The sequence below is a fragment of the Endozoicomonas numazuensis genome, assembly GCF_000722635.1.
Lineage (GTDB): Bacteria > Pseudomonadota > Gammaproteobacteria > Pseudomonadales > Endozoicomonadaceae > Endozoicomonas_A > Endozoicomonas_A numazuensis.
In genome coordinates this window covers 851,033-908,703 of the sequence record NZ_JOKH01000003.1, presented here as the reverse complement: position 1 = coordinate 908,703, position 57,671 = coordinate 851,033, and the positions used below count along the sequence as shown (strand labels likewise).

Sequence of the window (57,671 nt, the reverse complement as noted above, 5' to 3'; positions counted from 1 at the left end):
AAAAAGTAATACGGGAAATTATGGTGTTCCTCCAGTCTCATGGAGTGGGAACAGCACGAGCCGTTCGAATTTATAAAACATACGGTGATCAGTCTGTCGCTAAAGTTCGGGAAAACCCTTACCGGCTGGCACTGGATATACATGGGATAGGCTTTAAAACGGCTGATCAGTTGGCTCAGCAGTTGGGTATTGATCGAGTCTCTCTTATTCGTGCTCAAGCGGGCGTTCGGCATGTACTGCAGGAATTTTCTGGAGACGGGCACTGTGCCCAAAGATTTGAATCCCTGGTGCTTGAGGCCGTTAAACTGTTGGAAATTCCTGAAGAGACCATCAAACAGGCGGTTCAATGTGAAATCAATGAAGAAAGACTGACGCCTGAAAACATTAATAATAAGCCCTGTCTGTTTTTGACGCCATTACACCGGGCTGAAGTCGGGGTTGCCAATCATGTCATGCGATTACTGCATGGCTCTTCCCTGTGGTCGAACATTGACCTGGAAAAAGCTATTCCCTGGGCAGAAGAAAAAAACAAAATCCAGCTTTCTGATTCGCAGAAACAAGCTGTCGGGCAAGCTGTGAAGCAGAAGTTCTGCATTATCACGGGTGGTCCAGGAGTGGGAAAAACCACAGTGGTGAACAGTATTCTGAAAATCATTCAGGCAAAGCGTGCTCATGTGACTCTGTGCGCACCTACTGGCAGAGCAGCTAAAAGACTCTCGGAGTCAACAGGGCAGGAAGCCACAACTATTCATCGCCTGCTGGAGTTTGACCCTGCTGCCTTTGATTTTAAACGCAATGCAGAAAATCCACTGGAAACCGAGCTCCTTGTTGTAGACGAATCCTCTATGGTCGATGTTGTCCTTATGAATCAGCTACTCAGAGCAGTGCCCGAAGAGGCCGCCGTATTGCTTGTAGGTGATGTTGATCAGCTGCCGTCGGTTGGCCCTGGCTCAGTTCTGAGCGATATGATTGAATCCGGAAAAGTGCCTGTGGCCAGGTTGACTGAAATTTTTCGGCAGGCTGCCACATCGCGAATCATTACAGGAGCTCATGCTATCAATCGGGGGCAGCCACCCAAGTTGACACGAAAGGGAGATGATACCGACTTTTTCTATATGAACGGTGAAGAGCCAGAGGAAATTTTCAGCAAACTCATGGCCGTAGTAACTCGTCGGTTACCTGATAAGTTTGGATTGGACCCAGTCAATGACATTCAGGTTTTAGCTCCGATGAATCGTGGCGGATTGGGTGCAAGGAGTTTGAATGTGGCCTTGCAGGAAGCGCTTAATGCCCAGTCTCATCCGAGAGTGACACGTTATGGCTGGACTTATGCTCCTGGAGACAAAGTAATTCAGACTGTGAACAATTATGATAAGGAAGTGTTCAACGGTGATATTGGTCGTGTCAAGAGCATTGATGTAGAAGAGGGTGAGCTGATGATGGTGTTTGAGGGGCGGGAGGTTTTATATCAGGTCAGTGAACTGGATGAAGTTTCTCTGGCTTATGCGACTACCATCCATAAAAGTCAGGGTTCTGAGTATCCTTGTGTCGTCATCCCCATGGCTATGCAGCATTATACTTTGTTGGAACGTAACCTTTTATACACAGGTGTCACTCGTGGAAAACAGATGGTGGTTCTCATTGGTCAACCCAAGGCTGTGGGAATGGCAGTAAGGAACGTCCGTTCAGCCCGAAGAATGACTAATCTGCGAGCGCGACTGGCATAGAGTGTGTGGAACAATTGTTTTGTATTCTGGGTTTATCAGAAAAGTGTGTTGTAGGTTCCCCGCCCGCCGCCAGATTGTTTGATGTTAAAGCAGTAAAAGTTGTGCGCGCTCGTAGCTCAGCTGGATAGAGTACCTGGCTACGAACCAGGCGGTTGAAGTTTTTTTTGTATTACAGACTGCCTTTTGACTACCGGTCTGTTCTTTAATCTTCCACTGTCTTATAGCTACATGCTGGAAAATCCGGTCGTGTATCAAAGAAGTTGAAAGTGTTCTCGGTTGATGAACTCTCCAATCACTTTGTCATACACGCTCTTCAGAGCGTGAGAAGCAGATCGTTTTTCGATTCAGTCTCTTCAACCGGGTCCTGAAATTCAGGTTTTCCCGTTCAATGCCCTGAATTTTGGCTTTTCCATTCTTGACGACACTTTCTGTTTGTTGACACTGGATGCAAGCAATCTGAACGACAGGCATGACACACTCAAGACAAAAGTACAGAAATATATCAAATCAACAGCACTGATTCACGATCTACCTGTAATCGAAAGAGTGCTCCCTGCGACCTAGCAGGGAGGTGAATTTCGTCAGCCCGTCAGGGCTGATCTTGGTTCTCGATATACTCCTTAATTACATCCAATGGTGCGCCCCCGCAGCTTCCGGCAAAATATGATCTCGACCATAAGACAGGCTTTCGATAAGCACCCGCAATATCACAAAACTCTTGCCTTAGTCTTCTGGACGAAACAGCTTTTAAACTGTTTATCAGTTTGGAAATAGACGGGGTTTTGGGCGTAAACTCAACCAGCAAATGCACATGGTCTGCTTCACCGTTAAATTCAACCAGCTCAGAATCAAAGCTCCCGCAAATTTCAGAAAAAATATCTTTCAGTCTTGTTAAGTGCAAAGCTCCCAGAACTTTCTTTCTGTATTTTGTGACAAAAACAATGTGGCAATGCAGGCTGTAAGCACTGTGCCGACCTTTCTTTATTTCCTGCATACTGATATTTTATAATCCGTATTATGGGCTATTATATATAGCATATAAGATATCACACTGATTGCATAAATGAAGATTATCAAGGCATATAAGTACAGACTGGACGTAACGCCAGAGCAGCATGAAAGGCTTATGCAGCTCTGCGGTACATGTCGTTTTGTCTGGAATAAAGCCCTGAGCATCTGCAATGAAAAATGGAAGTCTGGCGAAAAAATTCCATCCTCTTACACCATGCACAAATGGCTTCCTATATGGAAAAAAGAAGAGGAAACCAGTTTTTTAGCCCAAGGTAACGCTGTAGCTTTGCAGCAAAAATTAAATGACCTTGGAGCTGCTTGGGGGAAGCATTTTGATGATCTTGCAAAGCTCAAAGCAGGAAAAATGAAAGAGGTTAAGTTTGAGAAGCCTTGCTTCAAACAGCGCAACAAAGACTCCCATAATTCCATTCGTATCATGCAGTTTTCAAAATACTGTAGAATAGAAAACCGCAGGGTGAAGCTCCCCAGTAAGTTAGGCTGGGTAAGATTCCGCAAATCCCAAGAAATTTGTGGGGAAATCAAAAACTGTACAATCACCCGTAAATCAGGACACTGGTTTATCAGTTTCCAGACTGAGCAAGAGCGGCTTGATCCGGTACACCCCTCTGAAAAGATTGTGGGTCTTGATATGGGGGTTAAGAAATTCGTAACCCTTTCGACTGGCGAGCAATATAAACCCTTAAACTCGTACAGGAAGCATGAGAAAAAGCTTGCCAGTGAGCAAAGGAAGCTTTCTCGAAAGGTGAAATTTTCTGAAAACTGGAAAAAGCAGAAACGTCGTATTAACAGGATTCACAGCAAGATAGCTAATTGCCGATCCGATTACCTCCATAGAGCCTCATACGAAATCAGCAAAAACCACGCAATAATCGTCATTGAGGATTTAAAGGTGTCGAATATGTCAAAATCAGCAAAAGGCAATGCTGAGAATCAGGGTAAAAACGTAAAGGCAAAATCGGGTCTTAATAAGTCTATTCTTGATCAAGGATGGTATGAGTTCAGACGACAGCTCGAATATAAGCAGGCTTGGCGAGGTGGTGAGGTTATCGCTGTAAACCCGGCATACACAAGTCGAACCTGCCCTGAAGAGTCCTGTCGTTACGAGTCAAAAGAAAACAGACCGAATCAAGAAACATTCAGGTGCGTTAAGTGTGGGTATGAAAATAACGCCGACATTGTTGGCGCACTGAATGTATTAAGTATTTGGGAGCTGGGTCACAGCTTGTCAGCCTGTGGAGAGGGTTCGTTGGAGTCCTCTGAGAAACAGGAACCACGGCGAAATCGTAAGAGAGTAGCCGCCTAGTAATAGGAATCCCCCAGCGACCTAGCTGGGGGAGGATGTCAAGGAATTACTAAAAAACTGAAGACAGTTTCTATCCGCTTCCCTGCGGAGTTTTGAAAGACGTTGATCAGGCTTTATTAGATGGCTTGAATTTAAAATCTGATCAATTTTCTACATCAAAAACAGAAACAGCTTTTTCCTGTCCATTCACAATCAGGTGAACTTCATACTCCCCTGGATAAAACTTTCGTACACTATTCGATTTAAGACTGAGCTGTTTATTAAGAACAACCTTACCAGCCTGATTTAATGTTCTCTTGCTCCATTTAAACACCTTGCGGTTCTTCCGGCCATTCTTACCGGGAGAGAGCAGAAGAAAGTCGATCATTAACTGTTCGGGTTGATCATTGAAAGTCGACAGCTGGCATTGTAACTCTACACTCTCTCCCTCACTGATTGATGCAGGAGATGCTTTAAAATGGTTAATATCCATTTCCAGCTCACTGTCATACCCCATTAAGGATAACGCACCTTTATGACCGTTTTTTAACAGCGTGCGAAGTCCATGCTGAATAATCCACTGAAGTTCTTTACTGTCATCCTGCTCTTTCCAGAGTGTCAGCTCATGCACAACCCGATCCGCACTATCTTTGGCAATATCATTCATATTATTAGCCACTGACCGTCGTACATACTCTTCAGGATCGTCTTTCAACTGCACCAGCAGGTCGAATATGGGGCTTGGGTCATCCAGCAGGTGAGACACCCGCATGGCCCAGGGCAACCGAGGTCTGGATCCTTCTGATACCAAGCGACGAACGTCGGTTGAGTGATCGCTGGCCCAGACAGTGAGCAGATCAAAGGTTCGTTCCGGGTAACGCTCCAGGAAAGGCCGGATGGCAAACTCTCCAGTAAACTGCTGGGTGATTTGATAGATAGCAGCCATTGATGCGTCAAAGTCTTCCAGACCATAGCGTTCAACAACCTGACTGGCGACCCAGACTGGAAAACTGCGCATGGGCGCATACTGAGAACATCCGGCTATGGCCTGACAGATCACTTTGACCGTTTCCGGGTAGGGTAAACTCAATCCTTCCCAGACCCCTTCAGCGATCAGATTTACCCGGCCTTTCATTTCCAGATTCAGTAGCTGATCACCAATAACTGTGTTGAACCGGTTACGATCAAAGTCTGGCACTATTGCCTGCAACCGATCCGCATAGTCCTTGCACAGGGGATAATCAAAGTAGTCTTTAAAGTCCATTACGTTCTTATTCCATCAATTGCTTTCAGAGGCTGGACAGGCTGCCTTTCTCGAACGAGAGACTGTTCAGCGCTGTATTCAGCTGATAGTCATTCCACTCTAACAGTGTCGTTTTTCCTGTTAGGTGGTTAACCATTTTCATCTTGCCTGCCCGCCAGAAACGACCGCTGATGTAACTTCGGTAGTCGCTGTAAGTCTGGGTTTTCAGCAGTTCATTCTTGCGATCATAAAACTCGGTTTTAACCGGATAATAATTCTCCTGGTCGAGCCAGATGATCAACCGGGTGTAACCGGACTTGGGGTAATTCGGCGCCATTTCCAGCTTAAAAGCCGCCTGTCCATCCATCTCTTCTTTGCCTAACAGTTTGTAGCGATACTTATCCAGAATCCAGCTGAACTTGTTCGCAGAAGAAATTATTTTGACTCTTTTCAGAGATGGAAAATACTGCCACTGGCTGTCTGACCGGGTGGCGTAAGCGTGAGTCAGAAGAACTGTACCTTTTACATTCGCAGGTGTTTGAAACCGGACCAGGCTCTTGTCGCCCGCTTCCGTATCCACTACTTCCAGCATACTTACCCGAAGTTCACGCTGGCTGCGACTGCCATGACTATTAATCAGTTCCATTTTCAGATCGGCCACCAGATCGACCCAGCCGGTATTGCGGTTGTCTGCTTTCTGGGCGATACGGTAACCGGCATCGACAGCGTCCTGCTGTTGACTGCTTTCAGTGTCAGCCAGAGCAGCATTAGCCAGCGTTATTAGCAGAATAGCGAACCAGTTCTTCATCTTTATTCTCCTGTGATGTTTCATCGTCTGCTAACGGAATGGGTTGAAGATTAAACCCATGGTTTAAAAGAGGTATGAGACAAGGAAGAAGGTCTCATAATCGTTACCCATACTGACTGACCTGTTATTAATCTTATTTGGGGGAAGTGGCTTAATGGTGCATCCATTTTCAGGAAGGGTGCAGGTGATGGCACACGGCTCAGGTTTTCCCTCTCAATCTACCGGTCCCAAACAGGATCAACCCTATACTCTGGTTGAAAAGGGGGTTGTGGCTGCGGGCACTTTTCTTGGCATGGCAGTAGGTACTGTTGGAAAGGAGGGCGCAGGCAGTATGTTGGGAGGCGCTTTGGGTTTTACCCTGGCGAGCAAGGCTGTTGATTACTATAAAACCTATACGGCAAAAGGCACTCCGTTATATTTGAAGCAGGGTTGGGCGACCCCAGTGACCGCCAGTAATCCCAGAGAAGCTATGGCAAAGCTTCTGGATATGCCTGAGCAGCAAGGTGAGAGGTTGAGGGAAGGTAATTTTAGCAAGGTTCAGAAATTTATGTTCAGAGAAGGCGAGCCTTTTGTTATTAAGTGGGCAAAAGACTCTGATTATTCCAGAGGGGCGTCAAAAGACCGGGATATACGAGAGTGGTTTGGGCTGGAAAAAGGTGAGGTTAATGGACTCCGGTTAAACCAGCATCCTCAGTTGATTAAAACCCATGCTCTCCTTATTCAGGATTCGAGAGACGGCCACTATGTTCTGATTAATGATGCTGAGCAAATTAAAGCAGAGACCAGACCGAATTATCGTGTGAAAGCGGTCATTAATGAGTTTGTAGACGGCCTTGATCTCAGGCATGCACCCGGAGGCGTGCCTGAAGAGAATATTGAGTCGATTCTGGATGTTTTATTTTCTTCTGATCAGGCAATAAAGCTGGGTTTGCCGGTTTGTGAAGCGTTGGAGTACCTGCACAGAAATGGTGTGGTTTACCGGGATCTTAAGCCTGAAAATATCATGATCCGTCGTCATGATCATGAAGTGAAAGTAGTGGACCTTGGGTTTAGTAAGAAATTGCCCCCAGCTGACAGAACAAGCACGATTTGTGGTACTCCAGAGTACATGGCTCCTGAAGTTATTCGTGGGGAAAAGCCATATGGTTTTGAATCAGATGCCTGGTCCCTGGGTATTCTTTTACTTGAAATGTCGACAGGCGTAACTCCCAATCATCTGAGTATTGAAACAGATAAAATTGTTGAAGCGTCAGACAGTCAACACGAGCAATATCAGCGGGTCATAAATTTTGCTGCGGCAGACAATGAGGCGAAAAGACACTTTCTGTGGGATCACTTTCCGGACACATTTTTTGATAATGAAAAGCTGTTGAATCTTATTGTTAAGTTGACGGATTCTGATCCTGAAAAAAGGCTCAAGATTGAGGAGGCCTGCCAGCAATTAAAGGCCATGAGGCAAACATTGAAATCTCAGGAAAGACTCGATTGGGTGTTCAGTAAACTCAGACTTTATTAGATGGCTCACTATTAAAATACAGCTCTGTCTGACCCTGTAGTCCTTGTCATGTTTCGAGTGGGTCGCATTTCCCGCTCATAGCTGTTTGAGTCAACCTGTTATTCAGTCCTTATGCGGACAGTTTCACCCCTGCTATCTCTGACTTTATTACCTTTTGCGCTTCCCTTGGCGTGACCCAGGCCGACCTTGCGAGCCTGATAAGAACTCATGATCCTGTCATCAGGGTTGAAGACCTTCAGATAACCTGAACTATCCGAGAGGTAGAAAGGCTTGTTCCATTGTTGCACCAGTGCCGTATCGTATTTAGAGAAATAGTGTCTGGAGCCTTTGCCTGCTCCATGAGTATGCCAAAAAGCAATCACTTCATATTCTTTGGGAAAGACAATTTCTGCATGAATTCGATCTTCCCCTGACTCACCGGCCGCAACCGTATAATGATAGTGGTTGGTAGTCTTATGTTTTAAAACCGCCCCAATGTATTCGCGATCTTCCTGAATTGAAACTGGGTTATAAATATTACAAGCGCTGGCTACAGCTGCCACCTCGGATACAAACGAAGGACTGATCCAGTAATCTCCATGTTCAGATTGCCCCTGTTGTTGAGGGTCAAATTTCCATTTGGCAGGTGCTTCAACCGATGAGCTGGCTACTGGATCCATAGCCTTGACGGCGGTAGAAAACATCAGTGCGATTGTTGTTGTAATGATGAACATCCAGGTTCTTCTTTCCATGACTGTTGCGTTCCGGTTCTAAGCTTTTCGACGACAGTCTGGATTTCGTTAGTCCGTTTATCCTGAAGAATGGCTCCTTTTATCCTGAGGAATAAAAAGGAATGTTTGCTCAGGTTTGGCAGAGGTTTTCTAGCCGTTATGGAAACCTTCGGAAAAGCTTCGGATATATCAAAAAGTGGTGTAGCATCAAAAAGCAGCTGAATAAAAAGTCAAAAATGATGCATTTGCAGTAAATAAAATGGCTGTAACTTTGGGATAATCTTTAACCTCTGCTCATCACTATTCTGGTGAGCTTACCGCAGCTGTTATTGCAAAGAGGGTCCAATGGACTGGAAGCAGGGCTTCAGGTTGGGTGAGTGGGATGTTCATCCGGAAACAGGGGTTTTTATCAAAGGTGGCATGAAGCAACATGCCGAGCCCAAGCTGGTGGATGTGCTTCTGGTGTTGATAAACCATCAGGGCAATGTCGTCAGTCGTGATACGCTCCTTTGTGAAGCCTGGCGAGATTTAGTGGTTTCCGATGAGGTACTGACTCGCTGTATTTCAGAATTGCGTACCTTGCTCGGGGACACTTCGAGAGAACGACATTACATTAGAACGATCCCAAGAAGAGGTTATATGCTGGTGGCTGAAGTGGTGCCACTGGAAAATACTGAATCGGCTTTGACTGAGTCTTCAACCCATTCATCACATCCTTCACCCTCAGAAACCGTTGAGAGTAAGGCAGAACCTGTTAATAAGGTTTCATCACCACAAGCTCCGGAGTCCGTTCAAGCAGGCAATGTGCCCTGGCCTGCAAAGCTGGTCACCGACCTTATCGGTTTGTTGCAAGCCATGGTTAGTGCATTGGTCAAAGTCTTTAAATACTCTTTTGTCACTGTCATGCTGATTGTTTTTATGGTTCTGGTGTATGCCGGTTTGAACAGAGACCCTGATCGTCCTTTCGCCAGTGTGCAGATAGGCATGGATGAGTCTGTTGAAGAGTCTTTTGAAGCGAGGGGCGATAGCTCTAATGAAGAAGCGTTGCTAGAGGTGGTTGATCTGGCAGTGGATGTAGGCAAGCAGGTTCAACAGGAATTGGGCAGAAAAATTGCGATTCAGAAAGGCACACTGAAGCCGGAAGAAGAGCAGTTGGAAGGTACGGTCAGTTATGAAGCCTATGAACAGTACCTGCTAGGCAGGAACTTCTGGCGGGTGAGAACAGAACCTTCGTTGAAAAAAGCCTCCCGTTATTTCAAAAGAGCGGTCGAGCTGGATAAAAATTATGCCCAGGCTTGGGCCGGATTAGCAGACACTCAAGTGCTGCAAACCTTTTATGGGTATGGAGATCGGGACCTTTTATTAGCTGAGGCCGATAAAAGTTCAGCGCAAGCCGTAAAGCTGGCACCGGAATTGGCAGAAGCCCACGGGGCGAGAGGCGTTTTCTTGTCAGAGTCCGGCCGAATGGATGAAGCGATTGCAGCCCTGAAAATGGCTACTCGGTTGAAGCCCGACTTTTCCATGGCGCATATGTGGCTGGGTAATGCATGGCTGGCCCAGGGCATGGTGCGAAATGCCTATGAATCTTACCGCAGTGCCTATGATCTGGATCCATTGCATGCTTCGGTGAGACTGAACTATCTGTCGGGTATGACTCTGATTGGCAAAGCCCAGGAAGCTCGTTTACTGGCTGAAAAGTTTGCTCAGGAGTCCGATGAGTTTTTAATGATGCCCGTTAAGCAGGCCATTGTCGCCGGTTATTATGATCGTGCGCTGGATCGCATCAGTATGCTGCAGGAGCAAGGTAAAAACGTTGGGGGTCTGGAATACAAGGCCATGCATTCGCTGATCTACCTGAATCAGGTCAATGCGGTGAAAGGTTTGATCAGAAACTCTGAAAAAGGGGCAGATCCCTGGCAGGATTTCACACTGGCAGCCTTACTGGATTTGAAAGAACGCAATGCCGCGAGTCTTAAAATGACGCTTGGCAGCATTGAGCGAGAAGGCATCAATAACGACTGGTGTAAAGGGTTTAACTATGACCTTTTGGCATCCCATGAGCACTGGCTGAATAAAGACTGGTTAAAAGCAGAAAGAACATTTGCTGCCCTTGTTCAGGATGCCCCCCACCAATGCCTTTCTGACCCTCAGCCTATTATTGCGGGCTATCTTTATCAGGCCAGAGCAATGGAAAAACTGGGGGACTACGCCACTCGCACCCAGCATTTGAACTCAGCCCGTAAAGCGATTGAAAGCAATTGGGAAAAAGGTTGGAGAAGTCCTGAGTTTATGGTGGCTGCACTGGCGTGGGCACTGATAGATGGCCAGGATGAACTGGCCAGACAGTATCTGGAGTTTATGAAAGAAAATGGCATACAACCCTGGGGTATGATTGCCATGATGCCACTGCTGGACGATTACCACGAAGCGGAAGTTCTCAAGCCTTATAAAGGAAGACTGCAGTTGCATTACCTTCAGCAACAGGAAAGAGCAGCCAATCTGTCTTCACAGTTGATGAAAGCCTTATTAAGTGCGGACAGGGAAAAACCTGAGGGTTTGAAAGCTGGAGGATCGGAAGGCTGGAAGGTTTGAAGGCTAGAAGGCTGGAGGGCTTGAGAGCCACACACGACCCTTCGACAAGCTCAGGGTGAGCGGTATCCCAATCTAGATAGGCATGAAGGTTTGAAGGCTACAACTCGTTCCCATGCTCTGCGTGGGAATGCATACACTCCCAAAAATTGGGCACCTAGAGATAGCGTATGGGGTTCCCACGCTGGAGCATGGGAACCAGAAACACTCCCAAAAAAAAATTGGGCTCCTAGAGATAGCGTATGGGGTTCCCACGCTGGAGCATGGGAACCAGAAACACTCCCAAAAAAAAATTGGGCTCCTAGAGATAGCGTATGGGGTTCCCACGCTGGAGCATGGGAACCAGAAACACTCCCAAAAAAAAATTGGGCTCCTAGAGATAGCGTATGGGGTTCCCACGCTGGAGCATGGGAACCAGAAACTTTCCAGCTTTCCAGCTTTCCAGCTTTCCAGCTTTCCAGCTTTCCAGCTTTCCAGCTTTCCAGCCTTCCAGCTTTCCAGCCTTCCAGCCTTCCAGCCTTCCAGCCTTCCAGCCTTCCAGCCTTCCAGCCTTCCAGCCTTCCAGCCTTCCAGCCTTTAATTAATGCACTTTCGGCACCGCACTCAATAGATTACGTGTGTAATCATGTTGCGGGTTGGTCAGCACATCTTCTGTTTTACCCTGCTCAACAATCTTACCGCCCTGCATGACCGCAACCCGGTGGGCCAGGTGAGGAATGATTGAGAGGTCGTGAGTAATGAACAGATAAGAGACTTGCAGCTCTCTTTGCAGTTCCAGCAGCAGGTCCATAACTTCTGCCCGGATAGATACATCCAGCGCACTGGTGGGCTCATCGCAAATGATCAGATCAGGCTCTACCGCAAGAGCCCGGGCAATGGCGATACGCTGACGCTGACCACCGGAGAACTCGTGGGGATAACGGTAGCGGTGTTCTGGTTCCAGTTGAACTCTGTTCAGAAGAGACTCTACACGTTGTTCTCTTTCTGCTTTGCTCAGGCCCATCTTCAGGCTGATCATACCTTCTTCAATAATGTCACCGACGGTCATTCGAGGGTTCATGGAAGAATAAGGGCTTTGGAAAATCACCTGAATTTTTTTGCGAAGAGGTAGCATTTCCTTGCGGGAGAACGTATTCACTTTCTGGTTGTTGTACCAGATCTCACCGCCAGTGGCTTTTTCAAGATTAAGAATGGCTCGCCCGGTGGTGGATTTACCGCAGCCTGATTCACCCACCAGAGCCAACGTTTCACCTTTTGCTATGGAAAAGCTGATACCGTTCACGGCCTTGGTGTAATCATGAACTCGCTGGAGCAGTCCTTTGCAGACGGGAAAGTGCACTTCCAGATTATCCACCTTGAGCAGAGGCGCTGGATCGGTAGCCGGACGATAAGAATCCATATCGGGCAGACTGTTGATAAGACGACGGCTGTACTCTTCCTGAGGGTTTTCGAAGAAGGCATCACAACTGCCTTCTTCAATGATTTCACCTTTGTACATGACGCCAACGCGATCAGCCGTTTCACGAACAACGCCCATATCATGAGTAATCAGCAGTACCGCCAACTTATGACTCACGGTGAGTTTTTTGACCAGTTCCAGAATCTGTTTCTGTATGGTCACGTCCAGGGCTGTGGTAGGTTCATCCGCCAGAAGAATATCAGGCTCACAGGCCAGGGCCATGGCAATCATGACTCGTTGCTGCTGGCCCCCGGACATTTGGTGAGGGTACCAGTCGACACGCTTTTCGGGATCAGGAAGGCCAACTTCGTCAAACAGCTGAATCGCTCGTTTTTTGATGTCATCACCGGCCAGTTGGGTATGAATCTTTAACGTTTCAGCAATCTGGTCACCGACTTTCTGAACCGGGTTCAGGGAGGTCAGTGCATCCTGGAAGATCATGGCGATCTTCTTGCCACGAATGGTGCCCATTTCCTGCTCGGTCAGGGCAAACAGGTTGGTGTCACCCTGCTGGATTTTTCCTTTCGTGATTTTCAGGGCATCAGGCAGGAGACGCATGATCGACAATGACGTCATAGACTTGCCGCTGCCTGATTCACCCACCAACGCAAAGACTTCTCCCTTATTCAACTGAAAGCTGACGTCTTTCAGAATACGGGTATCGGGCTGATGTCTCAGGACAACATTAAGATGGGATACCTGAAGTGCCAGTTCCTTGCTTTCAACGGTTCTGGCTTCGGTCTTCCTCAGGGCTTCTGTAATGCTCATATCAGGCAGCCTCCAGCTTGGTTTTAGGGTCAAAAGCGTCGTTAACCAGATCAGAGAAAAGGTTAACGGAGAGCACCAGGGTAAACATCAATACGAATGCACCAGCCAGATTCCACCAGATGGAGGGTTCCCGGGACAGTTCTGTACTGGCCAGATTAATCATGTTGCCCCAGCTGGCCATAGCCGGATCAACACCTACGCCTATATAGGAAAGAACCGCTTCAGCCAATACCAGACCACTGAAGTCCAGTACAAAGGAGATCAGGATGATATGGCTAAGGTTTGGCAGGATATGTCGCCAGATGATTTGCAGATGGCTGACTCCAAAGGCATGAGCCGCCTGAACGTAGTCCAGCTGGCTGATTTTCAGAGTTTCGGCCCTGAGCAGGCGGCATAAAGTGGTCCAGCTGGTAATACCCAGAATAAAGCAGAGTGCCAGGAACTTGGCATCGGCCTTTTCCAGTCCTACTTCAAAGTAAGAAGGGTTGTTATTGATCCAGACCTGAAACAACAGAACAGAAGCTGCAATCAGCAACAGGCCGGGAATGGAGATCAGCGTGGTGTAAATATACTGAATAATGTCGTCTATCCAACCTCTGAAATAACCCGCCATAATGCCAAGAGAGATAGCTATGGGCATGGTGATCAGGGTGGCCAGTGTGCCGATAAGCACTCCGGTACGTATGCCTTTCAGACTTTCATAAAGCGTATCGTTACCGGCCTGGTCTGTCCCCAGAACATGATAAAGATTACCCATAGTGACCAGCCAGCCGAAGACAGCCATGATGACTGCAAACGTAATCCAGGCAGAAGACCAGGGCAGGGCAGGTTGAGTGGATTTGCTGCGTTTGAGGAGTAGCCAGTGAATACCAATCAGTATTCCAGCCAGAATAAGCCCTGAAAAGATGCCCTTGAAAGATTGTAAAACCATATCAATAGCTTGATCGTCAGGGCTTTCCAGATGTTGGCCGCCAAAAGTCAGTTCCGGGTAATCCCGAACAGTGTCACCGGTCTCGGTCTTGATGTTTTCACGATTCCAGGACTTCAGTGAGAAAGGAGAGGAGTAGGTTCTTTCCTGACGCTCACCCATTTCTCCCAGCATCAGATCCAGAACACTGTTGACTTTATTGTTGTAGTAAACCTGTTCAGAGCTCTGACCTTCAGCAGCAGGCAGTTCCGTTCGAAAATGCAGGGAGTCCAGAAGAGCAACACTGACGTATGTCATGATAATGACGAAGGTGCTCATTCCCAGCTTTGTAGAGAAAACTTCACGCCAGCGATTCCTGTTTTCAGGATTACGGCGCAGGGTGTAGATGAAAAATGATACCAGCCCGACCAGAATGAAGATCAGGATATCCGTCCAGAGGACAACCGGTTTAAATGCTAAATCCATGTTGAGTTCCCTGGAGGCTGACTGAGAATGGCGCTCGAGCATAAAGTTCAGTGAACAAGATGACCGTTCTTTCTGGACTTTAGGCCGAGCTGTCCATTTTCTGTCAGCCTCCTTAGTTCAGTCTTACCCGGGGATCAGCCCAGGTGTATGAAATGTCAGTCATAATGAGACCGGTGATGTAAAGCACTGACCCCAGAAAGACCATGGCACGGACAATGGCAAAGTCCTGAGCTCGAATGGCATCCAGCATGTAGCTGCCCAGCCCGGGAATACTGAAGAATGACTCCATAACCAGACTTCCCATGAACAGGGTGGGGATAACCACGACCACCCCGGTCAGAATCGGCAGCATGGCATTAGGCAGAATATGACGGAACAGTACTCCGGCTTCGCTTACGCCTTTAGCGCGAGCGGTTCGGGAGAAATCCTGACCTGACACATCGATAAACAGGGTACGGTACCAGCGGGCTCCAGCCCCGATACCGGCAATGATGCCAATGATGATCGGGAGTATCAGGAAGCGCCAGGCATCAATCCCCTCATTGAATCCGGAAACAGGCACCAGTTTGGAAAGCTTCGCGATCGAGTATTGTCCGACAATGATGTAGAAGAGATAAGAGATGGACATCAGGGTGACAAAGATAGCAACCGCAAAACGGTCAAGACGGCTGCCACGGAACATAAGCACCATCAGGGCAACACAAATATTAACCCAGACACCAATCATAAAGGTGGGTAGCGCCAGAGCCAGACTGGGGCCCATGCGGTCTGAGATATCTGAGCTGATATCCCGGCCTTCATCGGAACGACCAAAATCAAAAGCAAAGAGCTTGAGTGATTTATTGAAGAAGATGGTCTCGGTGAATGAGCCTGTGCCTTGCGACTCACTGTTGTAGAACAGAGGATCGTCGTAGCCTTTTTCTTCAATCCAGTTATCAATAGCGTCCTCAGTAACGTATTTGTCACCCAGATGAGCCCTTGCCATATCTTCCGGAGTGTTGACCACGAAAAACAGCAGGAAGGTCAGAACATTAACGCCAATAAGAATCGGCAGTGCGTAAAAGAGTCTTCTTAGTATGTATACAAGCATTTTTTATCGCTCATGGCTGTTTTGTAACCCTGAAATCTCTGGAACCGGACACTGGATCTCAGTGTCCGTCCGACATTGTTTTTATAATTATTCTGTTTCTATGGTCAGTTTTTGCCTGCGACGGTAGGCGCCTATTCCTGGAATGATCAGAGCAAGAAGTAAGCCAATACTGCCCAGCAACGGAATCACATTGGGTGAATTCCAGGCAACCTGCTTCTCTGCCCTGATCTGTTCATCAAGGCGAACGTACTTCAGAGTCCCCTGGCTGATGCCGTGTCGTTTAGTGTTAAAGACCCAGTGGTTGGAGAGGTAGTAATCTTTCTGGTTAAAGCCCCAGATCCATGGACTATCTTTCTGAACTATTTCAACCATTTGATCAATGGCTGCCTGTCTTGCGGGTCCATTGGGAAGAGATTTAACCTGGTCATAGAGACGGTCAAATTCGGGACTGTCATAGTTGGATGAATTACTTCCGTCACACGCACACTTCACCAGTCCTTGCCGGCTGTCCAACAGGAACAGAAAGTTTTCAGGGTCTGGATAATCCGCCAACCAGCCCCAGCGGAAAATCTGGGTATTCCCCTGACGCATTTTTTCCTTAAAGCGGGGGTAGTCGGTGGTTCGGAACTCAAGTTGAATGTTTAATCTGGCAAATTGTTTTTTCATCCAGTCCAGATTTGGGCTGGTGTCTTTTGCGGTGGTGTCGAGATAAAGAATGAGAGGCTCACCTGTTTCAGCATGACGCCCATTGGGATAGCCAGCTTCTGCAAGTAGCTTCCTGGCTTCTTCAATAGGTTTGCGGACAGCACTATTGGTTTTTTCATCCCAGTCAAATACAAAGGGGTTCATACCTTCTGCGCCAGGACGGTAGCCAAACAGCCCTGGTGGTATGGGACCGTGAGCGATCTGCCCAAGGCCATTAACAAAAATGTCGATGTATTCCTGATCATTGAAAATGATGCTGATAGCCTGACGTAACTTACGTTTGTCTTCTGTGTATCCTCCAACAACGGGATCAAGCATATTAAAGCCGGTATAGAAGATAGAAGGTCTAACCTCTTCATCCACTACAATATCTCTTCCTTCCAGCTCTTTGGTTAGCTCTAGTCCATCAGGTCCCACAGTGAAAGCCTGATCAAATGTGGCTGTATTTATATTGGAGTGACCATCACCGGAGCGGTCGTAATAACCTTGAGTGAATTTACTCCACTGCGAAGTAGCTGCTTTCTCATAGCGGAAAATAGCCTTATCGATAAAGGGCAGCTTTTTTCCTGCATCAGCAAGATAACCACGCTCGACATCGTTTTCAGAACCTTCCGTTGGATAGAAGTCGTCCCGGTAGTTCGGGTTTTTTTCCAGAATGATCTCACGATTGGGGGAATTCCGGGTCATCATAAAGGGGCCGGTACCAATCGGATTCCAATCCAGTGTCAGGTTTTTCTTCTCAAAGCCGGGGTTGTGGTAAAAACGATCGGCCTCGAACGGGACTGGTGCAAAGAAACGCATAGCCAGCCAGTATTGAAACTGAGGGTAGGAACCCTTGATGCGGATAGTAAACGTCAAGTCATCAACTTTCTGGAGACCTTCCATTTCAAAGTCTCGCAGATCAAGCCATTGATCTTCTTGGCGTGCCTCTTTGACTGTTTGACCGAACGCTTTCATCCCTACGATATAGTCAGACATGAGCCCAATCAGCGGAGATTTGTTGATGGGGTCGCCCATTCGTTTGATCTGATAAATATAATCGTCTGCTTTCAGGGTGCGGGTGTCAGTGACCGGAAAGTCCTGCAAAAGTATATAAGGTGCACTTTCTGCGGGTGTACTGAAAAGATACAGCGGGTTGCCTTCCTGGTCTTTGGCAAAGGCTGGGTGAGGCTGGTAAAGCGTATTGGGCTTGAGCTTTATAGTGACCAGACTGTAGGCCGGTGTTTCACTGTCGGAAACGGATTCTAACTGGTCATTGAGAAACGTGATTTCTGGAAGTTTCTCAGCAGTCGCCGGTTGCAGTTCATAAGGGCGTTTCAGGAAATGATACTGCAGTGGCGGCTCATAAATCTGGTCAAGAAAAAGACCTTCTTCTGCACTGTAAGAGCGAACCGGATCAAGATGCTTGGGGCGATTAATAAAACTACCGAAGTAGGTGTTAATTTCTGGATCTGTCGGCGGGTTAGGGTCATTCCAGGGGCCGGAGCAGCCTGTCAGCAGAGTAGCCGCAGTCAGCGTGGCAGCCAGATACCTGGTTGCTTTTCGGTTCATAATAACTTCATTCCCGTTATTTTAATTATTGTTTCAGCCATGAGCGCTATTCATAACTGGTGCTCCAGGGTTACTGAAGCATATCCTTGTATGCAGAGTCGGGTAATGTCTGCTTAGTTGCCTTGATGTCGGATTCTACTTATTTGTCAAGGAAACGTCATCATTTCAATTGAATTCGTTACTGAACCCAATCTTCGAACATCAAGTCAGGCACACGTTTGAATTCACGGATATTATTCGTGACTAAAACACTGTTCGTTGCAATGGAATGTCCTGCAATTGCAGTGTCGTTTGCATCTATAAGTGTGCCTTTTTCTGTGAGTGCTTTCTTTATTAGGGCTGTGGCATCAATCGCCTGACGATCCCAGGGCAGTACTGCGTCAATCCGTTGTAAAAAAGCATCAACTAAAACTTGATGCTTGGGCGAAGCTTTTTTTCCAATACAGCCAAATTGCATTTCTGCGTAGGTGATGGCTGAAATAACAATACGACTTTGCTCTTTTACTTTGTTTTCCAGTTGCTGAAGAACGGCTATAGGTTGTTCTCTCATTATGAAACTACAGATGCAGGTATCCAGCATGTAGAGCTTTTTCATGAATCAAAACGACCTTCATCAGCAATAATATCGCTGCGCTCAGACATGAAATCATCATCTGCAGGGTCGTAGTCTGCCAGTGAAGACCATGTAGGGCGAGCGGGTTTAAGAATGATTCGATCACCCTCTTTTATTATTTCAAGTTCGCTGATGCCTTCAAACTCCATGTCTTTGGGGAGTCGAATAGCCTGGTTTCGGCCATTCTTGAAAATCGATACTGTACGCATAGGAACCTCAATTTTATTTTTAGCATATGCCAAGCATATACAAGAGTGTCGGTAAGTCAAATATGGGGTGCTTTCAATTCCTGTAGTGTGAGGCCTATCCAAACCTTATGTCTGCAATGACCAGTATATTGGTCAAGGAAACGTCATCATTTCAATTCTCATCATTTCTGCAATTGTTCAACTTGAATACCCAAGGCTTCTGCCACACGTTCCAGCGTTTTGAGCTGAGGCGTTGAATCACGATTTTCAATCTGAGCCATTGCAGACTGGCTAATGCCCATTTTGTCGGCTAACTGTTCCTGACTCAGCTTTTTATATTTGCGCCAGGCAGTTATTAAACTGAATCCTTGAACCTGAAAGCCAACTACATCATGAGGGAAGTAGGCTTCTTTATCTTCTCTCAGTGACTTTATGACTTCATTAGCACTCATAGAGAGTTGAAACTGGCTTGCTGCTCCTTCTACGGGGTCTTTAGTGATCATCTATTGCTCAGGTTAGAAATGCAGGAAAGGTTAATCCAGATCAGTAAAGGTGTCATTCTGAAATGCGGTGAGAGTATTCCCACCGCTTGCTGTTTACCCCTTGGGCTGAAGTATCTCTACATCACCCAGCCCCAGTGCCCGGACTTCTTTTTCAATTTTTTCCAGATCACCCACGACCATCCAGATCATGGTTTCAGGATCGAGTCGTTTGTCTCCGGCTGCTCGAACGGATTCGGTATCGATGCCTTTGAGCAGATCAGCGTATTGCTCAAGATAGTTCTGCGGAAGGTTGTAGGTTTCGACCCGGCTGATGGCGCTCAGCAAACGATCATTGGTCTCAAAGCGTCCCGCCTGTTCCTTGAGGCGGTTATCACGATAGCGGGTGACTTCATCAGCAGAGGCCATTTCATCAGTAAACACCGCTTGCAGTTCATGACGAATTTCTGCCAGTGCGGGGCCCGTCTTATCGGTTTGAACAGAAGTACGAATCAGATAAGGTCTCTGGGCTTTGGTATCCCTGCTGTAGGATCGGGCACCGTAGGACCAGCGCTTTTCTTCCCGAAGATTCATATTGATTCGAGAAGTGAATTCTCCGCCCAGCAGGTCATTGAAAACACTGAAAGACAATTCTTCATCCAGCTGGTCTGAGGTTAATGCGGGTAACAGTTGAGCTACGGCGATGGTGGATTGTTGTGCGTCAGGCTGGTTGATCAGATAAACCTTGGGTTGGCTGGGTTGGGCAATTTCGGGGAATTTCACCTGGGGGATCGCCTTTTCAGGTGCACTCCAGGTTGCCAGGTTTTGTTCCAGTGCTGGCAGTAACTGCTCTAAATTAACATCACCAACTAAAAACAGCGTGGCATTATCGGGTCGAATCCAGTCGTTATAATAGTCGACAATTGTCTTGCGCTTGATAGAAGTCAGAGTGTCTGCATTTCCTGAACCTGTAGCGGGTGTAGCATAGGGGTGGTCTGCGCTGTAAAGCACATGGGGCAGCTCTCTTTGAAGAAGAGAAGTTGGAGTGGTTTTTTCCTGACCGATTTGCTGCAGCTTTTGTGCTTTCAGTTGATCAATATCACCTTGGTCAAACCCGGGTGCTGTCACCATTTCGGTCAGAATACCCAGGCTGGGAACCAGATTCGAAGAAAGGCTGCTCAAGCTGACAGATGCCTGATCCCCTGAGATAGAGGTCGATAAAGTGGTACCCAGTTTGTCCAGCTCTGTTTGAAGTCCAGCGCTATCCCGCTGCTCGTTACCTTCTCTAAGCATTTCCAGAGTAAAGCCAGGTACGCCCGGACCATAATTCTGATGACTGGATAACCCACCGTTAAACTGAAGACGCATGGACACCATCGGGGTGCTGGTTCGATTGGCCAGAACAATCTTCAGGCCGTTGCTCAGTTCAGCGCGCTGAATCTCGGGCAGGTCCAGCTTTTTACCATCGCCCACAGCAGGCAACTGGCTTCTGTCGGCGCCTTCAGTGGTTGCAGTGTATTTGGGATATGGCAGAACTGTTTGTATATAAACACCGTCGTTCAACCATTTTTTACCGGCTGTCTGAATAGAATCAGGAGTCGCTTGTGTCAGATGTTGCGAAGAAACCTGATAAAAGCCGGGATTGCCATGATAAACCTCTCCAGAGGCCAGAATGTCAGATTTACCCCCAAAGCCACCCACGCGTTCAGTTTCACGGATAAAGTTGGCTGTAAACCGAATGCGAGCCTGATCCAGCTCTGCTTGTTCTATACCTTCTTGCAGGGCTTTATCGAGCTCTTCGCGAATGATGGCTTCTATTTTTGCAAGATCTGCATCAGGCTTTGCATCGGCGCTAATGTAAATTTGGCCTGCCAGAAGTCTTGAATAAATGGAAGCAGAAACATCGGTCACAAGTTGTTCTTCTTTCACCAGTCGTTGATAGAGCCTGGAGCTTTCACCATCACCGAGAATAGAGGCCAGTAACTGGATTTCGATGTTTTCACTGGCACCATCCTGAGGAATGTTCCAGCTCAATGTTAATCGGGGCTGAGTAACATGATCCTGCATTACACGACGTTTTTCGCCTGTGCGTTTGGCTACCCAGGCACCGGGTACGCTCAGGGGAGGGCCGGGCTGAATGTCTGCAAAGTATTGACCGACTTTTTCCCTGGCTGTTTTTTCATCAATATCACCAGCCAGCACAATCACTGCGTTACTGGGGCCATAATATTGTTTGAACCACCCCTTAACGTCTTCCAGGCTGGCTGCATCCAGATCTTCCATAGAGCCAATGACAGACCAGGAGTATGGGTGCCCGGCAGGGAAAGTGTCTTGCGCCATTTGTCCCCAGGACTTGCCATAGGGGCGGTTTTCACCCTGACGTTTTTCGTTCTGTACTACGCCTCGTTGAATATCCAGTTTTTCCTGAGTGACGGCGCCAAGGAAATGTCCCATTCGATCGGACTCCATCCATAGCGCCATATCCAAAGCTTGAGTGGGCACTGTCTGAAAATAGTTAGTGCGATCATTGTTGGTCGTGCCGTTCATATCGGTAGCACCGGCACTGAGGAAGGGGACGAAAAAGTCCTGGTCAAAATTTTCCGAGCCATTAAACATCAGGTGTTCAAACAGGTGAGCAAAACCAGTCTTGCCGAAAGGTTCATCTTTTGAGCCCACCTTGTACCAGACATTAACCGCCACAACGGGAGCCTTTCTGTCTTCGTGAACAACGACTGTCAGCCCATTGTCGAGAACAAATTTTTGGTATGGGATATTAACCGTTGGTAATGAGGATGCGTGACTGGGTGAGAGTGTTGAAGTGTTTTTGGCTTCAATGGAAAGCTGGCTGCACCCGGTCAAAAGCAGGGAAGTCGCAATCAGTGCGGATAGAGTTTTTCGCTTAAACTGCAGATGTTGGTAACTACCAATGGCTCTTTTTATATTCATTGTAACGGCATTCTCTTTATTATCTGGCACTCATCGGGGTTAGATATGAGTGTAACGTCCTTGCTTTTGGCTAGTCGCAATGTGTTGTCTATTTATCGTTCAACAGCTGCGGTGCAAATCATGGCTCAAAGATCACCCAAACATTAAAATGGTTTCAAAGCTTTTTATAGTCATTATTCAGGTAAATATTTTTCTGGATGACTTTTGAGCAAGATTATTATGTCAGCTGTTTTCCATTGTATTGGAAAGCCCGTGATCAATTAATCAGCACACTCTCTGGTTTACTTCTTTGGCCGACTCATAAAGTTGAAAAATACTATTCCATTATTTTTTACAAGTCACGAGTCATTGACCATTAATTGAACGGTATAAACGACAATAGCTGAGTATATATATTAATTAAATGAATAAAAATTCACATTAAATTAAATTTATTATTTTTAGTAATTAATAAGTTTTTACTAAATCTGTGGGTTTCGTGAAAAGAGTCACAATTCAAGAATCTCTTTTGATATTTTTTTACACAAAATCATGAATGAAAAACAAACCTTTAGCCCTTGTCTTGTCAGGGGTTTGGGGGGTTATCATTCGACTTAATTCAGGGTGTAATAGGACAGCTTAAAATTTGATCAATATTTATAGTTGATTTTACGTATTGAAAAGATTTAAATTCACACTGCGTCACAATTTTGAAACAGTCGTATGGTTTCAAAAGTATTACAGGAAGTAATCAATACGGAGTTCTTTCAAGCCTGCATTGATTAAATAATGCTCTGTTGAAACTGCTTTTTAATCTCATTAAATCGCAGCGTGGCGAAGTATTACCTGTAAAAAGTGAAATTTATAGATAAGCCGGAAGATATCGGCGAATAAAAAAAAGAAATGCCAGTTTTATTACTCGCTGTGATGGAACAGGCAATACAGCCCTGAGCGGGCTAAGAGCTGAAAACGATTAAGTTGGAAGCTCTCCTGGGCTGGAGCCCCTTTTATGTATTAAACCTGTTGGGGAGTGGGTTTAGTTGTTGCGTTAAATAGGGATTACCTCAGGTGTCTGAAGCCGGTCAGGTGTCTACAACTTGATCGAAAGCAAGACAGTCGAGAGGTCACCTGCCGGGAATGGCGGTGTAGTGGCAAGGAGCCAAAAGCTCAAGCTGGCCAATAATAAACACTATAAGTGGATAGCAAGGAAAAATAATAACATGTTCAGAAGGACTGCACTTAGCACGGCCGTCGTCGTGGCTATGGGGGCTTCTGCTGGCTCAACAATGGCCATTGCAGAAGAGCAAGAAGTCGAAAAGCTTGAAAAGATTCAAGTGACTGGCTCTCGGATATCTCGGGTGGATGTAGAAGGCGCATCACCAGTCACAGTTATATCTGCTGACGATATCGAAACTCGTGGTTACACTGACATATTTGAAGCCCTTAACTCTCTTAATCAAAATACCGGTGGATCGTTAAACCAACAGAATGCTTTTACTTTTACACCTACTGCTCAAGCTGTAAATTTACGTGGCTTGGGAGTTGGGCGTAGTTTGATTCTTATTGATGGTAAAAGACTTCCCATGTTTCCACTTGGGGCCAATGGTGATACCAGTTTTGCTGATTTAGGACAAATTCCTGTTGCTGCTGTAGAGCGAATTGAAGTGCTTACTGATGGTGCTTCTGCAATTTATGGTTCTGATGCAATTAGTGGTGTTGTAAACGTCATTCTTAAAAAAGATTATGAAGGTGTTGAGATAAAAGCCAGAGCAGGTGATGCTCATGATGGAGGCTATGCTAATGGCCGAGTAGAACTGTTAGCAGGAACTTCAACGGAAAGATCCAGAGTGACTTTTGTTGCCCAGATTCAGGGTAACGAAATGTTGCGCAATAAGGATAGGGACTGGGCTGATAGCGACATGAGTGATCGTAGCCAACTGGCTGCTTACAGCTCTTATGGCGCTAGTTTTGAGGCGGATGATAGTCGCATATTTACTCCTAGTGATTGTCAGGCTGTTGTAGGAGGGAATGGTGTTGATCGATCAGATGGTAAGTGCGGTTACAATCGTTCAGCTCACAGAACGCTGAAGCCAGAAAATGAATCTTATGATTTGATGACTAATTTTGAGTTTGATCTATCAGAAGATATAACTGCTTTTACTCGTTTGAGGTTAGGTCAAAAAGAAACATTGGCCTATTTTGAGCCAAATGCTTATGACGTGGAATTGGCAGCAACAGATCCTGGAAATCCAACCTTCGGTACATCGGATCCCGTTAAAGGGGAATATACTCGGAGGATGGTTGAGTTTGGAGAACGTCAAAGTGGGGCAGACAGTCAGTATTATGGGGGCTTTGCTGGGTTAAATGGTTTGCTGATGGACGAATATGATTGGGAAATGTCTGTCGGCTACACCAAGCAAAAAGTAGAAACCTCCAGCCCTGAAATAATTCAAGCTGAACTGGATGCAATGGTTAAGTCTGGTGAGTTGAATTTATTTGAGAGAATTCCTCAAAGTGTTGTTGATCGGATTTCAGGTAAAAGCACTACAGATGCTGAGTCTTCCATATTGAGTTACACTGCCAGTCTGTCAGGAGATTTGTTCGAACTTCCGTCAGGAACTGCTGGCTTTGCTACCTTCGCAGAAATAAATAAAACCAAGTATGAAGATAAAAGAGACCAGGGAACGCTTGACGGCATTTATGTAGGTAGCGGAGGCACATCTGGTGGTGGCAAGAGAACTCAGGTAGGGGTCGGTGCAGAAGTTCTTGTACCAGTAGTCGACAAGGTGGAAGTGACACTTGCCGCACGTTATGACGATTATAAAGATGACTCAAACACAGGCTCAGCTGTAACACCAAAAGTATCTTTCACATATCGTCCAGTTGATGAGGTGTTGGTTCGCGGTAGTTGGGGCAAGAGCTTTAGGGCTCCTGATATGCAGCGCTTGTTCGGTGCTGGTGTTAACGCTTTTAATGATTCTTTAGATCCAACATACTGTGATGCTTATGTTGGTACAGAAGAAGGTCGAAAAGTAGCTTGTGGTACTCAGTACTTTGATGTTGTAACTGGTGCAAATAAAGAACTGGAAGAAGAAACTGGAACCAACTACTCATTCGGTGTTGTTTGGGAAGCAGCTGATAATCTGACGCTGTCTGCAGACTGGTACAAGATTGAACTGAAAGATCTGGTTGTTGATCCTGAGCTGGGTCGAGTAATTGCAGATCCTAGCCGCTATGCCGGTGCCCAGGTTATACGTAATGCTCCTGCAGAAGGTCAGACTGTAGGGACCATCGATACTGTGATTTACGGACCTGTAAACCAAGCGGGTGAAACCGTTGAAGGTGTTGATGCTTCTGTTCGCTATACATTCCCAGAGACTAAGTATGGTGAATTTAATACGCAGTTCTCTGTGACACATCTGATCAAGCGTGAAACTCAGACTTCAGACACTGATCCAGTGAAAGATGTTACTGAGTATGAACCAGGTGTTCAGTCAACACTGAGCTTGGGGTGGGCTTACCAGAACTTGAGTGCGAATTTGTTTCTGAAATACAGAAGCAGCTTCTGCTCAGGGTTTGCTAATGACTACTATTTCACAGACTGTGATGCCGCCAAGGACGCAGGCTATGAAACCAAAGTTGGTAGCATGACAACAGTGAATCTTTCTGGTAAATATCGCTTCAATGAGAATGCTTCTATTGGCTTCGGTATTACCAATATTGGTGATGTAACTCCTCCAGCCGATCCTCTGGAAGCTTTCTCTCCGTTCTATGCAATCGATTATGATAACCCAGTAGGTCGTACATACTATATTGAAGGTTCCTACAAGTTCTAACAGGAATCTGAAAACAGTGGAGCACGGTTATGCCGTGCTTCAGGCTCTTTAGATGAAAACTCGTTAAATAATAACAACACCCTCATGGGAAATGGCAGTCCATGATCAAAATGAAAATAAAAACTCACAAGGTTAAAAGCCTGTGCAGTGTACTTGCATTAAGTACTGCGTTGTCGGCTTCAATACTTTCCCCCGTTGCACTGGCAGAAGATCCTCTTTCCAGTGCGTTATCCACTCAGCAAAAAACTGATAAGGCTTCTCAAATCTCCCAGGGCAAGGTAGATAATCTATCGAACCAGACTCAGGAGTTATTAGCCGAATACAAAAGCGTGATCCGTCAGGTAGAGGCGCTGAAAGTTTATAACCGCCAGCTGCAAAAAGTGGTGACTGCCCAGCAAACTGAAATTGAATCCATGCTGGAGCAAATTAAAACGCTGGATCAGACCAATATTGAGATTACGCCTCTCATGTTAAAAATGGTCGGTGCTTTGGAAGAGTTTATTGAACTGGATGTTCCTTTCCAGATGAAAGAGCGCCGTGATCGTGTTACTCGCCTACAAGCCACTCTGGACAGCCCGAACGTCACTACTTCGGAAAAATACCGCAAGATTCTTGAGTCCTACCAGATTGAAACTGACTTTGGCCGCACTATTGAAGCCTATGAAGCCAGTCTGGGTGAGGGCGACGATACCCGTACTTATAACTTCCTCCGTATCGGTCGTGTAGCGCTGCTGTATCAATCCCTGGATGGTGCTGAAACCGGTCAGTGGAACAAGGAAACCCGCCAATGGGAAGTCCTGCCGGAAAGCTACCGTGCCGGTGTTAATCAGGGTCTGAAAATTGCCCGCAAGCAGGCTCCGCATAACCTGATCAAACTGCCTGTTCGCACAGCGGAGGATGCGTGATGAAGTACCTTCAAAACTCTTTTTACGGACAGTTTTACGAACTGTTTTACGGACTGAGAAAGGCGATCAAGCCGGTTGCTATCGCCATGGCCGTAGGTTTTGCGGCTCCAGCCTCTGCTGAGACAGGTCTGACCGCTCTGCAAGGTCTGCTGGACAAAATAAAGCAGGATGGTGTCACAGAAAGTCGTGACAACCGTGCCCGTGAAGCTCGATTTCTGAGTGAGAAAAATAACCAGCAACAGTTGCTGGCAGAGGCTAAAGCGGAGTTAAAAGCTCAGGAAACCCTGAGTGATAAACTGCTTAAGCAGTCTGATACTAACGAACAGGCCCTGAAAGAAACGCAAAATACGCTGGATATTCGCTCCGGTGAATTGAAAGAGCTGTTTGGTGTGGTTCGTCAGTTTGCCGGAGACAACCGGGGGGTTTTTGAAGCCTCCATGACGACCGCTCAGTACCCTGAGCGAACCGCTTTTATGGCGGAAATGGCTGAAAGTAAAAAATTGCCAACCACTGCGAAGTTAGAACAGTTCTGGCATGAAATCTTTCAGGAGATGGTAGAGGCAGGCCGTGTGGTTAAAATGCCTGCAACTGTCGTGTATGGGGAAGGCAATGAAGCCCAGAAAGAGATTATCCGTGTGGGTACTTTCAACGCGATTGCCGATGGAAAATACCTGAACTATTCACCTGCTGTGGGTAAGTTTCAGGAACTCTCCCGTCAGCCAGATTCGTCCATTCTTTCTTCGGTAGAAGCGCTGGAACAGTCTACTGCCGGCTTTGTCCCTTTCTATATTGATCCCTCACGTGGTCAGATCCTGTCTCTGCTGGTTCAAAGCCCCAGTGTGACTGAACGAATCGACCAGGGTGGTGTGGTTGGTTATGTCATTCTTGGTCTGGGTGCCCTGGGCATGTTGCTGGCATTGTTCTGCTTTTTGAACCTGACCCGTATCGGTCTGGGTGTGAGCAAGCAGCAGAAGTCTGAGCAAGTCATCAAGGGGAATCCTCTGGGTGAAATCATGCAGACCTATCAGGACAACCGCGAATCTGACCTTGAAACACTGGAGCTCAAGCTGGACGAAATTATCATGCGTTCTGCTCCGGCCATTGAGCGAGGTGTGGGGTCCATTAAACTGATTGCCTCCGTTGCGCCGCTGCTGGGTCTGCTGGGTACTGTTGTCGGTATGATTGCGACCTTCCAGGCGATTACCCTGTTTGGTACAGGTGATCCCAAGCTGATGGCAAATGGCATTTCTGAAGCATTGGTTACCACGATGCTGGGTCTGGTGGTCGCTATTCCAACCCTGTTTGCACACAGTCTGGTTCAGAGCAAGAGCCGTCGTATGATTCAGATTCTGGAAGAGCAGAGTGCAGGCTTTATTGCCAAGCATCAGGAGCAGGATCTGAATTCTGGAGTCCGTAATGTGAGGTCTTCTGTAAGTCCTCAGGACGCGCAACCCGTCACTTAATAAGAGAAAGGGAGGAATTGGATATGCTCTGGTTAATAGAAGAGCTCGAATCCATCCGCCGTTTTTTGGGCATGGGCGGCGATGTACTGATGATGTTGTTTGTACTGACTCTGCTGCTCTGGGTATTGGTGATTGAGCGTTATCTCTACTTTTTCACTGAGTACCCAAAGCTGATTAAGAAAACCATGGCCGACTGGGATGCCAGGGCAGATAAATTGTCCTGGAATGCCAAAAAGATCCGTCTGGCCATGATTTCTGAAGTCTCTCTGAGTGTGAATCGCGGGATGCCCATGATCAAGACTCTGATAGCACTTTGCCCACTGCTGGGTTTGTTAGGTACTGTCGTGGGCATGGTTTCGGTATTTGATGTACTGGCCGTCACAGGGACAGGTAGCCCCAGAGCGATGGCGTCAGGTATTTCAAAAGCGACGATCCCGACTATGGCGGGTATGGTGGCAGCCCTCTCTGGCCTTTATTTCAGTGCCTTGCTGGAGAAACGTGCTAACCGGGCAACGCATCAGGTTTCAGACTCATTACAGCATTAAGCTATGGCTGTTGGATAAAGCCCATTCTCACCGTTAAGTGTGGGAATGGGGGCCAGGCAGAATAAAAACAATAAGAACTCATCCATGAAGTGCAGGGTGGGAGGAACGAAAAATGAGAAGACGTTACAGTAACGGCGCTCAGGAAGATGCAGGAATCGATATGACCCCGATGCTAGACATCGTGTTCATTATGTTGATCTTCTTCATTGTGACAACGTCGTTTATTAAGGAAGCGGGCATCGACGTAAACAGACCTACTGCGAACTCTGCTCAGGTAGTCAAAAAAGGCAATATCATGATTGCTGTCAGTGACACAGGCGCTGTCTGGATTGACAAACGCCGAGTGGAAGTAGGCGCTGTTCGAGCCAACGTAGAGCGACTGAAAGCAGAAAACCCGGAAGGGGCTGTGGTTATCCAGGCGGATAAGGAATCCAAGTCCGGTATCGTGGTTGAAGTCATGGATCAGGTCAGGCTGGCAGGGGTCTACAGTATCTCGATTTCAGCGAAAGAGCAGTAAGGCTGGAGGCGCCCATGCGTTATCTGATATCTCTGGGTCTTGGCTTTGCTGTTGCACTGGGTCTTTTTGCCGTCATGAATGCGCTGGTTAACAGCAATAAGCATGAGCTGGCAAAAGCTGATGATACACGTATCAGTGAATTTATCCGGTTGCAGCGACCTGAGACCATTAAAGAAAAGAAAAGGGAAATCCCTAAACCTCAGCCGAAAAAGCCGCCGCCTCCTCCGGAAATGAAGATTTCCCAACAGGTGGATAAACCGGTGATTGAGCAGGTCAAAATGGACATTCCAAAAATGGATGTTGATCTTGATCTGGCGGTGGGAGATGGAGCAGGTTCCTTTGCCTCCAGTGGTTTGTCCGCTAGTGGTGGCCCTGTGCCTCTGAACAAGTTCAGTCCGATGTACCCTCGGAAAGCGCTTCAAAGTAGTGTGGGTGGGAGTGTCGTTTTTCAGTATACGGTGTCCAAAGATGGCCGTGTGACTGACGTAAAAATTCTTAAAGAAAAGCCAAGAGGCAAGGGATTTGGTAAAGCCATTAAAAAGGCCGCCGCCAAATGGAAGTTCAAGCCTGCAATGGAAGATGGTATTGCCATAGCCAGAACCCAGCAGCAGGAATATGAATTTACGCTGGAGTAAACCATGAATGGAATAAAGCGATTGCTCCCCAGAAAGGCTGCGCTCTCCTTAATGGTTGTAGGGCTGAGTGCCACTCTGAATGTAGCGATGGTTCAACCTGCGAGTGCAGCACCTAAAAAAGCCCCTGAGCTGAGGCAGATTACCTATAAATACCTGCTGAAGGCTCAGGAACAGTTAGCTGAAGATGATTACCCTGCTGCTCAGGCGAGTCTTGAGCATGTTCTTGGTAAGGTGAGTGGCAGCAAGTACGACAAAGCAGCTGTTAACCAGATGCTGGGTGTCGTTTATGCCAATCAGGAGCAGTTTGATAATGCACTGAAGTTTTTTAGAGCTTCTCTATCTGAAGATGGCTTGCATGTACCTGCCGCTCAGCAAGTACGCTACAACTTGTCTCAGCTTTTAATGATGAAAGGTGAGTACAAGGAGGGGGTGGAAGTTCTGCTGGAATGGATGGCAAACCTCGAAGAGGGAGTGGCAGTTCCTGCCAGAGCCTGGATTATGCTGGCCAATGGTTACTCCCGGCTGAATCAGTGGGAGAACGTGATCGAACCCGCTACTAAAGCGATAGAGGTTTCGAAAGAGCCGCCTGAATCCTGGTACACCTTGCTTCTGGCTGCGCATTATGAACTTAAGGATATCCCCAGTGCCATTAAGGTTCTGGAGACCCTGGTTAAGATTGCGCCAGAAAAGAAGAAGTATTGGTTACAACTTTCTGGCATGAATATCTCTATTAAACGTGATCGTCAGGCTTTGGCTGCTCTGCGTGCAGCTTATCGCCACGGTCTCTTTGATAAGGAAAGCGATTACACTCAGCTGGCTAACTTTCTGACTTACAGACGTGTGCCTTATCAGGCCGGGATCGTGTATCAGGAGGGTTTGGACAAAGGGATTGTTGAAGCTAGCTTTGACAATTATAAGCGTCTGGCTAACTTCTGGTCCCATGCCAAGGAGTCAAGAAGAGCAGTTGAGGCATTTTATGAAGCTCTGGCCTTGAAGAGCGATGCAGACCTGCAGTTAAAGCTCGGTCGTATGCTCGCTCAGTCGGAACGCTTTGATGAGTTGCTAAAGCTTGCTGCAGATCCTGCTGAGGGTATGAAAGACAAACATACTGGTGAAATGCTGTTTTTATCGGGTATGGCCCATTATCAGTTGGGGGATACTCGAAGGTCTCTGGAGCTGATGCGCAAAGCTGCCGAAATCAAGAGCAGTCGCGGTAAGGCTAATTCCTGGATTGGATTTCTGGAACAGGACCTGAAAAGCAGCAGCTAAAATGAGTCAGATTTCTGCCTCTGGTGCAGAGGTCTGAAAAATGAGTGATGACTGGGCAAAGGCACCTGAACCACTTTATTCAGTCGATCATTATTCAGTCGAACATTGCTGTTTTCCTCCCTCCCTCTGACTGCCATACGGGTTTATCCCGGGTGGGAGGGGGGAACCTTATTGATACTTTTCTCGTTAATTTTTCTAACTCTGGTTTTCTGGAACCTGGGATGGTTCTTCAGGCGCCATTGGCAGCGCTACTTTTTCTGTGTGCTTTTTTTAGTTCTGGTGTCTGTTGCTGAGCTGTTACCACCCTTGCAAATTCTGGCTGACCGGCGCACTGGGTGGATGATATTCAGGGGGAGACCTGAACCCTTTTCGACACGCCATTGTTAAGATTGATTATTATATTAGCCATAAGGTTATTTTGTGACTATTATTAAAGTCAAAATTGATCTCATGGTTGATCTATGGCTAAAGCGCGACGTTATTCCGGATACTCTGAAGAAGCCGTCATTCTACTGGGTAAGCAGATAAAGCTGGGTAGAAAACAGCGTCAATGGTCCGAGGTGGAATGTGCTGAAAGGGCTGGAATTTCCAGGGCTACATTGCAAAAGATCGAAAAGGGTAATCTGTCCTGTGCTATCGGTCTGGTGTTTGAGGTGGCTTTTTTGACCGGTGTTCCTCTTTTTCAGAGTGAGCCTGTCTCTATGGGAGGTAAGCTGGACAGAGTTGAAGATAAAATCAGGTTGCTACCTGATCGAATACGAAAACGTCATAAGGAGGTAGGTGATGACTTCTGAGTATCGGGAAGCGTTTGTCTGGGTCTGGTTAAAAGAAGAAACTGAGCCCGTGGTGGCAGGGAGGTTAACCCTGGATGGTGATCGGTTGGTTTTTAACTATGGACGTAGCTATTTACAAAGAAAGAATGCTATTGCACTTTTTGAACCAGAGTTACCACTAAAAGCGGGTATTCTTGAACCTGACGCGGGTCATGAAATTCATGGTTGTATTCGTGATGCCTCTCCAGATGCCTGGGGCCGCAGAGTTATTATTAACCGCCTGTTAGGGTTAAAAAAAGGACATATTGATACGGCTCTACTTTCTGAACTGACATACCTCCTTGAGTCAGGTTCAGATAGAGTGGGAGCACTGGATTTTCAGCGGTCTGCTTTTGATTATGTTCCCCGACTTTCTGAGGGCGTTTCAATGGCGGAATTGCTTGAGGCTGCAGAGAGAGTTGAGCAGGGCATGTCAGTACCTGTTGAGCTTGAGCAAGCGCTTTACCATGGAACCTCCATTGGAGGTGCTCGTCCAAAAGCCCAGATTGAGGACCAGGGCAAAAAGTACATTGCCAAGTTTTCTTCAAGTTCTGACTTGTACAGTGTTGTGAAAGCTGAATATGTAGCTATGAAACTTGCCAGCCTGGTGGGTATCAAAGTGGCTAATGTGAGTCTGAAGTCTTCTGCTGGCAAGGATGTTCTATTGGTCGAAAGGTTTGATCGGGAAGCTAGCAAATCAGGTTGGTTGAGAAAGCATATGGTATCGGCTCTGACATTATTGGGGCTTAATGAAATGCAGGCACGTTATGCCAGTTATGAACAGCTTGCTGATCTGGTAAGAGCAAACTTTGTGAATGCATCCGATACCCTGCGTGAACTGTTTGGCCGAATCACTTTTAATATAATCTGTGGAAATACTGATGATCATGCCAGAAATCATGCAGCTTTTTGGGATGGTAACGGTTATACCCTGACGCCTGCCTATGATATCTGTCCTCAAGGCCGTTCAGGAAATATAGCGTCTCAGGCAATGTTGATTCGTGGAGGGCAAAGGCAGAGTCAGCTTTCAATCTGCCTTAAGTCTGCAAATGCGTACCTTTTAAGTGAGCAAGAAGCCAAGGATATTATCGATTTTCAGATCAAGACGGTAGAGTCAAGCTGGGAGTCAGTGTGTAGTGATGCTGGGCTGAGCAGTGTTGACATGCGGCTATTGTGGAAACGAGCTGTTCTTAATCCTTATATCTTAGAAGGTTTTTCACGGTAGAGTGCCTCTGTAAAAAGAGGTGAAACCAGAGTAAAAAAAATCACCTTTAGATAATCCCAACTATTGCATCAGTTATACGGCTAAGTGATAATACTTATTCCTGATGCTTCTACCCTGCAAAAGGATAAGGAATAAACAGCCATGAGCATCGAAAGTGTTTATGAAACACTTTCTAACAGATAGCACCTCAATCATCAGCCAACAGCTGGAATGCAGCCTGATACTTCACCAAGCACAGGGTCTGCATCATCAAGAATAACAGCCATGAGCCCAATAAAAAGGTGAAGGAGTAGCAACATGATCAATACCGCCCATAAGACCATTGTCACGTCTAAAGCCACTATTACCGGCAATTCATGCCGTGTTTCCCGTGTGGCAGGTCAGGGTGGAATGCTGATCCCCCTGCCTTGACGACCCGTCAGCACGACCGGTAACGGTCAAACAATCGATACAGAATAAAACCTGCTGAATGACTGATGCATTGCTGCGATGTTATGTCTGCAATGTTATGTCTGTATCGTTTTCAAAAAGAATTCTAAAGAAGTTTGATTGGCTTGATGCAGCACGACGCAGGTTGGCTATGGCTATCTGCATGCTGCATACAGGCATTTCGGGGGAAATAATGGATATTTTCTGGAACCTGGGATGGTTCTTCAGGCGCCATTGGCAGCGCTACTTTTTCTGTGTGCTTTTTTTAGTTCTGGTGTCTGTTGCTGAGCTGTTGCCACCCTGGCTGATCGGGACACTGGTGGATGATATTCAGGCGGGTGAGTTGAGCGCGGAGAGTATCGTCAAGCCGATTATGTTGATCGCCTTGACGGGAGTACTGGTCTACATCTTCAGAAATGGCTGGAGGATTCTGTTGTTCGGCGGAGCCATTGAATTGGGTCGAGTGATGAGAAGTCGTTTGTTCCATCATTTTACCCGGATGTCACCAGAGTTTTATCACCGTCACAAAACCGGTGATTTGATGGCTCATGCGACTAATGACGTGAAGGCGATTGAAGCAACCGCTGCGGAAGGGGTTCTGACTCTGGTGGACTCTGTGGTGGCCGGTTCAGCGGTCGTGGTTGCCATGATCTGGGTCTGTGGTTGGCAGATGACCGCTGTGGCTTTGATGCCTTTTCCTGTTATGGCCTGGCTGATGTTTCGATATGCCTCTTTATTGCATAAGCGATTTCGTACTGCGCAGGAAACATTTTCTGATTTGAATAACCGGGTTCAGGAGTCTGTGTCTGGTATTAGAGCCATACGAGCTCATGATTTGAATCAGGCGCAAAAAGCTAAATTCAGGGAGCGGTCTGAAAAAACCAATGATGCCAACCTGAAAGTGGCCAGCGTTGATGCATTGTTTGATCCAACCATTGCGGTGTGTGTTTGTCTTTCCATTATGGGAAGTCTGGGCTATGGCGCTTGGAGAATCAGCAGTGGCCTTATGACGGTGGGAGAACTGACAACTTTCACGATTTATCTCGGCCTGTTGGTGTGGCCCATGTTTGCTTTCGGCTGGTTATTTAACATTGTGGAACGCGGCAGTGCTTCTTTAGCTCGTCTCCAGAAACTGATGGCAGAGATGCCCGATGTTGAAGACAGAGCTGTGGACGTGCAGGAAAAGCCGGAAGGGAATATTGAGTTTACCGCTCAATCTTTCACTTATCCGGGGGCAGAGCAGACATCGCTGGGATCACTGAGCTTCAAGGTTGAAAGGGGGGCTTTTGTGGGCGTCTGTGGACGAACCGGCAGTGGCAAAACGACTCTGTTCAGATTGTTATTAAGAGAATATGACCATCAAGAGGTTTCTATAAAAATAGGGGGGCGTTCACATGACTCTGTGAGCCTTGATGCTTTAAGGAGTCGTTTTGCGGTGGTGTCTCAGGAGCCTTTCCTGTTCTCGGCCACTATTGCAAACAACATTGCCTTTGGTCGACCGGATGTTTCGCAGGATGAGGTGGAGCGAGTCGCAAAGCTGGCCTGTGTTCATGACGATATTCTGGGTTTTACGGATGGCTATGAAACCCTGCTGGGAGAGAAAGGTATCAACCTTTCTGGAGGACAGAAACAGCGGATTACCATTGCACGGGCGCTCTTGCTGGAGGCTGATATCCTGCTTTTTGATGATGCTTTCTGTTCACTGGATATGAAGACCGAAGCACAGATTTTAGAAAACCTGATGAACAGCGATCAGCAGAAAACGCTGATTCTGATCACCCAGAGACTGACCAATCTTCATCAAGCGGATCATTTGATCGTGCTGGAACAGGGGGAGATTGCAGAGTCCGGTAGCCACAGTGAACTGGTCAGGAGTGGAGGTTGGTATTCACGTATCTTCCAGCGTCAGGCGATGGAGATTACTGATCAGAAAGACTCTGTAGAAACAATAGAATCGGTGGCCGTCAGTTAATGAAATTATCTTAAGTCCGACAGGCTTCTGGCTTCTGTTTGGGAATGAAATTATCTGAAGAGCTTGAGCTCTTGATGATGACCTGAGAACGAAAAAAATAATGAGGAGTGTGTGGTCAAAGATGATCACACAGGGAGTGAACCTTGGAAAGGTTAGAAAAAAAGAAGCAGTTCAAACGACTGCTTCGCTACGGATTGCCTTATAAAAACAGGCTGGCTTTGAGCTTTTCTCTGCTAATGATTGCAACAGTAGCAGGGCTTACAGCACCGATTGTCATGAAGACTTTTATTGATGACCATGTGGTGCCAGGTAATTGGGAAGTGACCGCGATAGCCACTTTGGCGGTGTTCTTTTTGGGTCTGTATCTGATTGATGCATTCATGACCTGGATGGAAACAGTGCTGTTTCAGAAAGTGGCACTGGCTATTGTTCATGACATACGGCAACAGGTGTTTAATCACTTGTTCCGCCTGCCAATGTCTTACTTTGACAAAGAACCTGTGGGTAAGTTGGTGTCACGAGTGACGAATGACACTGAAACCATTAAGGATCTGTTTGTCAGTGCTTTGCCTGAGACGCTGAAAGGGATCATCACGGTGTGTGGTGTGGTTGTCGCCATGTTTTTGCTGGATGCCCGGCTGGCCTGGTTCTGTATAGCGATTTTGCCTTTTATTTTTGGCTGCATTTTTCTCTATCAGAAGTACAGTCATCCAGTTTTTCATGCGTCTCGAACGGTGCTGAGTGACATTAATACCCGAATTAATGAGTCGATTCAGGGTATGCCGGTTATCCAGACACTGCGTCAGCAAAAACGGGTCAGTGATCAGTTTGAGCAAGCTAATCAGGAATATAAAGATGTACAGAATCGGCTAGTGCGTATCAATGGTCTTTTGTTAAGACCCATGGTTCATTTGGCGTCCACTCTGGCGTTGGCTCTGATGGTGGGAGGCTTTACCGGTCAGGCTTTGAATGGGCCTATCGAGATTGGTTTGTTGTACGCCTTTATCAATTATCTGGACCGGATGTTTGAACCTCTGACCCACGTCACCATGCAAATGCAGGTATGGCAGCAGTCAGTGGTGTCAGCGGAGCGAGTATTCACTCTGATTGATGAACACATAGAGTCAGAACAGGAGAGGCGCAGTGATACCCTGATCTCAAATGGAAAAATTGAGTTCCGGGATGTGGAGTTGTCTTACGACGGTAAAAGCAAAGCGTTGGACGGTATCAGTTTTACTGCTGAACCTGGACAGTTTGTCGCCCTGGTGGGTCATACAGGAAGTGGTAAAAGTTCCATCGTGAATCTACTGATGAGGTTTTATCAGTATCAGGGGGGGGGCATTCTGATTGATGATCAGCCTCTGGCCCATTTTTCAGAACAGGAGCTGCGACAGCAGTTGGGTCTGGTGTTTCAGGAGCCCTTCGTCTTTGAGGGAAGCATTGCTGAAAATATTCATCTCGGTCATGAACAGGTGACCGACAAAGAAGTTTGGCATGCGGCGCAACTGGTACAAGCGGCTGGATTTATCGAGAAGTTACCGGACGGATATGCCCAGGTACTGGGAGAAAGAGGACAGTCACTCTCCAGTGGTGAAAAGCAACTGTTGTCGTTTGCAAGAACGCTGGCCCAGAATCCCAGAATTTTAATCATGGATGAAGCCACGGCGAATATCGACAGTGAAACGGAACAGGCGATCAAGCAGGGGCTTAAAACTCTTCGGGAAGGTCGAACCACGCTGGCCATCGCACATCGTCTGACCACGATAGAAGACGCTGATCAGATTCTGGTGATGGAGAAAGGCCGTATTGTGCAACGGGGGACTCATCAGCAGTTGCTGTCAGAGCCCGGCTTATATCTGGATATGTACCAGTCTCAGAGAAATCAGATAGAAGAAGAGTCATTGCTGGCTGAGGCAAAACCACTTCAACCAGCAATGTAAGTGATAAAAAGAAAAGAGCAAAGCCATGGAAGACGTCATCGTAAGGCATATAGAAAACTGCGATATACCCGGAGTGAGGGACATCTATAAGGGAGAGTCTGCGGTAGCTGGGACTCTGATGGTGCCTCATCCATCGCTAAGCGATTGGGAAAAACGACTCAGTAACCCTCCAGCGGGAGTCTACATTCTGGTAGCAGAGAAGCAGGGGGAGATAGTAGGCCATGGTGCTTTGATGCATCAGCAGAATCCTCGTCGTCATCATGTCGGAGCATTCATGATGGCGGTTAAAGATGAACATCAGGGTCTGGGGATTGGAGGCCAACTATTAGAAGAAATTCTTAATCTGGCTGACAACTGGTTGAATTTACGGCGGGTAGAAATGAATGTTTTTACTGATAATGAGCCTGCTATTCATCTCTATAAAAAATGTGGTTTTGTTGTTGAGGGTGAGTCTCCGGACTACGCCTTCAGAAATGGTGAGTACATGGGGGTTTATCATATGGGGAGGATTAAACAGCTATGAGTGTTCAATCTTCATGAAGTGATGTCGTAAACCCTATGCGCAGTCTGCTCTCAAAAGGAGTCAGGCTGCCATTTAAGAGTAAGTCTTCAGTCAGCCAGAGCTGTTCCTGGTTGCACACTGCTTACAAAGCAAAAACAATAATAATGAATCCTTGTTGGAACAGAGCGAGGTTATGAAACTTACCCGTTTTTCTATTAGTCACCCGTCCGTTGTGGCGATTGTGGTGGCGTTGGTTTTTCTGTTTGGCATTGCCAGTATCCGGGTACTGCCCATACAGTTATTTCCCGACATCGATCGACCTCATTTATCAATAGAAATCTATTGGCGGGCTGCTGCGCCTGAAGAAATGGAGTCTGAAATTGCTGAACCTTTGGAAAAAGCGCTGAAAGGCCTTTCCGGGTTGAAAGAAATGGACAGCAACTCAGGCAGTGGTCGGGTCGAAATTGATCTGGAATTTGCCCTGAATACTGACATGCAGAAGACTCTGCTGGATGTTATTAATCGGTTGAACCGAGTGTCAGGACTGCCCGAAGATATCAGAGGACCTTTTGTGAATAACAACAGTTCCAACGACAATCTGACTTTTCTCTTTATACAACAGTTACCAGGCAATGACCGCTCAATAAAATCCTATCAGTCACTGATCGACAGCCAGGTTAAACCGGTACTTGAAAGTATTCCCGGAGTCGCAGGGGTTGCTGTTCGAGGCGAAGGCCAGAGACAGGTGGAAGTTGAGTTTGATGCCTGGCGAGCCGCCGAGTTGGGGATTACGATTCCGGAATTGTCCCAGAGAGTAGCTGCAGGTTTTGATGTATCTGGCGGAACACTCAATATTGGTCGACGCGAATTCAAATTGAGGCTGGCAGGTCAATACGAAATTGATCAGTTAGGGAACCTGGTCGTTGCCTGGCGCAGTGGGAAGCCTGTTTACCTGAGGGATATTGCTGAAGTCAGTATTACCCGGGGTAAGGAGCGAACGCTTCGCATTCAGAACGGCAACCCGGCAATTGGTTTACAGGTTTTCAGGGAATCCGGAGCCAATGCTCTGGAAGCGCTGATGGCGCTGAAAAAAGAAGTCGCCTGGCTGAATGAAAAAGTATTAAAGCCCGAAGGGATTTTGATGGAGCAGTCATTTGATGCCTCGGTTTTCATCAAAAGAGCCCTGAATATGGTGAGCTCCAGTCTGCTGTTTGGGATCATTCTGGCCATAGGTATTCTTTGGTGCTTTTTGCGTCGTTGGCGAGCCACTTTGATGATTGCCATGGCGATTCCTATTTGCCTGATGCTAACGCTCTGTTTGTTGAATGTGGCCGGCAGAACCCTGAATGTTATTTCTCTGGCGGGACTGGCGTTTTCTGTCGGTATGGTTCTGGATGGTGCCATCGTCGTATTGGAAAGCATTATCAGACAGAGAGAGAAAAACAGTCAGGAGGACAGGGGTGAAAGTGCTGCGGTAGCCGCTGAGAAAGTCTGGGGTGCATTGCTGGCTTCTACTTTAACGACCGTGGCTATATTTCTGCCTGTGCTGCTGTTAAATGACGTGGAGGGGCAGCTGTTCTCGGATCTGGCTTTGACCATTGCTGCGTCGGTGGCCATGTCGCTTATTGTTGCCATGTCAGTATTACCCGCAGCGGCAGCAGCCTGGCTGCCTGAACAGACACTGAAAGACCATTTTCAAACGATTTGGGAAAAACTGTCGGCAACGATCATGACGTTGACTGCGACAGGACGTCGACGCCTGAGCATTATCGTTTTGCTGATGGGGTTGCCGGTGGTTCTGACAGAAGTGGCTATGCCTGGCATGGATTATCTGCCTGAAGTGAAGCGGGATGCTATTGATGTCTGGTTAAATTTTACGCCTGGTACCAGTGTCGAATCCGTTAAAACAGAAATTATGCCAACTCTGGTTGATCGTCTTGATCCCTATATGAAAGGGGAGAAAGAGCCTGCCCTGAAAAACTACTATTTTATCCTTTGGCCCGGAGGCGCCTCTATGGGGGTCAGGGCTGAAGACCAGGCAAAGGTTAAAATGCTGGAGCGGCTGGTGATGGATGATATTGTTCAGGGGATTCCTGATACCAGAGCTTTTGGTGGTCAGGGGAATCTGTTTGGCGGGTTTGGTAATGACAATGGGGTTAATCTTGCGCTTCAATCCAGCAACCTGCCAGCATTATATGAAGCAGCAACACAAGCGATGCCCGTTATTACGGACATATTGCCTGGCGCCAGAGTCAGACCCATGCCCGGCCTGGATTTCACTGCACCGGAGCTTCGTCTAACGCCAGACGATCGTCGTTTGGCAGAGGTGGGCTGGTACCGCTCCAATCTACCGATGGTCGTTCGTAGTCTGGGTGAAGGTGTTCAGCTGGGCGAATATTTTGACGGTGAGGAGCGTATGGATATCATCCTGAAAGGCAAGGATATTCATTCTCCTGAAATGCTGCGTTCTACTCCCTTGATGACGCCTTCAGGAACTGTTGTTCCTCTGGATGAGCTGGTTGATGTTGAAGCCCTTTTGGGGCCCGCTACTATTTTCCGTATTGATCAACGCAGAACCCTGGTGCTCTCTATAAGGCCTCCAGAAGGAATGACTCTTGAAGACACTCTGGAAAAAGTAGAGAGCGCTATTTTACCGGCGATCAAACCATTGATGCCGTCTGATGGGCAGATCAAGGTTGCGGGTAATGCAGATAGTTTGAAACAGGCTATTAGTAATCTGTTGAGTATTTTTGGCTTTGCCTTGCTGATTTTAATGATTTTGCTCTGGGGGTTATTCCGCTCCATAAAAGATGCCCTGATGGTGATTCTGACTTTGCCGCTGGCCACAGTAGGCGGCGTGCTGGCCATCCATCTGCTGAACATGGTGACGTCTCAACCCATGGATCTTTTAACCATGGTGGGCTTCATTATTCTTCTGGGGCTGGTGGTGAACAACGCGATTTTGCTGGTTCATCAATCAAGAACACTCGAAAGACAGGGGTTGAGTCGAGCAGAGTCTGTCCATCAGGCGCTACAGACTCGAATGAGGCCTATCTTCATGACCACAATGACCAGTATTTTTGGCATGTTGCCCTTGCTGCTCAGTCCTGCCACAGGCAGTGAAATCTATCGGGGGCTGGCCGCAGTTATCGTGGGTGGCATGAGCATGAGTGCTTTATTTACCTTACTGTTGTTACCTGCTTTGCTGAGAATGGATTTTGGTAAGAAAGCAGAGGAAGAAAAGGCCGTTGTGGTTTCATAAATGGCTATGAATAAGAACTATACGATAAAAGGGATATAGACGTGTTAACAGAAGCAAGGTGGCTGAAACAACGATCATTGCCTGGATTGGGACTGGCCTGTCTATTGAGTTTCAACTCCTTCAAGGCGCTGGCTGTCAGTACTGTGTCGTATGCTGAAGTGTCTGAAGAATCAAGAGCGCCTTTAAACTGGTATAACGGCTCAGTAGCCAGTCAGCAGAAGGCAGAGCTGAGTGCTGAGATCAGTGGCCGCATTATCTGGTTAGCGGATTTTGGTCAGCGGGTAGAAGCGGGTGATGTGGTAGCCAGAATTGATGATAGGCAGTTGCAGCTTCAACTAAAAACCAGTGCAGTGGTATTGGGAAAAGCAAAAAGCATACTCAATTATCTCAAGACCGAGCTGGACAGGCTGGAGTCATTGCATAAAAAGCGGGGCATATCCCGAACCGAGCTGGACAAGGCCAGGCATGATTATGATCTGGCAAGACTGGATGTCGACTATGAGCAGGTAAACCATGAAATCATTCGGGATCAGTTGTCCAGAACGGTGATCAAGGCACCTTTTTCGGGGGTTGTGAATCAGCGTACCCGACAACCTAATGAGCACATTAGTTCGGGCAGCCCTGTTTTACATCTGGTTAATCCGGATGCTTTGGATATTCGAGTTCAGATTCCTATTGAACTGGCTGCGACACTGGAGAGCAAGAGCAGTCTGAAGGTGCAAATGGATGAGCAACACCAACAGGCTGAAGTTTTCCAGAGAGGCGCTAAAGCCGATGCTCAGTCTCGTCTGGTGGAAGTCAGGCTGGACCCTGAGAGTGATCATTGGTTGCCGGGTTCACCGGTAAAAGTGGCGATCCCCATGAGTGCTCTTGCCCAGGTGAAGGTCGTCCCAAGGGATGCCGTGATTCTTAGCGCTGCAGGCAGTGCTGTGTTTAAAATTCTGGAGAATCCTGAAGGTGGTTTGACCGTCAAACGAGTCTCTGTTGAAGTCCTTTTTGGTGATGATGACTCGGTTTCCGTGAAAGGGGATATTCAGCAGGGAGACCGGGTTGTTGTCAGAGGCGCCAGCCGTTTGAGAGACAGTGAGCAGGTCGTGCTTCTGGAGGAAAGTATTCCGGTTTCCTGATTGTTCCTGCTTTTGTATCTCCAGAAGCCAAGCGTGATACCCCATACCGTTCGTCCTTAGCCTGTCGAAGTGCAATAACAACATTCTTCGACAGGCTCAGGACGAACGGGCTAAGAGACTTCATGAAAATCCTTTTTAAGATCTATGACTTATATGAATATTTTCGACTGTTATTAGTGGTGTGAACTGCGTCACAAAAAAAACTGTGACCCTTTTCTGTCCTTGTTGTATGTACGAAAGTGCCTTCAGAATGTGGAAAAAGCAAAACAAGAGGACAGGCTATGGCGGTTGTAAAAGAACTACTTGAGAATAAGCCTTTATCCGTGAATGGGGGATCCCGGCGGCCGACCATCAAAGGTGATCATTACATGTACAGCAATGATTCTTGTTCGGTGACCTATCGAGAGGTCAGGGTGGACGGAAACCTGACGGTAATGGTGGATGTTCGGGTTAATCAAAATGGTGATACCAGTTTCCTGCCCTGGCAGGAAAACAAAATCTGCTCTCTGGTACTTCCTGCACGGGGAGGCCCCTCGGTTTTCCAGACATCTTCTATGTCTGGTTGTGCTTTCTATATTGATAAGATCGGTAATGACCTGATTGTTTATCACGCCAATGCTAACAAGTGTGGTGGTGGACAGGGGTCTCCTCTTGCCAATTATCAGTCACCCAACGCCATTAAATATCTCGACAAGCTTCATGCTTCGGCCGGAAATGATTACCTGGATAACGGGTTTCCTATCTTGCAACGCAAGCTTCAAAAAGAGGAATATTTTAAAGGGGTTCAACAAGCGGGTGGAGGGGCCATGAATCTGGTGGGTTACAGAACCAATGGTCAATGGAAGTTCTACTATCAGGCGGTAGAAGGCAACAGAGTACTGCGTTGTAAACAGTTTTATCCACAGTTACATGACTGATTGAGATTATGTTTGAATTCTGCACTGTGGCCCAGTGCAGAATTCAATGTCTTCGCTTTATATCAAGGCAAAGGCTGGCCTCTGGATGCGATATAAAGTTTGTACCAGTCTTCCCGGCTCATATTGATTGCCATGGCTTGTGAGCAGCCACGAATACGATCTTCATGAGTGGTTCCAATAACAGGCTGGATACTGGCAGGGTGCCTCATCAGCCAGGCCAGAACAATGGCTTCTCTGGATGTCTGATAGGTTTCTGCCATTTCTGCAACCAGTCTGGCTGTCGCTTTCACTGACTCGGGCTGGTGACTGATGTCCTTACCTGTGAATAGTCCCTGATCCAGGCAACCCCAGGCCTGAAGCTGTACATTGTGCTTACGGCAGTAATCCACCATACCCGGGGTAAATCCGGTATCAGCACTTTCGTTCATGGCAACCAGTACACCGTCGTCCACAAAGTCACAGCGTCCCAAACTCAAAGGTAGCTGATTCGTAATCAGAGGCTGCTCAATACAGGAGTGCAGATAAGTAATCTGGTGTTGGTTCATATTGGATACACCAAAATGCCGTACTTTTCCGCTGTCGTAGAGACGAGTAAAAGCTTCAGCGATCAAGTCTGGCTCCATGAGCGGGTCAGGACGATGAAGTAACAGAATATCCAGGTATTCTGTACCCAGTCTTTCCAGAATACCGTCGACACTGAACTCTATCCATTGAGGGGAAAGGTCGTATCGTGCCGGACTCTTTTCATCTGCAAAGCGAATGCCACATTTGGATTGAATAATCAGATCTTTACGGAGTTTGGGTTCCGCTTTCAGCACCGTGCTGAATGCCTGTTCTGCTTTGCCCATGGTATAGATATCTGCATGGTCAAAGAAGTTGATGCCGCACTCCAGGGCGGTGTTCACTGCCTTGTGGGCCAGTGTATAGTCCTGATCGGTAATAGGATTACTGTTCCACTCACCTCCCAAACCCATGCATCCATAGATCAGGCGGCTGGCTTTAGGGGTGTGAATCTGCAACGGGAAACGATTCATACTCAGTTCTCTTGTTCAGGACTGTTCAGAAGAGCTCAGGACTGTTCAGAAGAGCTCAAGGCTGTTCAGAAGAGCCCAAGGCTGTTCAGAAGAGCTCAAGGCTGTTCAGAAGAGCTCAGGACTGTTCAGAAGAGCTCAGGACTGTTTAGAAAAGCTCAAGGCTGTTCAGAAGAGCTCAGAAGAGCTCAGGACTGTTTAGAAAAGCTCAGGGCTGTTTAGAAAAGCTCAAGGCTGTTTAGAAAAGCTCAAGGCTGTTTAGAAAAGCTCAAGGCTGTGTTGGCATCAATATAGCTGTCTGGCAGACATTCAAGTAAGTGTCTGGGCACTACTTGTTTTGTTTCGCTTCAAAAGCCGCTAGCTGCTCTGGAGTAGCCGGTTGCTGATGGTTTTCTTTCCATTGGGAATAAGGCATGCCATAGACGCGTTCTCTGGCTTCATTGTCTGACACCTCAACACCCAGATCATCTGCGGCTGTTTTATACCACTTGCCCAGACAGTTGCGACAGAAATTCGCCAGAATCATCAGGTCAATGTTCTGCACGTCTTTATTGTCATCAAGGTGCTTCAGCAGCCGGCGAAAGGTCGCTGCATCCAGTTTGTCCCGGGTTTCCTGATCAATCTGTGTCGTCATCACATCTTCCTCATACTGTTGGCAGGCAGTGTAAGAAATTGTGGAGCAAGAAAAAAGGACTTTGAAGACAGTGATTATGAGTATTTCAGGAAGAAAGGATGAGTTTACCTGTTTGATATGAATTAAATGTGAACACTTTATGTATTCTTAATTTAAATGGGGACATGGAAAAAACAGTGCGCTGATTGTTTAAAAGATATTTTCTTGTTGATATGAGTCAAGTCTAAATTATGGTTTTTGATCAGGTGTGTTTCTAGTGGTTAATATCTGAATGAAAATTTGATCTGGATCATCTAAATAAAAATCCGGGAATCCTAGACTGAAAAAAGATAACCGATTTATACAAATTACCGTGTCGATTATTAATCGACAAAGATAGGGTTTGCTTTTAAAACACTGCATTTTAGCTCATGCCCGGTTTATTAGTTTGGACGATTTATGCTGAGTCAATTACTTGTTAAAGATCGAATAGCTGTTTTAGAGTCAGTCAATGACTGGCAGCATGCTATTGATCTTGTCTGTGAACCGTTAATTAACGACGGGTCAATTTCTGAGTTTTATAAAGAGGCTATTTTCAGATCTACTGAAGAACTGGGGCCTTACTACGTGGTTGCTCCAAAAATAGCCATGCCCCATGCCAGACCGGATGAAGGGGCTATAAAGAACGCTCTTTCTTTATTGATTGTTAAGGATGGCGTGAGCTTTAAAAGTTCTGAGAACGACCCTGTCCATCTGGTTCTTCTACTGTCTGCTGCAGACAGTAATCAACACATTGAACTGATTACCTCTATCTCGGAATTCTTCTGTCATGAGGGCGATGTCGAGAAAGTAATAGCATCCAGTTCAGTACAAGACATTATTGAAATTATCAAAAACTACTGAGGTTTTTACTATGAGAATTATGGCTGTCTGCAGTACAGGTTTGGGTTCTTCTTTCATGATCGAAATGAAAGTGAAAGAGATTCTAAGTGAAATGGGTATTCAGGGAGAAGTTAATCATACTGATTTGGGCTCTGTTACACCGGATATGGCCGATGTTTTTATTTGTACAAAAGATTTAGCCGGTTCCATTCTTTCAGGCGATGTTATAGCTCTTCCGAATATAACGGATAAAGTGGCTATGAAAGAAAAGCTGAAAGAGTATATGAATCAGTAACAGGGTGTGAAGTATGCTTGAGCTATTAATGGATGTACTCAGTACACCCGCGATTCTAATTGGTCTTGTGGCCTTGATTGGCCTTTCAATTCAAAAGAAACCTGCACCCGATGTTGTAAAAGGTACGATTAAAACCATTCTTGGCTTCCTGGTTATTGGTGGGGGTGCCGGTATTCTGGTAGCGGCTATTACGCCTATGGGTACCCTGATGGAGCAGGGTTTTAATCTTCGAGGTGTTATCCCCAATAACGAAGCCATTTATGCGACCGCCATGGCAGAATTTGGCTCTGCCACATCCCTGATTATGGCATTTGGTATGGTGGCCAATATTGTTTTTGCCCGTTTTAGCAGACTGAAATACATCTTCCTGACAGGGCATCATACACTCTACATGGCTTGCATGATTGCCATTATTCTCAGTGTGGCTGGTTTTGAAGGTTTCACGCTGGTACTGCTCGGCTCCATTACTTTAGGGCTGGTAATGGTGTTGTTCCCGGCTATGGCACAGCCTTTCATGCGCAAGATTACGGGTTCTGATGATGTGGCTTTTGGGCACTTTTCCACGGTTGGTTATGTGGCTTCTGGCCTGATTGGCAAGCTGGTGGGTAAAGGGTCTAAAAGTACAGAAGAGATGAACCTGCCTAAAAATCTGGTTTTCCTTCGTGATTCGTCCATCTCTATCTCACTGACCATGGGTATTATTTACCTGATTCTGGTAGCAGCTGCAGGTGGTGATTTTGTCAGGGAACACCTCAGTGGAGGTCAAAACCCTGTTGTGTATGCAGTACTGAGTGCCATCGGTTTTGCTGCGGGTGTTTTTGTCATTCTTCAAGGTGTCCGACTGGTTCTGGCAGAGATCGTGCCTGCCTTTAACGGGATTTCTCAGAAACTGGTACCAGAGGCCAAGCCAGCCCTGGACTGCCCCATTGTTTTCCCATATGCACAAAATGCGGTGTTGATCGGCTTCCTTTGTAGTTTCCTGGGTGGTCTGGTCAGCATGGGTCTTTTGGGGGCCATGAAACTGACGCTGATTCTGCCGGGTGTAGTGCCTCACTTTTTCACCGGTGCGACAGCAGGGGTTTTCGGGAATGCAACAGGGGGTCGTCGGGGAGCTGCGGTGGGCTCTTTTGTGAACGGCGTTGTGATTACTTTTCTGACACTCTGGTTGTTGCCTGTTCTGGGCGATCTGGGTTTTGCCAACACCACTTTCTCCGATTCTGACTTTGCGGTAACCGGTATCTTCCTGGGCTACATGGCCATGGCCGGTAAAGAAGCCGTGATTCTGGCGATTGCTGCGGTCTCCGCCGGTGTTTTTGCCACGAACTTTATTCACCGTAAGAAAAAGCTGCAGGCTGCCAGTGCTCATTGACCCCGGGATGTAATGTGAAGTTTATGAAATCAAACGAATACCTCAGAGAGATTGAACACCTCAATCTCTCCATCAAGGCAGAAACGGTTAAAGCTCTGCTGCATCTCGGATACGGTCACTTTAGCGGTAGTCTCTCCATATCGGAAACTCTGGCCTGTCTGTATGGTCATTATCTGCATCATGATCCGTCTAATCCAAAAATGGCTGACAGAGATCGACTGGTGCTTTCAAAGGGCCATGCAGGCCCCGCGTTATATGCAACGCTGGCCCTGAGAGGTTTTATTGAGTTGGAAACGCTCAAGACGATCAATGCCAATGGTACGTCTTTACCCAGCCATGCTGATATGAACAAAACAGCAGGTGTCGATATGACAACTGGCTCGCTGGGGCAGGGGATTTCCTGTGCTATGGGCATTGCTATGGGCACAGAATCAAACGTTTTCGCGGTTGTGGGTGACGGAGAGCTTCAGGAAGGGCAATGCTGGGAAGCGTTTCAGTTTGCAGCCCATCATCAGCTGAATAATCTGGTTGTGTTTGTGGATTACAACAAACGACAGTTAGATGGTTATCTGGATGAGATTCAAAAACCGTTTGATCTTCGAGAGAAATTCCAGGCTTTTGGTTTTGACGCGATTCAGGTCAATGGTCAGGATATCAACCAGATTTTCGGCGCCATTGAGCAGGGGTTGGCCAGCAGAGATAAGCCCACAGCCATTATTTTGGATACGGAAAAAGGTCAGGGTTTTCCTTCTATCGTAAATATGTCGTCTAATCATCATTTGCGTTTGGATGATACTTTGAGAAGCGCCATTCTCAAAGATCTGGATGTGATTGAACAGCGACTGGAGAGCCTGAAATGAGCAGTGAACTGAGACATATTCATGCAGAAACACTGCTTGATCTGGCTAGAGAACATCAGGACTTGAGAGTTCTGGAAGCGGATCTGATGGGCAGCGTCAGCACTGGAAAGTTTCAGGCAGAATTTCCTGAACAGTTTATTCAGTGTGGTATTGCTGAGGCCAATATGATTGGTGTGGCAGCAGGTCTTTCCGCAACAGGCTTGGTGCCTTTTGTTCATTCTTTTGGCTGTTTCATTACCCGTCGATGCTACGATCAGCTCTTCCTTTCTGGCGGTTATGCACGGCAACACATCAATATCTTTGGCAGTGATGCCGGAGTGGCTGCAGTGACTAACGGCGGAACACATATGCCGTTTGAAGATGTGGGGTTGATGCGACTGATTCCAAACTCCGTGGTTATTGAGGTATCGGATGCCGCTGTTCTGAAGAAAGCGATGCATTTCAGCTACCAGACTCCGGGGGTTAATTACATTCGCTCAACTCGAAAGGATCTTCCTGATCTCTACAAATCTCCCGATGATATTGAAATCGGCAAGGGACAGGTGCTCAGAGAGGGAGATGATCTGACGATTGTTGCCAGTGGTCTCAGTGTTCATGATGCTTTGAAATCGGCCACCGAGATTGAAGCCTTGATGGGTAAAACAGTGACCGTTGTTGATATGCACACTATCAAACCTCTGGATACCCAGTTGGTGATCCAGTGCATCAATAGAACCGGTAAATTACTGACAGTAGAGAATCACAATGTCACCGGTGGCTTGGGTGACGCGGTGATCGCTGAGCTTCTGGAGGCAGGGGTGGCTCCGACTGCTTTCAGAAAGCTGGGTGTTCGTGAACAGTTCGGGCAGGTAGGGAGTCTGGATTATCTGAAGGATCAGTATGGCATTTCAGCTCAGGCTATTACTGAAGCGGCTATAGCCATGCTGGATTGATAGAAAAAGCCCCGGACTGATCCGGGGCTTTTTTGTCGTTTATCTGCGCTTACTTCGCGTTGACGGCTTTTTACGAGGAGCCCGGTTGTCCCACTGTCCACCACGAGCCTTCTGGAATTTTCCAGCGGGCTTTTTGTTTTGTGGACGACGGCTGTCTTTGCTTTTCTCTTCAGCAGGTACCAGCTGGTTAGGGCCATCGTCAATCAGTTCAGCGTAGTGCAAGTGGTAGTGGTTAAAAAACAGGAAATCTTAAATTTTATCTTTAATTGATTAACTCAAAGCTGGATAAGTTTCTCGCAATTTGTAAGGCGGAGTAGGATAATCAATATGATAGATATTTAGGTTTGATTGTATTGAATTATGGTTTTTAGACAGTTTTTTTCGAAAATCTATAATAAAGCTGTTGTACGTCTTTATTTATATTTTGGTGCTATCACTACAGTATGGAAATCAGCTTTTGAAGAATGGATTATTTATTGGCAAAATCACGATGGTCGCTCATCGCTTAGGCCTCTCACACCGGTATCGCTAAAAGGAGAGAGTATTGCAAAATATGAGAAAGAACTTCTTGCCGGTTTAGATACGAAGAAACAGCCGAAAACCAGAAATATTGCCGTAACGGGTGCCTACGCAGCAGGAAAAAGCTCCTTTCTACACTCTTTTGCTGAGCGAAATCGGCAATTTAAATACATAAAAGTGTCATTAGCTCGCTTTGACAAAATTGAAATAGATACTGATGATGAACAGACTGATGTAGACAAAAAGTCGATTATTGATATAGAAGGAAGTATTGTTCAGCAACTTTTATATACGACTTCTAGCGAGAAGCTTCCAGACAGTCGTCTACAACGCATACAACATCATAGTTACTGGAAAGTTTTTGGATTTACACTAGGTACAATACTAGCTGCTTTTTCTGTAGCAGTCATAATACAAAAAAAATATGGCTGGAGCTGGAGTGAAAGCTCATTGATACAGACGACTAGATCATTCCTCCCTGAAAATATAATCTTTATCATAGAAAGTTTCGCTCCTATAGTAGCTGAACTAATCATTTTTGGTGTGGTTGTTTATCTATTGTCAATTGGAGTGACTTTTTTTCGTAAACTCAAAGTTACGGATTGGACTGTAAAGGGAGGTAAACTTGAAATTGCTCGAAGTGACTCTGTATTAAATAAACATCTCGATGAAATAATTTACTTTTTTGAACGAACTTCTTATAACGTTGTTTTTATTGAGGACTTAGATCGGTTTAATCAAGTACATATTTTTGACGCATTGCGTGAAATTAATAGTCATGTCAATAATTCTGATCTAGTGAAACAACCTGTTTATTTTATTTATGCTATTAAAGACTCAATGTTTGGCTCCAAGGATAGAGTGAAATTTTTTGATCTTATTATTCCTATTGTTCCATATATTGATACAGCTAACTCAGGTCCAAAACTGTACGCTCTTTTGGAAACAATAAAGATAGATGATAAAAAAGCTACTGAGAGTTTAAGCCGTGATTTAATTTACAAAGTGGCAGATTATATTGAAGATATGCGTTTGATTACTAATATTGTTAATGAGTTCGATGTTTATCTTAATAGGATTTCAATTGACGTTGAATTGGATAAGAACAAACTCTTTTCAATGGTTGTTATTAAGAATTTATTTCCTCAGGAACATGCGGAACTAGTTAAACGATCTGGTGTGTTGTTTGAAATTTTCAAGAACTTTTCATTTGAAAAGAAGCGTGCTATAGATTCTTTGAATAAGGATATAAGGAAAAACCAAGATAATATAGAGTCTAGGCGCCAATTGATCCCTGAAAATATTAAAGAGCTTAGATCTATCTATTGGTATAAGATTTTTGAAGATGGTAAAAAGTTTGACTCGACTAGAATATCTGTAGGTCAAAGGGGGCGTGTGGGTATTGATGTGTTTTTAACCGATGAGTTTTGGGAGGAGGCATACAGTAATAATCAGCATATTATTTTGCTTGACCGAAATTATAATAGTATTTTAAATACAAGAATGTCTCTTCGTAATCTTACAAATAGTACTAATCCGACTTATCACGATAAGGTAGGTTTACTGAAAGAGAATATTAGTCAGTCTTTAGGCCGTATTAGATCGATTAGAGAAACTATTAATAAGGTAGAACGGTGTTCGATTAGAGAGTTTTTTCTTTATGAAAATCCTGGCTTCGATTTTTCTTTTGACTTGGCGCAGAAAAATCTAGGGCCTATTATTTATTTCCTGAGAGAAGGTTATTTTTCCGAGGATTATAAAGATTACTTGTCATACTTTTACCCAGGGTCCATCAGCGAAAATGACAAGAGACTATCATTGGGACTTGGTGAAGGAAGAAAGTTTGATTTTTCTCATAAAATTGATAACCCAAGTGCTCTTCTTAAGCATATTACGCCTTCACACCTTTCTGGAAGTCGCGGATTAATCAATGAACTGGTTAAATATTTGATTGATAACAAGTGCTCTACGTTTGAGGAGTATTCTGCTAATAGTTATTTGATGGAGTTGTTTTCTAGGTCGATTGATAACTTTAATCAATTTAGAGAATTTATTCGCCAGTATGATAATGAAAATGGAAACCGAAGAAAGCTAATTGAAGTTATAATGGCAGCGAATCATCATTTAATTAATAAGTGTATGCTTGATAATGACTCATATTCACTGGATAAACAGGCTTTCTTCTACGATATTATGTCGGTTATAGAACCGTCCAAGCATAGGCTGCTATCTAGTGAAATTGTTTCCGTTGTTTCTTCATTTGAAGATATACGTGATATTTACAAGCTTTCTAATGAAAATCCTAAAGCATGGTTCTGGTTTAAAGAAAAAAAAGTTAAATTCAATAATTTAGGATTGGAATATTGTACGAAAGAAATGATAAGAAAAGTAATTGATGATAGACAATATGAAATAAATGTTCATATGATAAGTCTTCTTCTTTCTTTTTCTTATAGTGATGAGCCAGAAGAGTTAGCTCAGGTTAGTTATACAGCATTGATGTCGTCAGATAATGAGATTTTTATTGGGTATATAAATGAAAACCTGAAGGATTTTGTTATCAATACTCTTATTGTTCAGGAAACGGTTTCAGAAGATGAGGAATATTTTATTGATCTTCTAAATGACGATCGGCTTGAGGATGCTCATAAGTTAAGTTTGATTAGGAAAACTGACCTTAAATTGCTTGATCTTAAAAAAGTGAAATCAAAAGGTTTATATGAAAGCCTCATTTCTACCCATCAGGTTGTACCATCATGGAGAAATGTTTTTACTTATTTTGAACAGACTGATGCCGGGAAATTAGATGATAATCTATCTTTATTTTTACAGGATGAAGATAATTTTAAAGCTCTTTCAGATGACGACAGTCTTGGGGAGTATGAAAGTGTCGATATGTTTATCAGTGAGATTTTAGAGTGCGATGATATCAATACCTCGGTATTGGATGGTTTACTTTCATCAATGGGCTTCTTGGGTTCTTGGCATTTGAGGCGTGAACACCTTACACAAGATCGAATGGGTATCTTAGTGGCATGGGATCGACTGCCTTACTCAAAGCAGATCTTAGAATTTATTAATGAGGCGTTCCCTAAACTTGCTCCTCAGTATCTAATTCGTCGTTGGGATGGATTTCATAGGAGTAGTGATGAGGTTGAATTGCCCGGCAATATCATGCTCGGCTTGCTAGTTAGTAACGAACTGACAATTCGGGAAAAATCAAAACTATTCCCATGGTTAGGTGTTGAGATTATAGAGGAGACGAAGGGGCTAAGTAGTCAGATTTTAAAGTTATTTGGACAGCCTTCAGGGAAGGACTTAGCCTTACAGATTGATTTTGATGTATTAAATGCTCTCTTTGAGGATCAAGGGTTAGAATTATCAAAAGTAAGATTGTTAGCATTTCAGCTACATCACTATTGTTGGTCGGAAATTGCTATTCTCTTGTCAAAATTGGAGGTAGGTGGGTTTAATGAACTGTCTCAACAAAAAAGACAGTTCGTGGTGCCCATGAGTGAAGAAAACTTTCTACTGTTGGAAAGTCTCAAAAAGAAGGGGGTTATTGGTAGTTTAAAGATAGAAAAAAGCTACATTCGTGCACACAGCAAACGGTCATTTTTTGATTGAGTAGAAATACTCTGATTAATGCTGGAAACCCCGGAGTTCAGGCTCCGGGACGCTTCTTTTCAGAGTCTAGAATCACTGCTCTGTTGTATTAACGACGTTTTGTACGTTGGACTGTTTTCTTTTTGGGCTGCCGGTTGTCCCACTGTCCACCACGAGCCTTCTGGAATTTTCCAGCGGGCTTTTGCCCTTTTTTCGCTATGGACATATGTGGACGACGGCTGTCTTTGCTTTTCTCTTCAGCAGGTACCAGCTGGTTAGGGCCATCACCGATCAATTCGGAACGGTTCATCTTTCTCAGGGCATTACGCAATACATCCCAGTGTCTGGAGTCGTGGTAGCGCAGAAATGCTTTGTGTAGACGACGTTGTTCCATTTCTTTAGGAATATAAAGTTTGTCGCTCTTGTAGTTGAGCTTTTTCAGTGGGTTCCGACCGGAGTAGTACATGGCGGTTGCCAGTGACATCGGGGACGGGTAGAAAGTTTGTACCTGATCAACACGGAACTTGTGGCGCTTCAGCCACAGCGAAAGGTTCATCATATCTTCGTCTTCACAGCCCGGGTGAGCGGCGATGAAATAAGGAATAAGGTACTGCTTTTTACCGGCTTCCTTCGAAAACTTGTCGAACATTTTCTTAAAGGCGTCGTAGGTGCCCATGCCGGGCTTCATCATCAGGTCAAGAGTGCCTTTCTCGGTATGTTCAGGCGCAATTTTCAGATAACCACCTACGTGGTGTGTGACCAGCTCACGAACGTACTCTGGATCTTCCACCGCAAGGTCATAACGGAGGCCGGAAGCGATGGCGATCTTTTTGATACCGGGAATCGCTCTGGCTTTTCGGTACAGCTCCGTCGTTTGCTTGTGTGATGTTTCCAGATTTTTACAAATACCGGGGAAAACACAGGAAAGGCGACGGCAGCTGGCCTGAATCTCTGCACTCTTGCAGTTCAGGTGATACATATTGGCGGTGGGTCCACCCAGGTCAGAAATCTGACCTGTAAAACCCGGTACCTTGTCGCGAATATCTTCCAGCTCCTGCAGAACAGATTCTTGAGAACGGCTCTGAATGACCCGGCCTTCGTGTTCTGTAATGGAACAAAAAGTACAACCACCAAAACAGCCTCGCATGATGTTGACGGACGTCTTGATCATGTCATAAGCCGGAATTTTAGCCTCACCGTAGGAAGGGTGTGGTCTGCGCTGGTATGGCAGGGCAAAGACACCATCCATCTCTGGTGTTTCCAGAGGGATAGGGGGTGGGTTTACCCAGATTTCACGATTGCCATGCTTCTGTATCAGTACCCTGGCGTTGTGAGGGTTGGACTCCTGATGAAGCACTCGGGAAGCGTGAGCATAGAGAGCAGGATCCTTGCGAACCTTTTCAAACGACGGCAGCCGAATACAGCTTTTGCTGGCGTCAAAGTCTGCCTTGCGATGTAAAGGAAGGGGGACAATACGGATAGGCTGAACATCGGGTTCTTTATTAAACGCTGAAGGCTCCTGTTCTTTACTGGAGGCACATTCTTCTTCCTGAATATACTCATAAGGACTGGTGCCATAGGCTTCTTCCAGAGAGCCCATATCTCTGGGCCAGTCGATACGAGTGGAATCAATTTCGGTCCAGCCTTCCGGTGTTACAGGCTTAACAACCACGGTTCCGCGAATATTATCCATCGCTTTGATATCAATGCCTGCAGCCAGTTTGTTAGCTACATCGGCCATAGCTCTCTCAGCGTTTCCGTAGAGAAGAATATCTGCCGTGGAATCAATCAAAACAGAGCGACGAACTTCATTGCTCCAATAATCGTACTGGGCAATTCTGCGGAGACTCGCTTCAATACCGCCAATAACGACTGGAACGTCGTTGTAAGCTTCTTTGCAACGCTGGCTATAAACGATAACGGAGCGATCCGGGCGTTTGCCGGGTTCTGCATCAGGGGTATAGGCGTCGTCATTACGGACTTTCAGATCAGCGGTGTAGCGGTTGATCATGGAATCCATGTTGCCGCCCGTAACGCCATAGAACAGATTGGGCTTGCCCAGGCGCATGAAGTCTTCGGTATTATTCCAGTCTGGCTGGGCAATAATGCCAACTCTGAAACCCTGGGACTCCAGAAAACGGCCAATAACGGCCATACCAAAGCTGGGGTGATCAACGTAGGCATCTCCTGTGACAATGATGATGTCGCAGGAGTCCCAGCCGAGTTCATCCATCTCTGCACGGGTCATGGGAAGATAAGGTGCTGTGCCATAGCATTCAGCCCAATACTTTGGGTAGGAAAATAATTCCTTGGCAGGCACTGGCTGCTGCAGAGATGAGTGACTCATGAATGTTCTGGTTTTATCTGTTTTGTCTGAGGGAGCGCTATTTTTTCAAAAAATGCGCCGTATAGATAGCTCGAATTGCAGTCAGGGGATGAGATGAAACCGAAATGACATGGTTATGAACCATCGCTGTCTCTGTATGGATATCAATAATCCATGACAGAGACAGCGGAAATTTAAACGGAATTATGGCGTCGGATAAGCCCCTGCTCACTGGCTGCATCCTGTTGGGAAGAAAGTACTTCTTCAGGTACGTTGGAGATATTACTGACAAACTGGGTGAGATCGGGGGCGGCAGGTGGGCTCTCTGGCTGCTCATTCTGAACAGCATCAGGTGTCACTTCCTCAGAGGGAGGAGTCAGCTCCTGGTTGTTTTCCCCGATTTCAGGAACCTCTTCAGGGAGCGGTGGGGGGGCTGTATCATCGGTTGATGTACTGACACTGTCACCCAGACTGTTTTCCAGTCCTAAAGAGTCGGTAAAGCCACCCAGTATTTCTTCCGCCAGAGCTGGATCACCGGATTCCAGTGCATTAATAGCTTCCTGCAGTTTATTTTTGGCTTCTTCTGATTCGGCAGACTCTTGAAGGGCCTGAAGCAGAAGTTTTCGTCTTTCAAAGTGATCCATACCCTCGCTGGCTATCTGAATACCTTCTGTAGCGTCACCTACAGAAGAAGAGGAAGAGCCTGCTTCATCTATAGCCTCGGAGGGTTGCTGGTTGTCATCACTGTCTGGCTGGTGGTTATCGGTTTGCTCTGAGTTACCTGATGATTGGACGGGGGGGCGAAAAAGAACATGGCTATTGGCCTGGCGGTTGCGCTGGGCTTCAGAGTCTCTCTCTTGCTTCTCCATGTAGTCAATTTCACTTTTGGAAAAGATACTGATGTTCGAGTTGTCTTTGCCAGGATTAACATCGCGGTCGATTTCAAGAGCCCATTCCCAGAGCGCAACGGGAGGAAATATAAATGCCAGGCTTTTCAGGAAAATAGTATCGGAGTTAGCCTTGCTCGCGCTGTTGGCGTCATCAATATGTTCTCGAATATGTTCTATGTTGCTGGCATGGCGTTGTTGAGCATCTTGAGAAGCAATCTCTATTTTGTTTTCAGAGTATTTAACGGAATTGTCTTCCAGGTTGGCATTGATCTCAGCAAGGATCTGATCAAGCTTGTCTGTTGTCAGAGTGCCTTGTCTATTTTCGGCATGAAGTCTACCTAAGGCGCCATTGATATTGCTGAGCGTTTCTGGCGAAGCTTCTGAGAGTTTGGAAAGTTTGTCATCAATTTCCAATACCGTATTACCTACAGCGGGCGTGACCAGCTCTGGGTAGGTGTTAGTGATCGAGGCAGGGCCCTCACCAAAATTCCCTCCAATTTGCCCTCTGAGGTTGGCGGCTGTCTGCTGGGCTACCTGTTTCTGTAAATCGCCTACCTCACCGGTAATCTCTGAGTCGGGTTCTGGTATGGTGGGAGCATCAGATGCACCGGGAGGCAGTTGAACCAAGCCTCCCCCGGTACGGGCTGATACCGAATTGCTTGTATCATAACCTCTTGAAACACGGTCAGCCTGTTCAAGTCCCCTGAGTTCTTCTGTTTGTGTAGGGACTACGACGGCTTCACTACGATTAACTGAATCGACCATCAGGACTGCCCTCCCTGCTCGTCTTCAAAGGTCTGGAGCAAACGCTCGACTCTCGTCAACTCCAGATGTGAGAACTGATGTTTGCTGGCATCTTTTAATGCACTTTTATAGATCACTTTTGCAATGCCTCTTTCCTTTAGAGCAAGGTA

Annotated in this window: 42 protein-coding genes and 1 pseudogene (2 of these 43 running past the window's edge); 25 read left to right on the top strand and 18 right to left on the bottom strand. The window is 46.2% G+C overall.

Translation table 11 applies throughout. From position 1 onward, the window contains the following. Nucleotides 1-1,727 carry the 3' portion of an SF1B family DNA helicase RecD2 gene (gene recD2 / locus GZ78_RS16680; protein ID WP_081869899.1) on the top strand. The gene continues 478 nt to the left of window position 1, outside the view, so the window shows 1,727 of its 2,205 coding nt (coding positions 479-2,205); its start codon lies beyond the left edge, outside the window; the stop codon is at nt 1,725-1,727. A 251-nt stretch (nt 1,728-1,978) separates the two neighbouring features. Here the strand turns inward: recD2 and GZ78_RS30355 are convergent. Further along, nucleotides 1,979-2,138: pseudogene (locus tag GZ78_RS30355) on the bottom strand (IS1 family transposase); the annotation flags it as partial. Nucleotides 2,139-2,316: 178 nt separating this feature from the next. Next, the gene (gene tnpA, locus GZ78_RS16675) at nt 2,317-2,721 is read right to left on the bottom strand and encodes an IS200/IS605 family transposase (protein ID WP_034833101.1); all 405 of its coding nucleotides are present in this window, start codon (nt 2,719-2,721) and stop codon (nt 2,317-2,319) included. A 69-nt stretch (nt 2,722-2,790) separates the two neighbouring features. Here tnpA and GZ78_RS16670 point away from each other — a divergent pair, with 69 nt between their 5' ends. Beyond that, the gene (locus GZ78_RS16670) at nt 2,791-4,062 is read left to right on the top strand and encodes an RNA-guided endonuclease InsQ/TnpB family protein (RefSeq protein WP_034838153.1); all 1,272 of its coding nucleotides are present in this window, start codon (nt 2,791-2,793) and stop codon (nt 4,060-4,062) included. 142 nt (nt 4,063-4,204) lie between these two features. Here GZ78_RS16670 and GZ78_RS16665 read toward each other — a convergent pair whose 3' ends face one another. Both GZ78_RS16665 and GZ78_RS16660 read right to left on the bottom strand, forming a co-directional pair. Then, a complete protein-coding gene (locus GZ78_RS16665; RefSeq protein ID WP_051786258.1) occupies nt 4,205-5,305 on the bottom strand; it encodes a hypothetical protein in 1,101 nt (366 codons plus the stop codon). Nucleotides 5,306-5,330: 25 nt separating this feature from the next. Continuing rightward, the gene (locus GZ78_RS16660; protein WP_034838150.1) at nt 5,331-6,092 is read right to left on the bottom strand and encodes an outer membrane lipoprotein-sorting protein; all 762 of its coding nucleotides are present in this window, start codon (nt 6,090-6,092) and stop codon (nt 5,331-5,333) included. A 187-nt stretch (nt 6,093-6,279) separates the two neighbouring features. Here GZ78_RS16660 and GZ78_RS16655 point away from each other — a divergent pair, with 187 nt between their 5' ends. After that, entirely contained in the window at nt 6,280-7,608 is a 1,329-nt protein-coding gene (locus tag GZ78_RS16655) for a protein kinase domain-containing protein (protein WP_034838147.1), read from the top strand. A 98-nt stretch (nt 7,609-7,706) separates the two neighbouring features. Here GZ78_RS16655 and GZ78_RS16650 read toward each other — a convergent pair whose 3' ends face one another. Beyond that, a complete protein-coding gene (locus tag GZ78_RS16650) occupies nt 7,707-8,339 on the bottom strand; it encodes a DUF4329 domain-containing protein (protein WP_034838145.1) in 633 nt (210 codons plus the stop codon). A 324-nt stretch (nt 8,340-8,663) separates the two neighbouring features. Between GZ78_RS16650 and GZ78_RS16645 the strand changes: the two genes are divergently transcribed. Continuing rightward, the gene (locus GZ78_RS16645; protein ID WP_034838142.1) at nt 8,664-10,910 is read left to right on the top strand and encodes a winged helix-turn-helix domain-containing protein; all 2,247 of its coding nucleotides are present in this window, start codon (nt 8,664-8,666) and stop codon (nt 10,908-10,910) included. A 577-nt stretch (nt 10,911-11,487) separates the two neighbouring features. Here the strand turns inward: GZ78_RS16645 and GZ78_RS16635 are convergent. The 8 genes from GZ78_RS16635 to GZ78_RS16600 form a co-directional block, all read right to left on the bottom strand. Further along, nucleotides 11,488-13,134: an ABC transporter ATP-binding protein gene (locus GZ78_RS16635; protein WP_081869895.1), complete on the bottom strand. Its 1,647-nt coding sequence runs from the start codon at nt 13,132-13,134 to the stop codon at nt 11,488-11,490. 1 nt (nt 13,135) lies between these two features. Beyond that, the gene (locus tag GZ78_RS16630) at nt 13,136-14,527 is read right to left on the bottom strand and encodes an ABC transporter permease (protein WP_034838580.1); all 1,392 of its coding nucleotides are present in this window, start codon (nt 14,525-14,527) and stop codon (nt 13,136-13,138) included. A 112-nt stretch (nt 14,528-14,639) separates the two neighbouring features. Next, the gene (locus GZ78_RS16625; RefSeq protein ID WP_034838138.1) at nt 14,640-15,617 is read right to left on the bottom strand and encodes an ABC transporter permease; all 978 of its coding nucleotides are present in this window, start codon (nt 15,615-15,617) and stop codon (nt 14,640-14,642) included. 87 nt (nt 15,618-15,704) lie between these two features. Continuing rightward, the gene (locus GZ78_RS16620; RefSeq protein WP_034838135.1) at nt 15,705-17,873 is read right to left on the bottom strand and encodes an ABC transporter substrate-binding protein; all 2,169 of its coding nucleotides are present in this window, start codon (nt 17,871-17,873) and stop codon (nt 15,705-15,707) included. A gap of 178 nt (nt 17,874-18,051) precedes the next feature. Continuing rightward, nucleotides 18,052-18,453 (bottom strand): type II toxin-antitoxin system VapC family toxin, encoded by a 402-nt coding sequence (locus GZ78_RS16615; RefSeq protein WP_201772742.1) that lies wholly within the window; start codon nt 18,451-18,453, stop codon nt 18,052-18,054. Between the two features lie 11 nt (nt 18,454-18,464). Then, entirely contained in the window at nt 18,465-18,695 is a 231-nt protein-coding gene (gene vapB / locus GZ78_RS16610; protein ID WP_034838130.1) for a type II toxin-antitoxin system VapB family antitoxin, read from the bottom strand. Nucleotides 18,696-18,856: 161 nt separating this feature from the next. Then, nucleotides 18,857-19,177 (bottom strand): helix-turn-helix domain-containing protein, encoded by a 321-nt coding sequence (locus GZ78_RS16605; RefSeq protein WP_034838127.1) that lies wholly within the window; start codon nt 19,175-19,177, stop codon nt 18,857-18,859. 93 nt (nt 19,178-19,270) lie between these two features. Next, entirely contained in the window at nt 19,271-22,099 is a 2,829-nt protein-coding gene (locus GZ78_RS16600) for a M16 family metallopeptidase (protein WP_051786257.1), read from the bottom strand. Between the two features lie 1,076 nt (nt 22,100-23,175). Between GZ78_RS16600 and GZ78_RS16595 the strand changes: the two genes are divergently transcribed. The 15 genes from GZ78_RS16595 (at nt 23,176) to GZ78_RS16525 (ending at nt 43,434) form a co-directional block, all read left to right on the top strand. Further along, nucleotides 23,176-25,914, top strand: a complete 2,739-nt coding sequence (locus GZ78_RS16595; RefSeq protein ID WP_201772728.1) for a TonB-dependent receptor plug domain-containing protein — start codon at nt 23,176-23,178, stop codon at nt 25,912-25,914. Between the two features lie 101 nt (nt 25,915-26,015). Next, nucleotides 26,016-26,819 (top strand): DUF3450 domain-containing protein, encoded by an 804-nt coding sequence (locus GZ78_RS16590; protein WP_201772727.1) that lies wholly within the window; start codon nt 26,016-26,018, stop codon nt 26,817-26,819. Then, entirely contained in the window at nt 26,819-28,282 is a 1,464-nt protein-coding gene (locus tag GZ78_RS16585; RefSeq protein ID WP_051786256.1) for a MotA/TolQ/ExbB proton channel family protein, read from the top strand. The genes GZ78_RS16590 and GZ78_RS16585 overlap by 1 nt, the downstream gene beginning before the upstream one ends. Before the next feature lie 23 nt (nt 28,283-28,305). Next, nucleotides 28,306-28,827 carry a MotA/TolQ/ExbB proton channel family protein gene (locus tag GZ78_RS16580; RefSeq protein WP_034838124.1) on the top strand — a complete coding sequence of 174 codons (522 nt, stop codon included), beginning with the start codon at nt 28,306-28,308 and terminating at the stop codon, nt 28,825-28,827. Between the two features lie 112 nt (nt 28,828-28,939). Next, the gene (locus GZ78_RS16575) at nt 28,940-29,344 is read left to right on the top strand and encodes an ExbD/TolR family protein (protein WP_034838121.1); all 405 of its coding nucleotides are present in this window, start codon (nt 28,940-28,942) and stop codon (nt 29,342-29,344) included. 14 nt (nt 29,345-29,358) lie between these two features. Beyond that, on the top strand, nt 29,359-29,979 hold the full coding sequence (locus GZ78_RS16570; protein WP_034838117.1) for a TonB family protein: 621 nt from the start codon (nt 29,359-29,361) through the stop codon (nt 29,977-29,979). Nucleotides 29,980-29,982: 3 nt separating this feature from the next. After that, nucleotides 29,983-31,248 carry a tetratricopeptide repeat protein gene (locus GZ78_RS16565; RefSeq protein WP_152558786.1) on the top strand — a complete coding sequence of 422 codons (1,266 nt, stop codon included), beginning with the start codon at nt 29,983-29,985 and terminating at the stop codon, nt 31,246-31,248. Between the two features lie 461 nt (nt 31,249-31,709). Next, a complete protein-coding gene (locus tag GZ78_RS16560) occupies nt 31,710-32,042 on the top strand; it encodes a helix-turn-helix transcriptional regulator (protein WP_034838112.1) in 333 nt (110 codons plus the stop codon). Continuing rightward, the gene (locus tag GZ78_RS16555) at nt 32,032-33,285 is read left to right on the top strand and encodes a type II toxin-antitoxin system HipA family toxin (RefSeq protein ID WP_034838111.1); all 1,254 of its coding nucleotides are present in this window, start codon (nt 32,032-32,034) and stop codon (nt 33,283-33,285) included. Before GZ78_RS16560 ends, GZ78_RS16555 begins: the two co-directional genes overlap by 11 nt. Nucleotides 33,286-33,793: 508 nt before the next feature. Continuing rightward, entirely contained in the window at nt 33,794-35,686 is a 1,893-nt protein-coding gene (locus GZ78_RS16550) for an ABC transporter transmembrane domain-containing protein (RefSeq protein ID WP_161787412.1), read from the top strand. A gap of 143 nt (nt 35,687-35,829) precedes the next feature. Beyond that, nucleotides 35,830-37,626, top strand: a complete 1,797-nt coding sequence (locus GZ78_RS16545) for an ABC transporter ATP-binding protein (RefSeq protein WP_034838108.1) — start codon at nt 35,830-35,832, stop codon at nt 37,624-37,626. A gap of 25 nt (nt 37,627-37,651) precedes the next feature. Continuing rightward, entirely contained in the window at nt 37,652-38,149 is a 498-nt protein-coding gene (locus GZ78_RS16540) for a GNAT family N-acetyltransferase (RefSeq protein ID WP_034838106.1), read from the top strand. Nucleotides 38,150-38,321: 172 nt separating this feature from the next. Further along, on the top strand, nt 38,322-41,390 hold the full coding sequence (locus GZ78_RS16535) for an efflux RND transporter permease subunit (protein WP_034838104.1): 3,069 nt from the start codon (nt 38,322-38,324) through the stop codon (nt 41,388-41,390). A 41-nt stretch (nt 41,391-41,431) separates the two neighbouring features. Beyond that, a complete protein-coding gene (locus GZ78_RS16530; protein ID WP_051786254.1) occupies nt 41,432-42,517 on the top strand; it encodes an efflux RND transporter periplasmic adaptor subunit in 1,086 nt (361 codons plus the stop codon). A 281-nt stretch (nt 42,518-42,798) separates the two neighbouring features. Continuing rightward, nucleotides 42,799-43,434 (top strand): hypothetical protein, encoded by a 636-nt coding sequence (locus GZ78_RS16525; protein ID WP_034838102.1) that lies wholly within the window; start codon nt 42,799-42,801, stop codon nt 43,432-43,434. Nucleotides 43,435-43,496: 62 nt separating this feature from the next. Here GZ78_RS16525 and GZ78_RS16520 read toward each other — a convergent pair whose 3' ends face one another. Together GZ78_RS16520 and GZ78_RS16510 are read right to left on the bottom strand one after the other, a co-directional pair. Then, nucleotides 43,497-44,468 carry an aldo/keto reductase gene (locus GZ78_RS16520; protein WP_034838100.1) on the bottom strand — a complete coding sequence of 324 codons (972 nt, stop codon included), beginning with the start codon at nt 44,466-44,468 and terminating at the stop codon, nt 43,497-43,499. Between the two features lie 325 nt (nt 44,469-44,793). Continuing rightward, the gene (locus GZ78_RS16510; protein WP_034838096.1) at nt 44,794-45,099 is read right to left on the bottom strand and encodes a DUF1244 domain-containing protein; all 306 of its coding nucleotides are present in this window, start codon (nt 45,097-45,099) and stop codon (nt 44,794-44,796) included. A gap of 438 nt (nt 45,100-45,537) precedes the next feature. On the opposite strand from GZ78_RS16510, the gene GZ78_RS16505 reads away from it, so the two are divergent. The 6 genes from GZ78_RS16505 (at nt 45,538) to GZ78_RS16475 (ending at nt 53,562) form a co-directional block, all read left to right on the top strand. Continuing rightward, on the top strand, nt 45,538-45,981 hold the full coding sequence (locus tag GZ78_RS16505) for a PTS sugar transporter subunit IIA (protein ID WP_034838093.1): 444 nt from the start codon (nt 45,538-45,540) through the stop codon (nt 45,979-45,981). After that, nucleotides 45,959-46,255: a PTS sugar transporter subunit IIB gene (locus GZ78_RS16500; protein ID WP_236631591.1), complete on the top strand. Its 297-nt coding sequence runs from the start codon at nt 45,959-45,961 to the stop codon at nt 46,253-46,255. The genes GZ78_RS16505 and GZ78_RS16500 overlap by 23 nt, the downstream gene beginning before the upstream one ends. Before the next feature lie 13 nt (nt 46,256-46,268). After that, nucleotides 46,269-47,624, top strand: a complete 1,356-nt coding sequence (locus GZ78_RS16495; RefSeq protein ID WP_034838087.1) for a PTS ascorbate transporter subunit IIC — start codon at nt 46,269-46,271, stop codon at nt 47,622-47,624. 23 nt (nt 47,625-47,647) lie between these two features. After that, nucleotides 47,648-48,484, top strand: a complete 837-nt coding sequence (locus GZ78_RS16490; protein WP_034838561.1) for a transketolase — start codon at nt 47,648-47,650, stop codon at nt 48,482-48,484. Then, nucleotides 48,481-49,416, top strand: coding sequence for a transketolase family protein (locus GZ78_RS16485; protein ID WP_034838084.1), 936 nt, complete (start codon nt 48,481-48,483; stop codon nt 49,414-49,416). Before GZ78_RS16490 ends, GZ78_RS16485 begins: the two co-directional genes overlap by 4 nt. A 360-nt stretch (nt 49,417-49,776) precedes the next feature. Beyond that, nucleotides 49,777-53,562 (top strand): YobI family P-loop NTPase, encoded by a 3,786-nt coding sequence (locus tag GZ78_RS16475; protein WP_034838078.1) that lies wholly within the window; start codon nt 49,777-49,779, stop codon nt 53,560-53,562. An 88-nt stretch (nt 53,563-53,650) separates the two neighbouring features. Here the strand turns inward: GZ78_RS16475 and GZ78_RS16470 are convergent, their stop codons facing one another. From GZ78_RS16470 to GZ78_RS16460, 3 genes are all read right to left on the bottom strand, one after another. Further along, nucleotides 53,651-55,888, bottom strand: a complete 2,238-nt coding sequence (locus GZ78_RS16470) for a YgiQ family radical SAM protein (protein ID WP_051786253.1) — start codon at nt 55,886-55,888, stop codon at nt 53,651-53,653. A 173-nt stretch (nt 55,889-56,061) separates the two neighbouring features. Continuing rightward, complete coding sequence (locus GZ78_RS16465) at nt 56,062-57,522, bottom strand: hypothetical protein (protein ID WP_034838075.1); 1,461 nt, start codon at nt 57,520-57,522, stop codon at nt 56,062-56,064. Continuing rightward, nucleotides 57,522-57,671 carry the 3' portion of a SycD/LcrH family type III secretion system chaperone gene (locus GZ78_RS16460; protein WP_034838073.1) on the bottom strand. Its footprint extends 345 nt past the window's final position, so 150 of the gene's 495 nt are visible here — the last part of the coding sequence; its start codon lies beyond the right edge, outside the window; its stop codon occupies nt 57,522-57,524. The genes GZ78_RS16465 and GZ78_RS16460 overlap by 1 nt, the downstream gene beginning before the upstream one ends.

Excerpts from the sequence above, each read along its gene's own strand:
- GZ78_RS16475 (WP_034838078.1), top strand. The coding sequence starts at position 49,777 with ATGGTTTTTAGACAGTTTTTTTCGAAAATCTATAATAAAGCTGTTGTA.
- GZ78_RS16535 (WP_034838104.1), top strand. The coding sequence starts at position 38,322 with ATGAAACTTACCCGTTTTTCTATTAGTCACCCGTCCGTTGTGGCGATT.
- GZ78_RS16660 (WP_034838150.1), bottom strand. The coding sequence starts at position 6,092 with ATGAAGAACTGGTTCGCTATTCTGCTAATAACGCTGGCTAATGCTGCT.
- vapB (WP_034838130.1), bottom strand. The coding sequence starts at position 18,695 with ATGCGTACAGTATCGATTTTCAAGAATGGCCGAAACCAGGCTATTCGA.
- GZ78_RS16495 (WP_034838087.1), top strand. The coding sequence starts at position 46,269 with ATGCTTGAGCTATTAATGGATGTACTCAGTACACCCGCGATTCTAATT.
- GZ78_RS16600 (WP_051786257.1), bottom strand. The coding sequence starts at position 22,099 with ATGAATATAAAAAGAGCCATTGGTAGTTACCAACATCTGCAGTTTAAG.
- GZ78_RS16470 (WP_051786253.1), bottom strand. The coding sequence starts at position 55,888 with ATGAGTCACTCATCTCTGCAGCAGCCAGTGCCTGCCAAGGAATTATTT.
- GZ78_RS16655 (WP_034838147.1), top strand. The coding sequence starts at position 6,280 with ATGGCACACGGCTCAGGTTTTCCCTCTCAATCTACCGGTCCCAAACAG.
- GZ78_RS16645 (WP_034838142.1), top strand. The coding sequence starts at position 8,664 with ATGGACTGGAAGCAGGGCTTCAGGTTGGGTGAGTGGGATGTTCATCCG.
- GZ78_RS16605 (WP_034838127.1), bottom strand. The coding sequence starts at position 19,177 with ATGATCACTAAAGACCCCGTAGAAGGAGCAGCAAGCCAGTTTCAACTC.
- GZ78_RS16540 (WP_034838106.1), top strand. The coding sequence starts at position 37,652 with ATGGAAGACGTCATCGTAAGGCATATAGAAAACTGCGATATACCCGGA.
- tnpA (WP_034833101.1), bottom strand. The coding sequence starts at position 2,721 with ATGCAGGAAATAAAGAAAGGTCGGCACAGTGCTTACAGCCTGCATTGC.
- GZ78_RS16560 (WP_034838112.1), top strand. The coding sequence starts at position 31,710 with ATGGCTAAAGCGCGACGTTATTCCGGATACTCTGAAGAAGCCGTCATT.
- GZ78_RS16635 (WP_081869895.1), bottom strand. The coding sequence starts at position 13,134 with ATGAGCATTACAGAAGCCCTGAGGAAGACCGAAGCCAGAACCGTTGAA.
- GZ78_RS16525 (WP_034838102.1), top strand. The coding sequence starts at position 42,799 with ATGGCGGTTGTAAAAGAACTACTTGAGAATAAGCCTTTATCCGTGAAT.
- GZ78_RS16565 (WP_152558786.1), top strand. The coding sequence starts at position 29,983 with ATGAATGGAATAAAGCGATTGCTCCCCAGAAAGGCTGCGCTCTCCTTA.
- GZ78_RS16580 (WP_034838124.1), top strand. The coding sequence starts at position 28,306 with ATGCTCTGGTTAATAGAAGAGCTCGAATCCATCCGCCGTTTTTTGGGC.
- GZ78_RS16575 (WP_034838121.1), top strand. The coding sequence starts at position 28,940 with ATGAGAAGACGTTACAGTAACGGCGCTCAGGAAGATGCAGGAATCGAT.
- GZ78_RS16590 (WP_201772727.1), top strand. The coding sequence starts at position 26,016 with ATGATCAAAATGAAAATAAAAACTCACAAGGTTAAAAGCCTGTGCAGT.
- GZ78_RS16505 (WP_034838093.1), top strand. The coding sequence starts at position 45,538 with ATGCTGAGTCAATTACTTGTTAAAGATCGAATAGCTGTTTTAGAGTCA.
- GZ78_RS16625 (WP_034838138.1), bottom strand. The coding sequence starts at position 15,617 with ATGCTTGTATACATACTAAGAAGACTCTTTTACGCACTGCCGATTCTT.
- GZ78_RS16650 (WP_034838145.1), bottom strand. The coding sequence starts at position 8,339 with ATGGAAAGAAGAACCTGGATGTTCATCATTACAACAACAATCGCACTG.
- GZ78_RS16665 (WP_051786258.1), bottom strand. The coding sequence starts at position 5,305 with ATGGACTTTAAAGACTACTTTGATTATCCCCTGTGCAAGGACTATGCG.
- GZ78_RS16465 (WP_034838075.1), bottom strand. The coding sequence starts at position 57,522 with ATGGTCGATTCAGTTAATCGTAGTGAAGCCGTCGTAGTCCCTACACAA.
- GZ78_RS16490 (WP_034838561.1), top strand. The coding sequence starts at position 47,648 with ATGAAATCAAACGAATACCTCAGAGAGATTGAACACCTCAATCTCTCC.
- GZ78_RS16615 (WP_201772742.1), bottom strand. The coding sequence starts at position 18,453 with ATGCTGGATACCTGCATCTGTAGTTTCATAATGAGAGAACAACCTATA.
- GZ78_RS16570 (WP_034838117.1), top strand. The coding sequence starts at position 29,359 with ATGCGTTATCTGATATCTCTGGGTCTTGGCTTTGCTGTTGCACTGGGT.
- GZ78_RS16550 (WP_161787412.1), top strand. The coding sequence starts at position 33,794 with ATGTCTGTATCGTTTTCAAAAAGAATTCTAAAGAAGTTTGATTGGCTT.
- GZ78_RS16485 (WP_034838084.1), top strand. The coding sequence starts at position 48,481 with ATGAGCAGTGAACTGAGACATATTCATGCAGAAACACTGCTTGATCTG.
- GZ78_RS16630 (WP_034838580.1), bottom strand. The coding sequence starts at position 14,527 with ATGGATTTAGCATTTAAACCGGTTGTCCTCTGGACGGATATCCTGATC.
- GZ78_RS16555 (WP_034838111.1), top strand. The coding sequence starts at position 32,032 with ATGACTTCTGAGTATCGGGAAGCGTTTGTCTGGGTCTGGTTAAAAGAA.
- GZ78_RS16520 (WP_034838100.1), bottom strand. The coding sequence starts at position 44,468 with ATGAATCGTTTCCCGTTGCAGATTCACACCCCTAAAGCCAGCCGCCTG.
- GZ78_RS16510 (WP_034838096.1), bottom strand. The coding sequence starts at position 45,099 with ATGACGACACAGATTGATCAGGAAACCCGGGACAAACTGGATGCAGCG.
- GZ78_RS16620 (WP_034838135.1), bottom strand. The coding sequence starts at position 17,873 with ATGAACCGAAAAGCAACCAGGTATCTGGCTGCCACGCTGACTGCGGCT.
- GZ78_RS16670 (WP_034838153.1), top strand. The coding sequence starts at position 2,791 with ATGAAGATTATCAAGGCATATAAGTACAGACTGGACGTAACGCCAGAG.
- GZ78_RS16585 (WP_051786256.1), top strand. The coding sequence starts at position 26,819 with ATGAAGTACCTTCAAAACTCTTTTTACGGACAGTTTTACGAACTGTTT.